44 protein-coding genes (1 of these 44 running past the window's edge) are annotated in these 57,671 nt (G+C 61.6%); 23 read left to right on the top strand and 21 right to left on the bottom strand.

The window, feature by feature from the left end; genetic code table 11:
• From ACPZMI_RS11385 to gcl, 7 genes are all read right to left on the bottom strand, one after another.
• A protein-coding gene (locus tag ACPZMI_RS11385; protein ID WP_186666735.1) for an ion transporter crosses the window boundary here: on the bottom strand, nucleotides 1-734 show its 5' portion. 103 nt of this gene lie to the left of the window's left edge; only the first 734 of its 837 coding nucleotides appear in the window; its start codon is at nucleotides 732-734; the stop codon falls past the left edge of the window.
• Nucleotides 735-779: 45 nt separating this feature from the next.
• Complete coding sequence (locus ACPZMI_RS11380) at nucleotides 780-1,655, bottom strand: urea transporter (protein ID WP_186709324.1); 876 nt, start codon at nucleotides 1,653-1,655, stop codon at nucleotides 780-782.
• Between the two features lie 190 nt (nucleotides 1,656-1,845).
• On the bottom strand, nucleotides 1,846-3,261 hold the full coding sequence (gene pyk / locus ACPZMI_RS11375; protein WP_186666733.1) for a pyruvate kinase: 1,416 nt from the start codon (nucleotides 3,259-3,261) through the stop codon (nucleotides 1,846-1,848).
• The gene (locus tag ACPZMI_RS11370) at nucleotides 3,258-4,532 is read right to left on the bottom strand and encodes a glycerate kinase type-2 family protein (RefSeq protein WP_426352249.1); all 1,275 of its coding nucleotides are present in this window, start codon (nucleotides 4,530-4,532) and stop codon (nucleotides 3,258-3,260) included. Before ACPZMI_RS11370 ends, pyk begins: the two co-directional genes overlap by 4 nt.
• Before the next feature lie 208 nt (nucleotides 4,533-4,740).
• The gene (locus tag ACPZMI_RS11365; protein WP_186666731.1) at nucleotides 4,741-5,634 is read right to left on the bottom strand and encodes a 2-hydroxy-3-oxopropionate reductase; all 894 of its coding nucleotides are present in this window, start codon (nucleotides 5,632-5,634) and stop codon (nucleotides 4,741-4,743) included.
• A gap of 129 nt (nucleotides 5,635-5,763) precedes the next feature.
• Entirely contained in the window at nucleotides 5,764-6,546 is a 783-nt protein-coding gene (gene hyi / locus ACPZMI_RS11360) for a hydroxypyruvate isomerase (RefSeq protein WP_186709326.1), read from the bottom strand.
• Between the two features lie 54 nt (nucleotides 6,547-6,600).
• Complete coding sequence (gene gcl / locus ACPZMI_RS11355) at nucleotides 6,601-8,376, bottom strand: glyoxylate carboligase (protein ID WP_151924134.1); 1,776 nt, start codon at nucleotides 8,374-8,376, stop codon at nucleotides 6,601-6,603.
• Between the two features lie 257 nt (nucleotides 8,377-8,633).
• On the opposite strand from gcl, the gene ACPZMI_RS11350 reads away from it, so the two are divergent.
• Nucleotides 8,634-9,074, top strand: a complete 441-nt coding sequence (locus ACPZMI_RS11350; protein ID WP_186666729.1) for a GlcG/HbpS family heme-binding protein — start codon at nucleotides 8,634-8,636, stop codon at nucleotides 9,072-9,074.
• A 66-nt stretch (nucleotides 9,075-9,140) separates the two neighbouring features.
• Here the strand turns inward: ACPZMI_RS11350 and ACPZMI_RS11345 are convergent, their stop codons facing one another.
• Nucleotides 9,141-9,752: a TetR/AcrR family transcriptional regulator gene (locus tag ACPZMI_RS11345; RefSeq protein ID WP_054893651.1), complete on the bottom strand. Its 612-nt coding sequence runs from the start codon at nucleotides 9,750-9,752 to the stop codon at nucleotides 9,141-9,143.
• A 131-nt stretch (nucleotides 9,753-9,883) separates the two neighbouring features.
• On the opposite strand from ACPZMI_RS11345, the gene ACPZMI_RS11340 reads away from it, so the two are divergent.
• On the top strand, nucleotides 9,884-10,798 hold the full coding sequence (locus tag ACPZMI_RS11340; protein ID WP_426352248.1) for a DUF808 domain-containing protein: 915 nt from the start codon (nucleotides 9,884-9,886) through the stop codon (nucleotides 10,796-10,798).
• Nucleotides 10,799-10,852: 54 nt separating this feature from the next.
• On the opposite strand, the gene ACPZMI_RS11335 is transcribed toward ACPZMI_RS11340, so the two are convergent.
• From ACPZMI_RS11335 to puuE, 7 genes are all read right to left on the bottom strand, one after another.
• Nucleotides 10,853-11,635 carry an outer membrane protein OmpK gene (locus tag ACPZMI_RS11335; RefSeq protein WP_186666727.1) on the bottom strand — a complete coding sequence of 261 codons (783 nt, stop codon included), beginning with the start codon at nucleotides 11,633-11,635 and terminating at the stop codon, nucleotides 10,853-10,855.
• A 354-nt stretch (nucleotides 11,636-11,989) separates the two neighbouring features.
• Entirely contained in the window at nucleotides 11,990-12,775 is a 786-nt protein-coding gene (locus ACPZMI_RS11330; protein ID WP_063543971.1) for an outer membrane protein OmpK, read from the bottom strand.
• 137 nt (nucleotides 12,776-12,912) lie between these two features.
• A complete protein-coding gene (locus ACPZMI_RS11325) occupies nucleotides 12,913-14,268 on the bottom strand; it encodes a nucleobase:cation symporter-2 family protein (protein ID WP_426352247.1) in 1,356 nt (451 codons plus the stop codon).
• Nucleotides 14,269-14,467: 199 nt separating this feature from the next.
• Entirely contained in the window at nucleotides 14,468-15,787 is a 1,320-nt protein-coding gene (locus ACPZMI_RS11320; protein WP_186666725.1) for a urate hydroxylase PuuD, read from the bottom strand.
• A gap of 56 nt (nucleotides 15,788-15,843) precedes the next feature.
• Nucleotides 15,844-16,347, bottom strand: coding sequence for an ureidoglycolate lyase (locus ACPZMI_RS11315; protein ID WP_133331566.1), 504 nt, complete (start codon nucleotides 16,345-16,347; stop codon nucleotides 15,844-15,846).
• A gap of 106 nt (nucleotides 16,348-16,453) precedes the next feature.
• Nucleotides 16,454-16,969, bottom strand: coding sequence for a 2-oxo-4-hydroxy-4-carboxy-5-ureidoimidazoline decarboxylase (gene uraD, locus ACPZMI_RS11310; protein WP_186709333.1), 516 nt, complete (start codon nucleotides 16,967-16,969; stop codon nucleotides 16,454-16,456).
• Nucleotides 16,969-17,895 carry an allantoinase PuuE gene (puuE, locus tag ACPZMI_RS11305; protein ID WP_186666723.1) on the bottom strand — a complete coding sequence of 309 codons (927 nt, stop codon included), beginning with the start codon at nucleotides 17,893-17,895 and terminating at the stop codon, nucleotides 16,969-16,971. Before puuE ends, uraD begins: the two co-directional genes overlap by 1 nt.
• Before the next feature lie 400 nt (nucleotides 17,896-18,295).
• Here puuE and uraH point away from each other — a divergent pair, with 400 nt between their 5' ends.
• The 12 genes from uraH (at nucleotide 18,296) to ACPZMI_RS11245 (ending at nucleotide 38,108) form a co-directional block, all read left to right on the top strand.
• A complete protein-coding gene (gene uraH, locus ACPZMI_RS11300) occupies nucleotides 18,296-18,649 on the top strand; it encodes a hydroxyisourate hydrolase (RefSeq protein WP_186666722.1) in 354 nt (117 codons plus the stop codon).
• Between the two features lie 249 nt (nucleotides 18,650-18,898).
• A complete protein-coding gene (locus tag ACPZMI_RS11295) occupies nucleotides 18,899-20,593 on the top strand; it encodes a ShlB/FhaC/HecB family hemolysin secretion/activation protein (RefSeq protein ID WP_065861330.1) in 1,695 nt (564 codons plus the stop codon).
• A gap of 89 nt (nucleotides 20,594-20,682) precedes the next feature.
• A complete protein-coding gene (locus ACPZMI_RS11290; RefSeq protein WP_426352246.1) occupies nucleotides 20,683-31,377 on the top strand; it encodes a two-partner secretion domain-containing protein in 10,695 nt (3,564 codons plus the stop codon).
• A gap of 3 nt (nucleotides 31,378-31,380) precedes the next feature.
• Nucleotides 31,381-31,896, top strand: a complete 516-nt coding sequence (locus ACPZMI_RS11285) for a hypothetical protein (protein WP_426352245.1) — start codon at nucleotides 31,381-31,383, stop codon at nucleotides 31,894-31,896.
• A 187-nt stretch (nucleotides 31,897-32,083) separates the two neighbouring features.
• Nucleotides 32,084-32,554 carry a hypothetical protein gene (locus tag ACPZMI_RS11280; RefSeq protein WP_426352244.1) on the top strand — a complete coding sequence of 157 codons (471 nt, stop codon included), beginning with the start codon at nucleotides 32,084-32,086 and terminating at the stop codon, nucleotides 32,552-32,554.
• Nucleotides 32,555-32,724: 170 nt separating this feature from the next.
• Entirely contained in the window at nucleotides 32,725-33,195 is a 471-nt protein-coding gene (locus ACPZMI_RS11275) for a hypothetical protein (RefSeq protein ID WP_426352243.1), read from the top strand.
• Nucleotides 33,196-33,336: 141 nt separating this feature from the next.
• A complete protein-coding gene (locus tag ACPZMI_RS11270) occupies nucleotides 33,337-33,582 on the top strand; it encodes a hypothetical protein (RefSeq protein WP_426352242.1) in 246 nt (81 codons plus the stop codon).
• Nucleotides 33,583-33,679: 97 nt separating this feature from the next.
• The gene (locus ACPZMI_RS11265; RefSeq protein WP_426352241.1) at nucleotides 33,680-33,934 is read left to right on the top strand and encodes a hypothetical protein; all 255 of its coding nucleotides are present in this window, start codon (nucleotides 33,680-33,682) and stop codon (nucleotides 33,932-33,934) included.
• A gap of 292 nt (nucleotides 33,935-34,226) precedes the next feature.
• A complete protein-coding gene (locus tag ACPZMI_RS11260; RefSeq protein WP_426352240.1) occupies nucleotides 34,227-34,628 on the top strand; it encodes a hypothetical protein in 402 nt (133 codons plus the stop codon).
• A 570-nt stretch (nucleotides 34,629-35,198) separates the two neighbouring features.
• Nucleotides 35,199-35,468 (top strand): hypothetical protein, encoded by a 270-nt coding sequence (locus ACPZMI_RS11255; RefSeq protein ID WP_186666717.1) that lies wholly within the window; start codon nucleotides 35,199-35,201, stop codon nucleotides 35,466-35,468.
• Nucleotides 35,469-36,942: 1,474 nt separating this feature from the next.
• Nucleotides 36,943-37,512, top strand: a complete 570-nt coding sequence (locus ACPZMI_RS11250; RefSeq protein WP_426352239.1) for a hypothetical protein — start codon at nucleotides 36,943-36,945, stop codon at nucleotides 37,510-37,512.
• Nucleotides 37,513-37,715: 203 nt separating this feature from the next.
• Nucleotides 37,716-38,108 (top strand): DUF2846 domain-containing protein, encoded by a 393-nt coding sequence (locus tag ACPZMI_RS11245; protein ID WP_186667000.1) that lies wholly within the window; start codon nucleotides 37,716-37,718, stop codon nucleotides 38,106-38,108.
• 122 nt (nucleotides 38,109-38,230) lie between these two features.
• Here ACPZMI_RS11245 and ACPZMI_RS11240 read toward each other — a convergent pair whose 3' ends face one another.
• Nucleotides 38,231-38,584 carry a hypothetical protein gene (locus tag ACPZMI_RS11240; RefSeq protein WP_063543983.1) on the bottom strand — a complete coding sequence of 118 codons (354 nt, stop codon included), beginning with the start codon at nucleotides 38,582-38,584 and terminating at the stop codon, nucleotides 38,231-38,233.
• Nucleotides 38,585-38,915: 331 nt separating this feature from the next.
• Between ACPZMI_RS11240 and ACPZMI_RS11235 the strand changes: the two genes are divergently transcribed.
• Nucleotides 38,916-43,781, top strand: a complete 4,866-nt coding sequence (locus ACPZMI_RS11235) for an NAD-glutamate dehydrogenase (RefSeq protein ID WP_186666715.1) — start codon at nucleotides 38,916-38,918, stop codon at nucleotides 43,779-43,781.
• A 66-nt stretch (nucleotides 43,782-43,847) separates the two neighbouring features.
• On the opposite strand, the gene ppsR is transcribed toward ACPZMI_RS11235, so the two are convergent.
• The gene (gene ppsR / locus ACPZMI_RS11230; protein ID WP_054892475.1) at nucleotides 43,848-44,666 is read right to left on the bottom strand and encodes a posphoenolpyruvate synthetase regulatory kinase/phosphorylase PpsR; all 819 of its coding nucleotides are present in this window, start codon (nucleotides 44,664-44,666) and stop codon (nucleotides 43,848-43,850) included.
• Nucleotides 44,667-44,847: 181 nt separating this feature from the next.
• Between ppsR and ppsA the strand changes: the two genes are divergently transcribed.
• The 8 genes from ppsA to ACPZMI_RS11190 all read left to right on the top strand — a co-directional run bounded on the left by ppsA (nucleotide 44,848) and on the right by ACPZMI_RS11190 (nucleotide 53,068).
• Complete coding sequence (gene ppsA / locus ACPZMI_RS11225) at nucleotides 44,848-47,223, top strand: phosphoenolpyruvate synthase (RefSeq protein WP_054892474.1); 2,376 nt, start codon at nucleotides 44,848-44,850, stop codon at nucleotides 47,221-47,223.
• A gap of 169 nt (nucleotides 47,224-47,392) precedes the next feature.
• A complete protein-coding gene (locus ACPZMI_RS11220) occupies nucleotides 47,393-48,355 on the top strand; it encodes an alpha/beta fold hydrolase (protein WP_186666714.1) in 963 nt (320 codons plus the stop codon).
• Nucleotides 48,356-48,545: 190 nt separating this feature from the next.
• Entirely contained in the window at nucleotides 48,546-49,037 is a 492-nt protein-coding gene (gene rraA, locus ACPZMI_RS11215) for a ribonuclease E activity regulator RraA (protein ID WP_054892472.1), read from the top strand.
• A 27-nt stretch (nucleotides 49,038-49,064) separates the two neighbouring features.
• The gene (locus ACPZMI_RS11210) at nucleotides 49,065-50,060 is read left to right on the top strand and encodes a zinc transporter ZntB (RefSeq protein ID WP_426352238.1); all 996 of its coding nucleotides are present in this window, start codon (nucleotides 49,065-49,067) and stop codon (nucleotides 50,058-50,060) included.
• A 98-nt stretch (nucleotides 50,061-50,158) separates the two neighbouring features.
• The gene (locus tag ACPZMI_RS11205) at nucleotides 50,159-50,413 is read left to right on the top strand and encodes a hypothetical protein (protein ID WP_054892470.1); all 255 of its coding nucleotides are present in this window, start codon (nucleotides 50,159-50,161) and stop codon (nucleotides 50,411-50,413) included.
• A gap of 2 nt (nucleotides 50,414-50,415) precedes the next feature.
• On the top strand, nucleotides 50,416-51,240 hold the full coding sequence (locus ACPZMI_RS11200) for a mechanosensitive ion channel family protein (protein ID WP_054892469.1): 825 nt from the start codon (nucleotides 50,416-50,418) through the stop codon (nucleotides 51,238-51,240).
• Nucleotides 51,241-51,353: 113 nt separating this feature from the next.
• Nucleotides 51,354-51,920: an RNA polymerase sigma factor SigX gene (sigX, locus tag ACPZMI_RS11195; protein WP_054892468.1), complete on the top strand. Its 567-nt coding sequence runs from the start codon at nucleotides 51,354-51,356 to the stop codon at nucleotides 51,918-51,920.
• Between the two features lie 110 nt (nucleotides 51,921-52,030).
• Nucleotides 52,031-53,068 carry an OmpA family protein gene (locus tag ACPZMI_RS11190; RefSeq protein WP_186666711.1) on the top strand — a complete coding sequence of 346 codons (1,038 nt, stop codon included), beginning with the start codon at nucleotides 52,031-52,033 and terminating at the stop codon, nucleotides 53,066-53,068.
• 137 nt (nucleotides 53,069-53,205) lie between these two features.
• Here ACPZMI_RS11190 and ACPZMI_RS11185 read toward each other — a convergent pair whose 3' ends face one another.
• From ACPZMI_RS11185 to ACPZMI_RS11170, 4 genes are all read right to left on the bottom strand, one after another.
• On the bottom strand, nucleotides 53,206-54,876 hold the full coding sequence (locus ACPZMI_RS11185; RefSeq protein ID WP_426352237.1) for a bifunctional protein-serine/threonine kinase/phosphatase: 1,671 nt from the start codon (nucleotides 54,874-54,876) through the stop codon (nucleotides 53,206-53,208).
• Between the two features lie 4 nt (nucleotides 54,877-54,880).
• Nucleotides 54,881-56,092, bottom strand: coding sequence for a nitrate/nitrite transporter (locus ACPZMI_RS11180; protein ID WP_426352236.1), 1,212 nt, complete (start codon nucleotides 56,090-56,092; stop codon nucleotides 54,881-54,883).
• A gap of 181 nt (nucleotides 56,093-56,273) precedes the next feature.
• Nucleotides 56,274-56,849 (bottom strand): ANTAR domain-containing response regulator, encoded by a 576-nt coding sequence (locus ACPZMI_RS11175; RefSeq protein WP_186666708.1) that lies wholly within the window; start codon nucleotides 56,847-56,849, stop codon nucleotides 56,274-56,276.
• An 11-nt stretch (nucleotides 56,850-56,860) separates the two neighbouring features.
• On the bottom strand, nucleotides 56,861-57,671 hold an 811-nt coding region (locus tag ACPZMI_RS11170), incomplete at its 5' end, for a CmpA/NrtA family ABC transporter substrate-binding protein (protein WP_426352235.1).

Below are 57,671 nucleotides of genomic sequence, written 5' to 3'. Positions count from 1 at the left end.
TGGCGCAGCTGTTCGCCGCGCATGGCGTTGGCCAGCTCGGCGGTGAAGATCCCGGTGGGCACTGCGATGATCGAGTAGCCGATGATCATCACCAGCGAGGACAGTACCTGGCCCAGCGGCGTCTTGGGCACGATGTCGCCGAAGCCGACCGTGGTCAGGGTGACGATGGCCCAGTAGATGCCCTTGGGAATGCTGGTAAAGCCGTGCTCGGGCCCTTCGATCACGTACATCAGCGTGCCGAACACGGTCACCAGGGTCGAAACGCTGACCAGGAACACGATGATCTTCTGTTTGCTGCCGCGCAACGCCTCGAGCAGATAGTGCGCCTGCTTGAGGTAGGGGCTGAGCTTGAGCACGCGGAAGATCCGCAGCATGCGGATCACCCGAATGATCAGCAGGTACTGGGCGTCGCTGTAGTACAGGGCGATGATCCCCGGCACGATGGCCAGCAGGTCGACCAGGCCGTAGAAGCTGAACGCGTAGCGCAGCGGCTTGGGCGAGCAGTACAGGCGGGTGAGGTACTCGGCGAGGAAGATCGCCGTGAAGCCCCACTCGATGCCGGCCAGCAGGCCGGAATAATTGCGGTGCACATCGTCGATGCTGTCGAGGATGACGGTGACCAGGCTGGCCAGGATGATCAGCAGAAGGATCTTGTCGAAGCGTCTTCCAGCGACGGTGTCGGTCTGGAAGACGATCACATAGAGCCGCTCACGCAGGCTCGCAGGGGTGTTCATGGGCTCGTTCCGTTATGCGTTGCGGGTGAGCCTAGGGCCTGCTTCTCAGCCGTGCAAGCGCTGCGCGCTGCGCCGCCGCCCCTGTTGCACAAGGTGGCTGCCCAGGTGCATCAGCCAGCAGGCGATGACGAACGGGGCGGTGAGCGCCGGCAGCGGCCACAGGCTGGACAACGCTTGCAGCAACAGCGCCAAGGCGATGGCCAGCAGGGGGATCCAGGGGCGCTCGCCCTGGCGGCTGAACGCCAGGGCGGCCAGCGCCGCATTGAAGCCATACAGCCCCATCCAGGCCACCGCAGGTTGGTCGGCCAGCAATGCCGCACCGCCGCCGATGGTCGAGCCGAGCAGGGCCCAGAGCGCCGCATAGGGGTTGGCGACCAGCATCCCTAACACGATCAGCAGGCCTGCCAGGGGCTCGTCCAGCAGGAATATCTGGCCCAGGCCGCGCAATACGCCGTGCAACGGGTCGGGCGCGGCCTGCGGGCTGGCCAAGGGTTCGGCCGCCAGCAGGATGATCCAGCCGAGCAGCACGAAGGGCGCGGTGTAGGCGACCAGCAAGGTGCCGCCGCGCTTGCGCCACTGGTGGGTGAGGATGCTCGACAGGCCACCGGCGGCGAGGATCAGTGGCGGCAGGATCGCTGACCAGGGCAGCACCGCGCAGATCAGCACGCCGATCAGCACGCCGTTGTAGCAATACAATCCGGCCTGGCGGTCGGCGCGTTCATAGCCGCGCCGTTGCGCGGTCAGCAGGCCGGCCAGTGCGCCGAGCAGCGCGCCGCCGACCAGGTCGGGCGCAGTGAGGAGGATGGCCAGCAGGCAGCACAGGCCGCACAAGGGACTGCGCAGCAGCAGCACCTGGCTGAAGCCATTGAGCAGTGCCGTGGCCCAGTCTGGGCACGGGTTGACGAAATTCTTGGTGTACATGGGCAGTCGGCAAGGTGAGTGAAAGGCGCTGGGCCTCTTCGGGCCTCGGTTGTGCGCCATCGGATTGTTTTTTGTAGGAGCGGGCTCGCCCGCGAATACGGGCGCAGCCCGTGCCATTCACCGCTGTGCCCTTTTCGCGGGCAAGTCGCAGCGGCGAACCGCCGCTCCTACAAAAGTGCAGAGCCGGTCTTCAGATCAAAGTCTCGATCCGCAGGGTATTGGTGCTCCCCGGCTGGCCGAATGGCACCCCAGCGGTAATCAGCAGGGTGTCGCCGCGGCTGGCCATACCTTGCGCCTGGGCGATCTCCAGTGCAGTCGAGCAGATCTCATCGACCTGGCGCAGACGGTCGTTGACCACCGAATGCACACCCCAGGTGACGCTGAGTCGGCGCGCGGTCTTGAGGTTCGGCGTCAGGTTGAGGATGGGCGCACGCGGTCGCTCGCGGGCAGCGCGCAGGGTCGAGGCCCCTGACTCGCTGTAGTTGACCAGCACCGCCACCGGCAGGATGCCGCTGATGCGCCGAATCGCGCAGCTGATGGCATCCGAAACCGTGGCCTCGGCCTTGGGGCGGCCGACGTCGAGCTGCGCCTGGTAGTCCGGGCCGTTCTCCACCTGGCGGATGATCTTGCTCATCATCTGCACCGCTTCCAGTGGATAGTCGCCGGAGGCGGTTTCGGCCGACAGCATCACCGCGTCGGCGCCTTCGGCCACGGCATTGGCCACGTCGGTGACCTCGGCGCGGGTCGGTGCAGGCGAGAAACGCATCGATTCGAGCATCTGCGTCGCTACCACCACCGGCTTGCCCAGTTGGCGGCAGGTATTGATGATGCGCTTCTGGATCTGCGGCACGCTCTCGGCCGGCACTTCCACGCCCAGGTCGCCCCGGGCGACCATGATCGCGTCAGACAGCTCGGCGATGGCCTGCAGTTGCTCGACCGCCGAGGGCTTCTCGACCTTGGCCATCAGGTAGGCACGTTCGCCGATCAACTGGCGCGCCTCGACGATGTCTTCGGGGCGCTGGACGAACGACAGCGCCACCCAGTCCACGCCCAGTTCCAGGCCGAAGGCCAGGTCGCGGCGGTCTTTCTCGGTGAGCGGCGAGAGGTCCAGCACCGCCTGGGGGACGTTGACGCCCTTGCGGTCGGACAGCTCGCCGCCAGCCAGCACTTCGGTGTCGATGGCGTCGGCGTGCTTGGCGGTGACCCGCAGGCGCAGCTTGCCATCGTCGAGCAGCAGGTCCATGCCGGGCTCCAGCGCGGCGATGATTTCCGGGTGGGGCAGGTTGACCCGGCGGCTGTCGCCCGGGGCCTTGTCCAGGTCCAGGCGCAGGGCCTGGCCACGCTGCAACTGCACCTTGCCTTCGGCGAAGCGGCCGACACGCAGTTTCGGCCCCTGCAGGTCCATGAGGATGCCCAGCGGGTAGTTCAGTTGCTGCTCGACCTCGCGGATCCACTGGTAGCGCAGGGCGTGGTCGGCGTGTTCGCCGTGGCTGAAGTTGAGGCGGAAGATATTCACCCCGGCCTCGACCAGTTGGCGGATGTCATCGATGCCGTTGATCGCCGGCCCCAGGGTGGCGAGGATTTTCACTTTTTTATCGGGCGTCATGATTGCGAGGTCTCGAGGATCAGGATGGCGCGGAAGTCGTTGACGTTGGTGCGGGTCGGCTCGGTGACGATCAACGCATCGAGCGCAGCGAAGTAGCCATAGCCGTTGTTGTTGTCCAGCTCATCGCTGGCCGACAGGCCCAGGGCCTGTGCGCGGCCGAAGCTGTCCGGGGTCATCAGGGCGCCGGCGTTTTCTTCGGAGCCGTCGATGCCGTCGGTGTCGCAGGCCAGTGCGTACACGCCAGGCAGGCCCTTGAGGCTTTCGGTGAGGCTGAGCAGGAATTCGGCGTTGCGCCCGCCACGGCCATTGCCGCGCACGGTGACGGTGGTCTCGCCGCCGGACAGGATCACGCAGGGGGCCTTCAGCGGCTGGCCATGCAGGACGATCTGCCGGGTGATACCGGCGTGCACCTTGGCCACTTCGCGCGATTCACCTTCCAGATCCCCCAGGATCAGTGGGCTGAAACCGGCCTGGCGGGCTTTCACTGCGGCAGCCTCGAGTGATTGCTGGGGTTTGGCGATCAGTGTGAAGTGGCTGCGCGCCAGGGCTGGGTCATCGGCCTTGACGGTTTCCGATGCCGGGTTGTTCAGCCAGTCGATGACCGCTTTGGGCGCCTCGATGTCGTAGCGCTTGAGGATCGCCAGGGCATCGGCCGAGGTGCTGGGGTCGGCCACGGTGGGGCCGGAGGCGATGACGGTGGCCAGATCGCCCGGTACGTCGGAAATGGCGTAGGTATAGACGGTGGCGGGCCAGCAGGCCTTGGCCAGGCGTCCGCCCTTGATCGCCGAGAGGTGCTTGCGCACGCAGTTCATCTCGCCGATGGTGGCGCCGGACTTGAGCAGCGCCTTGTTGATCTGCTGCTTGTCGGCCAGCGTGAGGCCGTCGGCAGGCAGTGCCAGCAGGGCCGAGCCGCCGCCGGAGAGCAGGAAGATGACGCGGTCGTCTTCATCGAGGTTGCTGACCAGTTGCAGCACGCGTTTGGCGACCGCAAGGCCGGCGGCGTCGGGGACCGGGTGAGCGGCTTCGACCACCTCGATCTTCTGGCAATTGGCGCCATGGCCATAGCGGGTCACGACCAGGCCGGAGACTTCGCCCTGCCAGCTCTTCTCGACCACTTCAGCCATGGCGGCGGCGGCCTTGCCGGCACCGATGACGATGACCCGGCCGCTGCGGTCGGCGGGCAGGTGAGGTTCGAGGACCTGACGGGGGTGGGCGGCGGCGATGGCTGTGTCGAACAGCTCGCGCAGGAGTTTCTGTGGATCGACCGACATGGCAGGCTCCCAAAATTCTTGTTGTTCTGCGAAATCGAAAACGCCCCTGGAACTGCCTCCGTGCAGGCCGAACCAGGGGCGGGTGTTGCTCGGGGTCACCGCTGGGCCTGTGGTCGCAGGTTCAGCTGTGTTGGCTTCTTCGCGGGCAAGCCCGCTCCTACAGGGTTAGCGCACTCCTCAGGGGCGAAGAGCCGGTAAGGCTTACAAATTACTGATCGTCACGAATCGAGAAGTTGGCCATGTGCTCCAGCCCCTTGATCAGCGCCGAGTGGTCCCAGTTGCTGCCACCCAGTGCTGCACAGGTGTTGAATACCTGCTGCGCATTGGAGGTGTTGGGCAGGTTGATACCCAGCTCCTTGGCGCCCTGCAGCGCCAGGTTGAGGTCTTTCTGGTGCAGGCTGATACGGAAGCCCGGGTCGAAGGTGCCCTTGATCATGCGTTCGGCGTGCACTTCGAGAATCTTCGAGGAGGCGAAACCGCCCATCAGCGCCTCACGCACCTTGGCCGGGTCTGCGCCGTTCTTGGCGGCGAACAGCAGCGCTTCGCTGACGGCCTGGATGTTCAGGGCGACGATGATCTGGTTGGCCACCTTGGCGGTCTGGCCATCGCCATTGCCACCGACGCGCGTGATGTTCTTGCCCATGGCTTCGAACAGCGGCAGGGCGCGCTCGAAGGCTTTCGGGCAGCCGCCGACCATGATGCTCAGGGTTGCGGCCTTGGCGCCGACTTCACCGCCGGACACCGGGGCGTCCAGGTAGGCGGCGCCGGTGGCCTTGATTTTCTCGGCGAAGGCCTTGGTGGCGGTGGGGGAGATCGAGCTCATGTCGATCACCACCTTGTTCGGGCCGACACCTTCACCGACGCCATTCTCACCGAACAGCACGCTCTCGACCTGCGGGGTGTCGGGCACCATCACGATGATGAACTCGGCTTCCTGCGCCACCTCTTTAGGGTTGGCCAGGGCCACGGCGCCTGCGGCGATCAGGTCGGCGGGGGCGGCATCGTGGTGGGTGGAAACGAACAGGCTGTGACCTGCCTTTTGCAGGTTCTGGGCCATGGGCTTGCCCATGATGCCGGTGCCGATGAAACCGATTTTAGCCATGAGAATGTGCCTCTCTTGTTATAGGACGCGCGGATCCTGTGGGAGCGGGCTTGTCCCGCGATGGCGGTGGTGGGCTCACCGCCGCTATCGCGGGACAAGCCCTACTCCCCCAGGGAGCGACTGTGTTCGTTAGATCGCGTTATGGGTTTTCAGCCAGGCGAGCCCGGCCTCGGTGGTGGTCTTGGGCTTGTACTCCGCGCCCACCCAGCCCTGGTAGCCGATGCGGTCCAGGTGCTCGAACAGGAAGCGGTAGTTGATCTCGCCAGTGCCTGGCTCGTGACGACCAGGGTTGTCGGCGAGCTGGATGTGATTGATCTGCTTGAGGTGGGTTTCCATGGTCCGGGCCAGGTCACCTTCCATGATCTGCATGTGATAGATGTCGTACTGCAGGAACAGGTTGGCACTGCCCACCTCGGCCTGGATCTCCAGGGCCTGGGCGGTGGTGTTCAGGTAGAAACCGGGGATGTCGCGAGTGTTGATCATTTCCATGACCAGGCGGATCCCGGCGGCTTCGAGCTTGTCGGCGGCGTACTTGAGATTGTCGACGAAGGTCTTGCGCACATCGGCGCACTGCAGGCCTTGCGGACGGATACCGGCCAGGGCATTGACCTGTTTGTTGCCCAGCACCTTGGCGTATTCGATGGCCTTGTCGACGCCGGCGCGGAACTCTTCGACGCGGTCGGGGTGGCAGGTGATGCCGCGTTCACCTTTGGCCCAGTCGCCTGCAGGCAGATTGAAGAGCACCTGGGTGAGGCCGTGGGCATCGAGCTGCTGTTTGATCTCGCTGGCGCTGAAATCGTACGGGAAGAGGTATTCGACACCGCTGAAGCCCGCGTCGGCGGCGGCCTTGAAGCGGGCCAGGAAATCCTGTTCGGTGAACAGCATGGACAGGTTGGCAGCGAAGCGAGGCATGGTTGTCTCCTTGCAGATGAAAGCCCCCGGCAGCCTGCGCGGGGGCGTCGGCAATCAGTCGAGCAGCGAGATGGCGGTCGGCGCGTCGTTGCCGACCAGTGCGAGGTCTTCGAACTCGTTGACCGCGTTGATCTCGGTACCCATGGAAATGTTGGTGACGCGCTCGAGAATCACCTCGACCACCACTGGCACGCGGAACTCTTCGGCCATTTTCTGCGCCTTGAGCAGGGCAGGGGCGATCTCGCCCGGCTCGAACACGCGCAGCGCCTTGCAACCCAGGCCTTCGACCACGGCGACGTGATCCACGCCGTAGCTGCCGGCTTCGCTGGAGTTGATGTTCTCGAACGCCAGTTGTACACAGTAATCCATGTCGAAGCCACGCTGGGCCTGGCGGATCAGGCCGAGGTAGGCGTTGTTCACCAGCACATGGACGTAGGGCAGGTTGAACTGCGCACCGACCGCCAGTTCCTCGATCATGAACTGGAAGTCGTAGTCACCCGACAGCGCGACCACCTTGCGTTTCGGGTCGGCCTTGACCACGCCCAGCGCTGCCGGGATGGTCCAACCCAGCGGGCCGGCCTGGCCACAGTTGATCCAGTGGCGCGGCTTGTACACGTGCAGGAACTGCGCGCCGGCAATCTGCGACAGGCCGATGGTGCTGACGTAGCAGGTGTCCTTGCCGAATACCTGGTTCATCTCTTCGTACACGCGCTGCGGCTTGACCGGCACGTTGTCGAAGTGGGTCTTGCGCTGCAGGCTCGACTTGCGCTCCTGGCAGTCTTCCAGCCAGGCCTTGCGGCACTTGAGCTTGCCGGCGGCTTTCCATTCGCGGGCCACTTCCAGGAAGGCGTCCAGCGCGGCACCGGCGTCGGAGACGATGCCCAGGTCCGGGGTGAACACACGACCGATCTGGGTCGGTTCGATGTCGACGTGCACGAACTTGCGGCCTTCGGTGTAGACATCGACCGAGCCGGTGTGACGGTTGGCCCAGCGGTTGCCGATGCCGAACACCAGGTCGGACTTGAGCAGCGTGGCGTTGCCGTAGCGGTGCGAAGTCTGCAGGCCGACCATGCCGACCATCAGTTCGTGGTCGTCAGGGATGGTGCCCCAGCCCATCAGGGTCGGGATCACTGGCACGCCGGTCAGTTCAGCGAACTCGACCAGCTTGTCGCTGGCGTCGGCGTTGATGATGCCGCCACCTGCGACCAGCAGCGGACGTTCGGCGTCATTGAGCAGGGCCAGGGCTTTCTCGGCCTGGATGCGCGTGGCCGAAGGCTTGTGTACCGGCAGTGGCGCGTAGGCGTCGATGTCGAATTCGATCTCGGCCATCTGTACGTCAAACGGCAGGTCGATCAGTACTGGGCCTGGGCGGCCGGTGCGCATTTCGTAGAAGGCTTTCTGGAAGGCATAGGGCACCTGGCCCGGCTCCAGCACGGTGGTGGCCCACTTGGTCACCGGCTTGACGATGCTGGTGATGTCGACGGCCTGGAAGTCTTCCTTGTGCAGACGGGCGCGGGGGGCCTGGCCGGTGATGCACAGGATCGGGATGGAGTCGGCCGAGGCGCTGTACAGGCCGGTGACCATGTCGGTGCCGGCTGGCCCGGAGGTGCCGATGCACACACCGATGTTGCCCGGGTTGGCGCGGGTGTAGCCCTCGGCCATGTGCGAGGCACCTTCGACGTGGCGAGCGAGGACGTGATCGATGCCGCCGACTTTCTTCAGGGCCGAGTACAGCGGGTTGATGGCAGCCCCGGGAATGCCGAATGCCGTCTCTACGCCTTCACGGCGCATGACCAGAACGGCTGCATCGATTGCTCTCATTTTGCTCATGATTTGTGCCTCATCGATTTTGTAATTGTATACAACCTACTTTGCTCCAAAGTGTATTCACGCTCTGAGCTTCAGGTCAATGTATTTTCATCGGGTAGATTGGCTTTCGCTGGAAACCCCACAGAAAAGGCGCTCTATCTGATTGAGTACGATCGTTCAAAAATATTGTATACAAAAAATCTTTCTGTTGTGTTCTATTTGCTTATCGGTTTTCAACTGCCCCTCAGGGCTTCTCACAACAAGAAGAGGACCTTTCCATGAACGCAATGACGCTCAACGTCGCCAACACCTTGGTCGCCGCTGCCCTTGCCGCTGGGCGCAAGATCGACGCCGCACCGCTGACGGTGGCGGTGCTGGATGCCGGCGGCCATCTGCTGGCCTTGCAACGCGAGGACGGCGCCAGTCTGTTACGTCCGCAGGTGGCCATGGGCAAGGCCTGGGGGGCTGTGGCCCTGGGCAAGGGGTCACGCCTGCTGGCGCTGGATGCGCAGCAGCGACCGGCGTTTTTCGCGGCGTTGAACGGCTTGGGCGAGCGGTCGGTGGTGCCCGCGCCAGGTGGGGTGCTGATCCGGGATCAGGCGGGAAAAGTGCTGGGTGCGGTGGGGGTCAGCGGGGACACGTCGGACATCGACGAGCAGTGCGCAATCACTGCCATCGAGGCGCTGGGGCTTACGGCTGATGCTGGCGTGGCTGTCTGATACAGCGTTGGCCTGCGCTCCCGCCAGGGCCAGTCGGCCACGGGTGGGAGCGGTGTACGCCGACCGTCAGGCCGCCTCGGGCTCACACCCCTTGAGCACCAGGCGGATGATGGTTTCGGCGGCGGCGTCGTAATCGCTGTCGGCGAGCTTTGCCTTGCCGGTCACCACGGCAATCTGCCAATCGAAGTCGGCGTAGGTTTGCGTGGCCGCCCAGATGCTGAACATCAGGTGATGCGGATCGACCGGGGCGATCTGGCCGCGCTCGATCCAGCGCTGGATGCACTCGATGTTGTGTCGTGCCTGCTCGTTGAGCTGCTCGACCTGCCCAGGCGACAGGTGCGGGGCGCCGTGCATGATCTCGCTGGCGAACACCTTGGAGGCATGTGGCAGGTCGCGGGAGATGCGGATCTTCGAGCGGATGTAGCCGCTGAGCACCTCTTTGGGGTCGCCGTCGGCGTTGAACGGCGTGGACGCCTGCATGATCGGCGCGATGATGCTCTCGAGCACCTCGCGGTAGAGGTTTTCCTTCGACTTGAAGTAGTAGTAGACGTTCGGCTTGGGCAGCCCGGCCTTGGCAGCGATATCGCTGGTCTTGGTGGCGGCGAAGCCTTTGTCGGCGAATTCCTCGCTGGCCGCGCGCAGGATCAGTTCCTTGTTGCGCTCGCGAATCGTGCTCATGGTGTCTGAATCTTCCTGTGACTGGCCGCCTCTAATAGCGATCGGGCATGGTAGCACCGGCCCGGAGAACGGCTCAAGGCGACGGCATTGGGCTAGAATCGGTCCTTTGCAATCATTGGAAACACAACGACATGGCAGGAAGCAGCTTACTGGTGTTGATCGACGACATCGCCACGGTGCTGGACGATGTTTCGCTGATGACCAAGGTCGCGGCGAAGAAGACCGCAGGTGTGCTGGGCGATGACCTGGCGCTCAACGCCCAACAGGTCACCGGGGTACGGGCCGAACGGGAGATTCCGGTGGTCTGGGCGGTGGCCAAGGGTTCGCTGCTGAACAAGGCGATCCTGGTGCCGGCGGCCCTGCTCATCAGCGCTTTCATCCCCTGGGCGGTCACGCCGCTGCTGATGCTGGGGGGAGCCTACCTGTGCTTCGAGGGCTTCGAGAAGCTGGCGCACAAGTTCCTGCACAGCCAGGAGGAGGATCAGGCGCAGCACATGGCGCGCAAGGAAGCCGTGGCCGATGTGAATGTCGACCTGGTGGCCTTCGAGAAGGACAAGATCAAGGGCGCGGTGCGCACTGACTTCATCCTCTCCGCCGAAATCATCGCCATCACCCTCGGTACAGTGGCCGATGCGCCGCTGAGCCAGCAGATCATCGTGCTATCAGGCATCGCCGTGGTCATGACGCTGGGTGTGTACGGGCTGGTGGCCGGAATCGTCAAGCTCGATGACCTGGGGCTGTGGCTGACTCGCAATGGCTCGAGCCTGGCGCAAGCGGTCGGTAATGGCATCCTGCGTGCGGCCCCCTACATGATGAAGGGCCTGTCGGTGATCGGCACTGCGGCCATGTTCCTGGTCGGTGGCGGCATTCTCGTGCACGGCATCGCGCCGTTGCACCACGCCATCGAGGCCTTTGCCGACGGCCGTGGCGGGGCACTGACCGGAGCGTTGATCAATGGCGTGCTGGGGGTAGTGGCCGGGGCAGTGGTGCTGGCGGTGGTGAGCGTGGTTGGCAAGTTGTGGCGGGTGGTGCGGCCAGCAGCGTGATCGTCGGTGGGTCTGCTTCGCGGTTTTACCCGCGAAGCAGACCCACCGCTCAGATCAGAAGTGCACCTTGACCAGGAAGCTCATGGTGTTCTGGTCGGTGGTGAAGGCATCGCTGTCCTTGATCCCGTACTTGTCGCTCCAGTAGTCATACTCGATACCGACGTACAGTTGCTTCTCGCCCAGGTGCAAGGCCTTGCCCAGGTCATATTTGACCTGCGGGTTGAAGTGCAGGTTGGCGTGGTAGCTGCCACGGCTGTTCTCGTCGTTGTCCACCACCCAGTCCATGAAACCATCGATCAGCACATCCGATGAGCCCACGGGAATGGTGTAGGACCACACCGGAGTGATCTGCCAGACATGATCACCCGGACGGCTGCCATCGGTGGTGCGGTGGTAGAAGTTCAGCTGGAAATAGTCGAAGCCGGGAATCGCCAGGTCGAAGCCAGGGCCGATCAGGTAGGACTCGGTATCACCCTCGCCGAACTCGTAGGTCATGGCCAGCAGCACATCCTTGACCGGGCCGAACTCCAGCTTCTGGTCGAAGATCTTGCCGAACGACAGGCGTGGGCTGATCTCGCCGTAGTAGGTGTTCGGGCCGTTGTTGGCGTCCTTCTTGCCCTGGTAGAAGATCTTGTCGACGAAGATGAAGTTATCGCCGTACTTCCAGGCATCGGCGTGCTCGAAGGTGACGGTCTGCTGGGTCTCGGGGTTGACCTTGAAGTTCTTGCCCCAGAGGTAGGTCAGGCTGTTGGTCTGCCACTGCAGCAGGTCTTCGGCGAAGCTGGTGCCGCAGGCGAGCAGGCCGCCGGCGAGGATCAGGCTGTTGATGATGCGCATTGCGTGTGTCGCTCCCTTGATTGGATATTGCTGTCAGCGCTCGTGTCGGCGCCTTTCTTGTCTTTCGGGTCAGTTTTTTCGGGTTGGCCACAGCTCTCTGGCAAGTGCTGCGCCAACTTTCCGGGTTGGTCACAACCATCCTGCTCGACGTCGTTCTGAACGGATGAAAAGGGTGTTTCTGGCTGGCAAAACATCGACCAACCGCCCGAATTCATTGACTGAGCGGTCAGTAAACGCGGGCAGGATCCGGCCTGCCCTGAGCGAGGGGGCGCGCAGATTACTGGCTTGCGCGCCGGTCCTCAAGTGCTCCGTCCTGGAGCGCGGTGATACAAAATTGGGCGTTCGGTCAGGTTCTTAGAAATGCACCTTTACCAACGCACTGGCCACGCTCTGGTTGCTCTGTAGATTGCCGCGGCTGTCGATGCCGTACTTGTCCTTCCAATAGCTGTACTCGAAGCCCACATACAACTGCTTGGCGCCCAGGTTGAGGGCCTTGCCCAGGTCGTACTTGACCTGTGGGTTGAAGTGCAGGTTGGCGTGGTAGGTGCCGCGGCGGGTCTGGTCGTTGTCGGTCACCCAGTCCATGTAGCCGTCGATCAGAAGGTCGGAGCGGCCCAGGGGAATGGTGTACGACCAGCCGGGGGTGAACTGCCAGACGTTGTCGCCGGGGCGACTGCCCTCGGTGTTGCGCAGGTAGATGTTGAGGTAGAAATAGTTGAAGCCGGGGATGTCCAGGTCGAACCCTGGGCCGATCAGGTAGGCCGCGTTCAACCCTTCGCCACGCTCGTAGGTCATGGCCAGCAGCACGTCCTTGACCGGGCCGAAGGCCAGCTTGCGGTCGAGGATCTTGCCGAACGACAGGCGCGGGCTGAATTCACCGTAGTAGGTGTTCACACCTTTGCTGGCGTCGGTCTTGCCGTTGTAGAAGATCTTGTCGATGAACAGGAAGGTGTCACCGTACTTCCACTTGTTGGCGTGCTCGAAGGTGATGGTCTGCTGGATGTCCGGGTTGACCTTGAAATCCTTGCCGTAGAGGTAGGTCAGGCTTTCGCCGTGCCATTGCAGCCAGTCGCCCGCGAACGCGGGGAGGGTGGCCAGCAGGCTGCTGCCCAGCAGCAGGGACGAGGTGGTGCGCTTCATGTGCGAATTCCCGTGTTCTTGTTGTTGTTCGAGGTGTCTTCGGCGCGCAGGCGCCCCGGACGGCCCGCTCCCGTGGGCCGCCGGTACTGCGTTTCACTGCTTGGATGAGACGGGCGACCAGGGCGCCGCCCGCTGACTCAGTGCGGGTGACAGGCCTCGTTGTGGGCCGCGCGTTCGGCGCCCCCGAGGATGTTGAACAGCACGTTCAGCACCAGAGCGCTGAGCGTGGCCATGGCGATGCCGCTGTGGGTGATGGGCTCCATCCACTGCGGCATCTGCGCAAAGAACTCCGGACGCACCACAGGGATCAGACCGAAGCCCACGCTGACCGCGACCAGCAACTGATTGCGCCGGTCACTGATGTCGGCTTCCTGGAGGATCTTGATGCCGGTGGCGGTGACCATGCCGAACATGGCAATGGAGGCGCCGCCCAGTACCGCAGGCGGAATCGAGGCGATCAGGAAGGCCGCCTTGGGCAGCAGGCTGAGCAGGATCAGCAGGGCGCCGGCAACCACCGTGACATAGCGGCAGCGCACCCCGGTCATCTGCACCAGGCCGATGTTCTGGGCGAAGGAGGAGTGGGTGAAGGTATTGAAGAAACCGGCCACGAACGAGGCGCCGGCATCGCACAGCAGGCCGCGACGCAGCATGCCGGGTGTCACTTCGCGGTCGGTCACCTTGCCCAGGGCCAGGAACATGCCGGTGGACTCGACGAAGATGATCACCACCACCAGGCACATCGACAGGATCGGCGCGAGGCTGAAGGTCGGCATGCCGAAGTGCAGCGGTGTGACCACCTGCAGCCACGGCGCTTCGTTCAGGCCCGACAGGTCGACCATGCCGATGGAACCGGCCAGCACATAACCCAGGCCCATGCCCACCAGCACCGACACGTTGACCCAGAAGCCACGCATGAAGCGATTGATCAGCAGGATCACGGCCAGCACCAGGCCTGCGACCATCAGGTAGATCGGCGAGCCGAAGGTTTCCGCCTGCTGCCCGCCGCCAGCCCAGTTGACCGCGACCGGGAACAGCGACAAACCGATGGAGGTGATCACGGTGCCTGTGACCAATGGCGGGAAGAAGCGCACCACCTTGGACATGAACGGCGCGATCAGCATGCCGAAGAGCCCGGCAGCGATGGTCGCGCCGAAGATCCCCTGCAAGCCCACGCCGGGCATGCCGGCCATGGCCACCATGCTGCCGACGGCGGCGAAGCTTGCGCCCATCATCACCGGCATGCGGATGCCCACCGGGCCGATGCCGAACGACTGGATGATGGTGGCGACGCCGGCCACGAGCAGGTCGGCGTTGATCAGGAAAGCGACTTCTTCACGGGACAGCCCGGCGGCCTGGCCGATGATCAGCGGTACGGCGATGGCGCCGCCGTACATCAGCAGGACATGTTGCAGGCCCACCAGGATCAGTTGGAACAGGGGCAGGGGCTGTCGTGGCGGCGCAACGGGGATGTACGCCTTGGGTGACTCGGACATGCAGCACCTCGAGTTTTGTTTTTATTCTCGGATCCAAGCGGGCAGCTCCAGGCGGCAGGCGCTTCGGTTGAAGGACCTGGGGTTCCCGGATGGAGCCGCACGCTCGATGCTTGCTTGTTACGGTGTTTCATTGGAAGCGAGGCCGGCAGGACCGGCCTCTTCGCGGGCAAGCCCGCTCCCACAAACAGGCAGTGGGGTGTCAGTTGACCGGGGCGCCCTTGGCGATCCAGTCGCCGACCAGCTTGCGTTCCTCGACGGTCATCTGGGTGATGTTGCCCAGCGGCATGATCTGGCTGGCCACGGCCTGCGCCTGGATGCGTGCGGCCTGGGCCTGGATCTGCTGCGGGGTGTCGAACATCACGCCGCCCGGGGCGGTGCTGAACAATGGGCTGGTCGGTTTCGACGAGTGGCACACGGTGCAGCGTTCCTGGATGACGTTGTGGATCTTCTCGAAGTTGCCGGGCGCCGCCTGGGCCGTGGCCTGGGCCGGAGCTTCGGCAGGTGCCTGGGCAGCCTTGGCCGCTTCCTCGGCGCGTAGCTCGGCAGCGGTCTTACCGCCGACCGCGGTGGCTGGCAACGGCTGGTACTCGATCTTCGCGGCAGCCTGCTCGGGCGAGGTCGGCAGCGGCTTGGGACCGGTCACATAGGCCAGGCAGATCATCGCCAGGGCACCCACGGGCAGGGTCCAGGCGTACTTGTTGCTGTCGTGGCGGGTGTTGAAATAGTGACGGATCAGTACCGCAGCCACTGCGATCCCGGCCAGGATCAGCCAGTTGTACTGGCTGCCGTAGGTGCTCGGGAAGTGGTTGCTGATCATGATGAACAGCACCGGCAGGGTGAAGTAGTTGTTGTGTCGCGAGCGCAGCAGGCCCTTGGCCGGCAGTACCGGATCAGGGGTCTGGTTGTTCTCGATCGCCGCCACCAGCTGGCGCTGGGCCGGCATGATGATGCGGAACACGTTGCCGACCATGATGGTGCCGATGATCGCGCCGGTGTGCAGGTACGCGCCACGACCGCTGAACACCAGGCTGAAGCCCCAGCACGCGGCGATGATCAGCACGAACAGCACGGCGCCAAGCAGGGCAGGGCGCTTGCCCAGCGGTGAGTCGCAGAGGAAGTCGTAGACGAACCAGCCGACGATCAGCGAACCGATGCCGATGGCCACGCCTTCTGCGCCGCTCAGGGTGCTGCCCGGTGCCAGCAGGTACAGGGTTGGGTTCCAGTAGAACACCACGCACAGCAAGGCGATCCCGGACATCCAGGTGAAGTAGGCTTCCCATTTGAACCAGTGCAGGTTCTCGGGCATTTTCGGTGGTGCGAGCTTGTATTTCTCCAGGTGGTAGATACCACCGCCATGGATGGCCCAGAGGTCACCTGACAACCCATCGCGCGGGTTGCTTCGATTCAGGTGGTTCTCCAGCCAGACGAAGTAGAACGATGCACCGATCCAGGCCACGCCGGTGATCATGTGAACCCAGCGAATGCTCAGGTTCAGCCATTCGTGAAGGTGTGCTTCCACAGTATGTACCTCTGCCGATCACCGACGGGCCGAGACCCGGGATGACCGACCTTTTCTTATTGGTGGGGATTGAGGATCAACATCTGTTCCTCGGTGAAGTAATGCTCGTCGCAGTTGTTGCCGGAACCACTGCGATCAACCACCAGGAAGTCATCCCGCTTTTCGATCGTCAGCACCGGGTGGTGCCAGACGCCGCGATGGTAATTAACGCCCTGCCTGCCGTTGCTGCGGAAGGCTCGGACCAAACCTGATACAGGTGCATCGCCAACTGGCGCGACCACGATCAGAAAGGGGTTGCCGAGCAGCGGGATGAAAGCCTGGCTGCCCAGCGGATGGCGCTCCAGCATGCGTACGGTCAGCGGCATCTCCAGCGCGTCGGCGCGGAAGATGCTGATGATCGCCTTGTCTTCCGGCTCGGCGGTCTCGACCGTGGCGAGCTTGTGGAAGCGCATGGTCGAGCCGTTGTTGATCATGAAGTGGTCGCTGCCATCGGTTTCGATCACGTCACCGAACGGGGCGAAGGCTTCTTTGGTCAGGGGCTCGATCATCAGGGTACGCATGCGGTTATCTCTTCTGTATTCGTTATCGGTATGTAGGGCGGACCTCGTTCGGGCAGGCCCTGGGTGCGGTCGCGTCACGCACTCGGGCCAGTCCCGGGGTTGGTCCTCAAAGCTGCAGCAGGCGGAACAGGGCGATCAGGTTGATCTGCGCCAGGGCTTCCTTGAACTCGGCATCGATGTCGTTGTGGATGCGCTTTTCGAAGGAGGCCAGGATCTGGTGCCGGTTGCTGCCCTTGACCGCCATGATGAACGGAAACTGGAATTTTGCCTTGTAGGCGTCGTTGAGTTCGGTGAAACGTGCGAACTCTTCGGCAGTGCACTGGTGAATGCCGGCGCCGGCCTGTTCGTTGGTGCTCGATTCGGTCAGTTCGCCCTGCACCGCCGCCTTGCCGGCCAGGTCCGGGTGAGCGTTGATCAGCGCCAGTTGCTCGGCGTGGCTGGCGCTGAGCAGGATGTCGCTCATGCGCTGGTGCAGTACCTCGATCTCGTCCAGCTCGCTCAGGTTGCCCAGTGCGTAGGCTTTTTCGGCGACCCACGGCGAGTGCTCGTAGATGTCGGCGAAGGCCGCGACGAAGGCGTCGCGGTCAAGGGCCGAGGGCTTGAGGGTATTGAAAGCGGTCATCAGGCGTTCTCTTTCTTGTACGGATGGGTGGCGTGCCAATGGCGGGCGATATCCACGCGACGGGCGAACCAGACCTGCTCGTGGCTCTTGGCGTATTCGACGAAGCGCTTGAGCGCGGCCAGGCGCGCGGGGCGACCGACCAGGCGGCAGTGCAGGCCGATGGAGAGCATCTTCGGCGCTTCGGCGCCTTCTTCGTAGAGCACGTCGAAGGCGTCCTTGAGGTACTGGAAGAACTGCTCGCCGCAGTTGAAACCCTGCACCTGGGTGAAGCGCATGTCATTGGTGTCCAGGGTGTAGGGGATCACCAGGTGCGGCTTGTCGGTGGGGTTGTTTGCTTCCCAGTAGGGCAGGTCGTCGTCGTAGGTGTCGCTGTCATAGAGGAAGCCACCTTCCTCCATCACCAGGCGCCGGGTGTTCGGGCCGGTGCGGCCGGTGTACCAGCCCAGCGGGCGCTCGCCGGTCAGCTCGGTGAGGATGCGGATGGCTTCGAGCATGTGCTCGCGCTCCTGCGCTTCGTCCATGTACTGGTAGTCGATCCAGCGGTAGCCGTGGCTGCAGATCTCATGGCCGGCCTCGACCATGGCGCGGATCACGTCCGGGTGGCGCTGGGCGGCCATGGCCACGGCAAAGATGGTCAGCGGTACGCCGGTGTCCTTGAACAGCTTGAGCAGGCGCCACACCCCGGCGCGGCTGCCGTATTCGTAGAGCGACTCCATGCTCATGTTGCGCACGCCCTGCAGCGGCTGGGCAGCCACCATTTCAGAGAGGAAGGCTTCGGACTCCTTGTCACCGTGCAGGATGTTGCGCTCGCCACCTTCTTCGTAGTTGAGCACGAAAGACAGGGCAATGCGGGCGTTGCCCGGCCATTGCGGGTGAGGTGGGTTGTTGCCGTAACCGATCAGGTCGCGAGGGTAGTCAGCGCTCACTGCAGTCTTCCTTATGTTCGTAGGTGCGGGTGGTGGGCGGACCGCGGCGGGTTGTCGCACGCACCGGATGGGGTGATTGTATACAACTTATTTGTCCATTTGTAAGCCCGTTTTTCCGCATTTCTTCCCACTTGTCGCCTCAACCCCAGGCTGGAAAAGCACTGCAAGAAACCTGCCTGATCGGTCAGATAATATCTCGGCCTGCTGCACAGGCCCTGTATTTGCGACTGATGTCCATGCTCGGAAGGCCTGCCATGAGCGGTGCGCAGGGAAGTTCAAAAAATTGTGTACAATCTGAATCGAAAGTGTCTTAATGAGCCCATTCCGGCATTTCGTCAGCCTCGTGTTGGTGCATGCCGTGTATTTTCTGCCCATGCAAACGACAAGAGGCGACAAGCAAATGGGACGTTTGACCACACACGTACTGGATGCCGCTCACGGCTGCCCGGGCAGCTCGATCAAGGTCGAGCTGTACCGTGTCGAAGGCCAGCAACTGGAGCTGGTGAACAGTGCACTGACCAACAGCGATGGCCGCGTCGATGCGCCTTTGTTGCAGGGCGATGACTACCGTACCGGTGTCTACCAGTTGCAGTTCGGTGCCGGGGACTACTACCGGGCCAAGGGTGTTGCACTGCCTGACCAGGCGTTTCTCGATGTCGTGGTGCTGCGCTTCGGCATCGATGAAGGGCAGGAGCACTACCACGTGCCGCTGCTGATCTCGCCGTACAGTTATTCGACCTATCGCGGGAGCTAGTTGGTCGCTAGAAGAATCTTCGTAGGTCCTTGCCCGCTATCACACTGGCGGGCTTTTTTCATTCTGTAGCAATTGTCCGAAACCCCGCCCGATCCCCCAGTCCCGCATCCCTTCGTTATTCCAGGCACGAAAACGTATCAGCGTTCGTCGCAAAGCACTGAGTGGCGCATTGATGGCGTGGTTCTGCTCTTGTATCCTGCGCACCCTTTCGCAGTGATGCGATCAGTTCTCAAGTGACGGATTACTTGCATGTCCCTCTTCCTCCGTGCGCTGGCAACCGGCTTTGCGCTCCTGCCGCTGCTTGCCAGTGCCGCCCCCTTCCAGTCTCCCGGCGACCGCGACCTGATCCGTGACCGTCAGGAAAACCTTCTGCAAGAGCAGCGCAAGCGCCTTGAGGAACTGCAGCAATTGCCCGGCAAGCAGGCCCCTCAGGCTCCTGTGGCGCCCTCGGAGCAAGGGCGCTGCTTCCAGATCCGCAGCGTCGAGCTGCAAGGTGCGACCCTGCTCAGCGAGCGGCAGCGCCAGGCACTGGTGGAGGGCTATGAAGGTAAGTGCCTGCAGGTCGGCGAGCTCAACGGCCTGCTCAAGCGCATCACCGACCACTACATCGACCGCGGCTACCTGACCACCCGTGCCTACCTGCCGCAGCAGGACCTGGGTTCGGGCATCCTGCAGATCATCATCGTCGAAGGGCGCCTGGAAGGCCTGGACAGCTCGGCGCTCGCCAGCCCACGGGAAATGGCCATGACCTTCCCCGGCCAGGTCTCCGAAGTGCTCAACCTGCGCGACATGGAGCAGATGGTCGACCAGCTTGGTCGCTTGCCGTCGCGTCAGGTCGAAGTCGAGCTGGTGCCAGGCCAGGAAGTCGGCGGTAGCCGCGTGCAGCTCAAGGGCCAGCGTGACAAGCCCTGGCGGGTCTCGGCCAGCCGCCACAACAATGGTGATGCCAGCAGCGGCGAGCAACAGATGAACCTGGGCCTGGAGTGGGACAGCCCGTTGGGCCTGGCCGATCAGCTGAGCCTCAGGGGCGGGCGTGATGTGGTCAGCGACCACTGGCGCCATTCCGACAGCCATGGCCTGAACTACAGCCTGCCGTGGGGCTGGTGGACCTTCAACTACAGCTACAACCACAACTACTACCGCACCCGCGACACCTCCAGCGGCTTTCCCTTCAAGCTCGACGGCGACAACAGCGTGCACCAGTTCCAGGCCGAACGGGTGATCCACCGCGACAGCCTGAGCAAGACGGCGGTGAACATCGGCGTGAGCCACCTGCGCGCGCGCAACTACCTTGACGACACCCTGATCGATGTCTCCAGCACCCGCATCACCGAGCGTCAGCTTGGCGTCAACCACGGCCGACGCATCGGCAACGCCTTCGTCAACCTCGATGCCGGCTGGCAGCAGGGCATCGGCGCGCTCGACGCCCAGGGCGCAGGCGACCCCCATGGCAACGAACCGGTGTCGCGCTACAACAAGTACACCCTGACCCTGAGCTACCTGCAGCCGTTCCAGCTGTGGGGCGAACAGTTCAGCTTCGACAGCCTGGCCACCGGCCAGCGCAGCGAGGACGCGCTCTACAGTGCGCAGCGCATCAGTGTCGGCGGGCTGACCTCGGTGCGTGGCTTCAAGGATCAGACCCTCACCGGCGACAGCGGCGGCTACTGGCGCAACCAGTTGCGCTGGCGTCGGCCGGTCACCTGGGCAGCCCTGCAGCCCTGGTTGCGCGAATACGGCATGGCGTTCGCCTACGATGCCGGTGTGATCAAGGGCCAGCATGGCAACGGCAAGGACCATGGGCGCCTGAGTGGCAATGCCCTGGAATTCAACGTCCGCGGCCAGTACTTCGCTGCCAGCGCAACCTTTGCCCGTTCGCTGGAGCGGCCCGATGCGGTGACCCGCCGCGAGCACCCGATCTATTTCCGCGTCGACGCCTTCTTCTGAGCGTCGGCCCTACCCATTACCCGTGACATCGCTGCCCCTTGCGGGGCAGGCCGGCAACTGGCCTGAGCTGCGACTGGAGTTTGTTCGACATGGATATCCGCACCCCACTGAACCAGTGCATCGCCCTGATCGTCGCTGGCGTGATGTTCCTCAACCCCATCGTCAGCACGGCTGCACAGCTGACCGTCGATGCAGCGGCCAATGCCAACACCAGCATCAACCAGGCCGGCAACGGGGTGCCGATCGTCAATATCGCCACCCCCAACGGCAGCGGCCTGTCGAGCAACACCTTCCGCGACTACAACGTCGGCAGCAACGGGTTGATTCTCAACAACGCCACCGGCAAGACCCAGTCGACTCAACTGGGCGGCATCATCGTCGGCAACCCCAATCTCAGGGGGCAGGCGGCCCAGGTGATCCTCAACCAGGTCACTGGCGGCAACCGCAGTAACCTGCAGGGCTACACCGAGGTGGCCGGGCAGTCGGCACGGGTCATCGTCGCCAACCCCCACGGCATCACCTGCAATGGCTGCGGCTTCATCAACACGCCACGGGCGACCCTCACCACCGGCAAGCCGATCATGGACGGCGAGCGCCTGGACCGCTTCCAGGTCGATGGCGGCGACATCGCCATCGAGGGCGATGCCCTCAACGCCACCAATCTCGACCAGTTCGACCTGATCACCCGCAGTGCCAAGCTCAATACCGAGCTGCATGCCAAGCAACTGAACATCGTCACCGGGCGCAACGACGTCCAGGCCGACACCCTGCAAGCCACCCCGCGTGCCGACGACGGCAGCGAAAAGCCCCTGCTGGCCATCGACAGCTCGGCGCTGGGCGGCATGTACGCCAACACCATCCGCCTGGTCGGCACCGAGCAGGGCGTGGGCGTCAAGCTGGCCGGCAACATGGCCGCCACCACCGGCGATATCCAGGTGGATGCCAACGGCAAGGTGACGCTTGCGCAGACCTCCAGCGCCGGCGACCTGAAGATTGCCGCACAAAGCGCCGAGCTGACCGGCAAGACCTACACCGCCGGCAGCGCCACCGTACGTGTGCGCGACGATGTGAGCGTCGGCCAGAGCCTCGCCGCCAAGGGCAGCATCAGCGTGCAGGGCGCGCGGATCGACAACCAGGGCATCATCGAAGCCGGCGTGGAGCCAGACAACAGCCGCAACGCCCAGGGCGACGTGACCCTCAAGGGCCAGACCCTGCACAACCGCGGTAGCGTGGTCGCCAACCGCAACCTCGAGATCGACAGCAGCGCCAAGCTCGACAACCAGGGTGGCAGCCTCAAGGGCCGCACCACCACGCTGACCGCAGGCTTGCTGGACAACCGCAAAGGCCAGGTGCTGGCCGACGACACCCTGAAAGCCAAGGGCGGTGCGATCGACAACCGTGAGCAAGGCCTGCTGCAAGGCAAGGGCCAGGCCGTGGTGGATATCACCGGCAACCTCGACAACCGTGGCGGCCGCGTGGTCGGCCAGGGGGATCTGCAGGTCAGCGCCGCCCGGGTGGACAACCGCGCCAACGGTCTGATCGGCAGTGACCAGCAGGCCAGGCTGACCACCCGCGCGCTGCTGGACAACCAGGACGGCGGCAAGCTCAAGGCCGATCGCCTCGACATCACCACCGCCGGGCTGCTCAACAGCGGCGGGCAGTTGCTGGGCGGCGACGTGCTGATCGTCGCCAGCGCCGACATCGACAACCGCCTCGGCCTGATCTCGGCCAAGCGTCTGCTCGATCTCAAAGCCGTGGGCCTGGACAACAGCGGCAAGGGCAACCTGCTCAGCGACGGCACCCTGGCCGTCAAAGTGGCCACCCTGAACAACCGCGACAACGGCATGCTGTCGAGCGTCGGCGACCTCGCCTTGCACGGCGAAAGCCTCGACAACCGTGGCGGTCTGGTGCTTGCCGACCGCTCTCTGACCGTCACCGGCGGGGACTTCGACAACCGCGACAAGGGCGTAGCCACCACCAAGGGCAAGGCCCACATCGAAGTTGCCAGCCTCGCCAACAGCGATGCCGGTCACCTGCAGAGCGATGGCCGCCTCGAGCTGATCGCCGCTAAGGTCGACAATCAACGCCTGGGCAACATCACCGCCAAAGGTGACCTCGAAGCCCACCTGGGCACCTTGAACCAGCAGGGCGGCAGGCTGACCAGTCTGGGTAGCTTGCTGCTCACCGCCAATACCATCGACAACCAGAACGGCGGCGGGATCGGCGCGACCAGCCTGGTCGACATCCGCGCGGCGCGCGTGCTCAACCAGCAGGGTGAGATCTCCAGCGCAGGCAAGGTCGTGCTCGACGCCAGCGAGCTGCTGGACAACCAGGCGGGCAAGGTCATTGGCGACCGTGGCCTGACCCTGACCGTCCAGCGCCTGCTGAACCAGAACAAGGGCCTGCTCAGCGGCTACGACAGCCTGAGCGTGAAAGGCACCGAACTGCTCAACAACGGCGGCCGGTTGAGCAGCCACACGCATATCGAGCTGGCCCTGGACGGCCTGTTGGACAACAGCGACGCCGGGCTCATCGTCAGTGACGGCACCCTCACGCTGAACGCCGGCACGTTGCGTAACCGCCAGGGCGGCAAGGTCTCGGCAATCGCTGCCATGGGCCTGACCAGCCAAGGGCTGCTGGATAACCAGGGCGGCATTCTGGTGACCGATGCCGGGCTGGTGCTTGACGCCGCCCGCCTGGACAACAGCCAGGGCGGCGCCATCAGTGCAGCTGGCCATGCCCAGTTGCGCAGCGGCGCCATCGACAACAGCGCCAAGGGCAACATCGGTGCCGGCAGCCTGCTGCTGGTCGCCACCCAGCTCGACAACAGCGCCCGTGGCCGCATCAGTGCCTCCGGCCAGATCGATGCGACGCTGACCGGCCTCGACCAGCATGACCACGGGCAACTGGTCAGCGGGACCGGCATCGATCTCGACCTGCAGCACGGCCAGTTGGTGAACCGCGACGGTGGCTTGCTGCGCTCGCCAGGCAGCCTGCTGTTGCGCCAGATCGGCGCGGTGGACAACCGCAACGGCGCAGAGATTTCCAGCGACCACGGCTTCAGCCTGATCGCCGACCGCCTCGACAACCGTGGCGGACGCCTGATCAGCGCCCAGGACCTGACCCTGCGCATTGCCGGTGTTCTGGACAACAGCCTCAAGGGCGTGTTGTCGGCTAGCCACGATCTCGACGTCGAGGCTGCCAGCCTCGATAACTTCAGTGGCGGCACCCTGGCCAGCGGCAAGGCCCTCAAGGCCGTGATCGACGGCCAACTCGACAACCACGACCAGGGCATCCTTTCTGCCGCCGCAGCGCTGACCGTCACCAGTGCAGGCGTGCTCAACAGCGAGCGTGGCGTGATGTCGGGCAACACCGGCCTGACCGTCACGACCGGACAACTGGACAACCACCAGGGCGGCCAGCTCATCAGCCAGGCGGCGCTGACCGTCACCAGCGATGGCCTCGACAACCGTGGCGGCGCCTTGAGCAGCAAGCAGGCCATGACCCTGACCACGGGCGACGTGCGCAACGGCGCCGATGCCCTTCAGCGCGGCGGTCGCATCCACAGCGATGCCGCGTTGACGCTGGTGGCCGGGCAGGTCGATTCCAGCCAGGGTGGCGAGATCTCCGCCAAGGGCGATCTGCTGCTGCGGGTGAGTGCGTTGATCCAGCGCCAGGGGCGTCTGATCGGTGAGCAGAAACTCGACCTCGACCTCAACGGCGGCGACCTGACCAACCAGGGCGGCCTGATCAGTGCCAATGGCCCGCTGATCATCCAGCGCCTGGGCACGCTCGACAACAGCGCTGGCGAAATCACCAGCCAGCAATCCTTCAGCCTGCTCGCCAAGCGCATCGACAACCAGCAGGGCCGCATCCTCAGCGACGGCCGGCTGACCGTAGAGGCGGCACAGCTGGACAACAGCACCAAAGGCCTGATGTCCGGCGTTCAAGGCTTGCAGGTCACCGGCAGCGAGCTGAACAACAGCGGCGAAGGCACGTTGTCGAGCAAGGACGGCGATCTTGCCGTGACCCTGACCGGCGCCCTCGACAACCGTGACCAGGGTGCTTTGGTCAGCAAGGGCCACCAGCAGATCACGGCGGCCAGCCTGGACAACCGCAAGGGCATCGTCTCCTCGGAGCAGGCGATCACCCTCAGTGTCAGCGACCGGCTCGACAACAGCGGCGGCCTCATTTCCGCCACAGGTGACCTGACGCTCGACCAGGACAGCACCGTCATCGACAACCAGGGCGGGCAGATCAACGGACAGGCGATCAGCGTCGCCGGCAAGCGTCTGGAAAACGCCAAGGGCCAGCTCATCAGCCGCGCGGCGCTCGACCTGACCTTGACCGATGCACTGCTCAATACCGACGGCGCGCGCCTGGTCAGTGGCGCCGACCTGCTGCTCAAGGCCGCGCGTGTCGACAACCAAGGCGGCAAGCTGATCAGTCATGGGTTGCTGCATGTCGATTCGGGCACGCTGGACAACAGCCACGGCGGCAACCTCGCCAGCCAGCAGAACCTGGTGCTGCGCCTGAGCGGCGATCTGCTCAACGGCAACGATGGCCTGCTGTTCAGTGAGCACGGCAAGCTCGATATCCATGCCGTAGCCCTCGACAACCAGGCCGGCACGCTCAAGAGCCAGGGCGATATCGACGTGCGCCTGGACAAGCGCCTGGACAACCGCGGCGGTCGCCTGGAGAGCCAGGCAGGCAACCTCGAACTGCACGCGGCGAGCCTCGACAACAGCGGCAATGGCATGCTCAGCGCGGCCAAAGGCCTGTTCAAGGGCGTCTTCAGCGACCTGTTCGACAACGCTGGCGGTACCACCCAGGCGCAGTCCGTGGACATCGCAGCCGATGCCAAGGTGAACAACCAGGGCGGCTACCTTTCGGCGCAGGGCGGTGATGGCAAGATCGTCACCGCCGATCTCGACAACCGCGGCGGCGGGCTGTACGCCGCCGGATTGCTGCAGGTGCAGGGCCAGCAACTGTTCAACCAGAGCGGCAAGATCGGCGCCGGACGCATCGACTTTGGCCTTAGCGGCGCGCTTTACAACAGCCTCGGCCAGTTGGAAAGCGAGAGCGAGCTGCAACTGCGTGCCAGCGAACTCGACAACCGCAGCGGCAACCTGCGCGCCCTGGGCAAGACCGGCACCAGTCGATTGATCGTCGCGGGCAACCTGCTCAACGACAACGGCGTGCTGGCCACCGCCAACCAGGACCTCGACCTGCAGATCGGTGGCCTGAGCAACAGCGGCGGGCAACTGCTGCACACCGGCCAGGGTAGCTTCGGCCTGGCCTCCGACAAGGTCACCCAGGCTGGCGGCGTGCTGCATACCGATGGCCTGCTGAGCATCGCCGCTGCCAGCTGGACCAACAGCAGCGTGCTGCAAGCGCGGCGCCTGGAACTGGACATCGGTCGCTTCGTCCAGACCGCCAGCGGCAAGCTGCTGGCCGTCGAGAGCCTCAAGGGCCGAGGCGGCGACTGGACCAACCATGGCCTGCTGGCCAGCGATGGCAGCCTGCAACTGGATCTGACCGGCAACTATGACGGCAATGGCCGCCTGAGCAGCCTTGGCGCACTGACGCTGGGCGCCAACGATATCCGCTTGTCCAATAGCGCCAGCCTCGCCGGTGGCGCCGACACCGTGGTGACTGCGCGCAACCTGCTGAGCAACGACGGTCGCCTGACCGCCCTGGGCGGCCTGACGGTGACGGCCGCCAGCCTCGAAAACCGCGGCACCCTGGGTGGCGCTGCGGCGGTGAAGCTGACGGCCAACAGCCTGAGCAACCAGCGCGGCCTGGTGTTCAGCGGCAACGACATGACCTTGCGCGTCGGCAGCCTGAGCAACTACTACGGCGATATCTACAGCCTTGGTGGCCTCGACCTTGCCGGCAACGCCGCTGCCCGCGCGGTGCTGCTGGACAACATCTCCGGCAGCGTGGAAAGCGCCGGCAACATGACCCTGGCGGTGGACACGCTGCTCAACCGCAAGGAGTTCCTCAGCTCGACCAAGAAACTGGTCGCCGGCAACGTCAACGTCTATTCCGACGACCGCTGCAAGGGCAAGGGCTGCGAGCTGTACTTCTCGGCAACGGAAAGCTGGGAAGACGTCATCGACCGCGATACCCCCACTGCCTTCATCACCACCGGCAGCAAGCTGACCTTCGCCGGTGACGCATTCCGCAACCACTACAGCAGCGTTTCGGCGGCGGGTGATATCGCGATCAACACGGCGGTGTTCGAGAACAAGGGCGCCGGTGGAGGCGAGCAGCGCAACCTCACCGCGAGCATGTATACCCGTGATCGCGGCCAGTACAACGCGTTCATCCAGGCCAAGAACCAGTTCAACCAGAACCCTGGCTCGCTGACCCTCGACCAGGTCATGGCCGCTGCGGGGTATCCGCAGTACAGCATCTACGACGTCATCGACAACAGGACGCCGATCGCTGGCGCCGTGGTTGCCCCGGCGGTCGTGCAGTCGGCTGGTGCCGTGACCATCAACGCCACCCAGCGCATCGACAACAGCGTGGTGCGCGTCAATCAGGCTGGAGCCGGTGCCATCGGGGCCCGTGGCGATGCCACGGCTGATCCGCGCCAGGTCCAGACCCAGGTGCGCGCGCTCAACCCGCAGTTGCCGCCTGACCTTGCTCAGCGCCAGGTCAATCCGGTCACGCTGCCCAGCTTCAGCCTGCCGCAAGGCAGCAACGGCCTGTTCCGCATCAGCACCCAGACCGGCCAGGCCGCGATCAGCGGCGATGCCCTGGGCGCCACCGCCGACCATACCCAAGCAGGCAGCGGCACCTTCATCTCGCCGCTGGCCAGCACCACCAATGCCGACAACCGTGCGGCGCAGACGCTGTCCGCCCAAGGCTCGGCTGCGGCCCAAGGCGCCGTCAGCGGCGCCGGTGTGGCGCTGGATGGCCTGGCAGCGGGTGTTCGACTGGTCCAGGGCGTACCTGAGCGCAGCGTGCCGAGTACCTCGCACAAGTACCTGGTGGAGACCAACCCGGCCCTGACCGACCTCAAGCAGTTCCTGAGCTCCGACTACCTGCTTGGCCAGCTCAACGTCAATCCAGACCAGGCCATCAAGCGCCTGGGCGACGGCCTCTACGAACAACGCCTGATCCGCGAAGCCGTGGTGGCCCGCACCGGCCAGCGCTACATCGATGGCATGACCAGCGACGAGACGCTGTTCCGCTACCTGATGGACAACGCCATCGCCAGCAAGGACAAGCTGTCGCTGAGCGTGGGCGTGTCGCTCAGCGCCGAGCAGGTCGCCGCCCTGACCCACGACATCGTCTGGATGGAGCAGGTCGAGGTCAACGGCGAAAAGGTGCTGGCCCCAGTGCTGTACCTGGCCCACGCCAACGGCCGCGTCGCCCCCAACGGCGCGCTGATTCAAGGCCGTGACGTCAACCTGATCAGCGGCGGCGATCTGGTCAACGTCGGCACCCTGCGTGCCACCAACAACCTCGCCGCCAGCGCCACCAACATCAGCAACAGCGGGCTGATCGAAGCAGGCGGACGCCTGGACATGCTCGCCACCGACTCGATCCGCAACGCCCAGGGCGGGATAATCGCCGGTCGTGAAGTGAGCCTGACCGCGCTGACCGGCGATGTGATCAACGAACGCAGCGTCACTCGCCTGGAAGGCCGGGCCGGTGGCGAGCATGTGACCAAGGACCTGGTTGACACTGCAGCACGCATCGAGGCGGCGAACGACCTGACCATCACCGCTGGGCGGGATATCGGCAACGTGGGTGGGGTGCTCAAGGCGGGCGGCGATATCAGGCTGGATGCTGGTCGCGACCTGTCCATCGTCAGCCAGGAAGGCGTCGACAGCCACGAGTATCAACGCCGCCGTGTCAGCGGCCACGACACCAGCATCACCCAGTACGGCAGCGAAATCAGCGCAGGCGGCAACCTCACCGCCACGGCAGGCCAGGACCTGAGCATCGTCGCCAGCGAAGTCGAGGCACGCCGCGACCTGGCCCTGCAGGCCGGCCGCGACGTGACCCTGGCTGCTGCGGCGAACGAGGAACACAGCTACGCCAAGGGCAAGAAGGGCAAGACCAAGTACGAGCGGCAGGAGGATGACGTCGAGCAGCAGTCTGCCGTGGTGAAGGCCGGTGGCGACCTGGCCATCGACGCCGGGCGTGACCTGCGCCTGGTGGCGAGCAAAGTCAGCGCTGGCGGGGAAGCCTACCTGGTGGCGGGCGACAAGCTGGAACTGCTGGCGGCCAACGACAGCCAGTACTCGCTGTACGACATGAGCAAGAAAGGCGGCTGGGGCAGCAAGCAGACCCAGCGCGACGAAGTCACCGACGTCAAGGCGGTGGGCAGCGAAGTCAGCAGCGGTGGTGATCTGACGCTCAAGAGCGGCGGCGATCAGTTGTACCAGGGGGCGAAGCTCGCCTCGGGGGCTGACCTGACCATCGATAGTGGCGGCGCGGTGACGTTCGAGGCGGTCAAGGACCTGCATCAGGAGAGTCACGAGAAGAGCAAGTCCAACGTTGGCTGGTTCAGCATGAAGGGCGAGGGCCGTACGGATGAAACGGTTCGCCAGAGCGAGCTGGTCGCCAAAGGCGATCTGGTGATCAATGCCGTTGGCAAGATCCATGTGGATGTGCGCCAGGTCAACCAGCAGACGGTGAGCGAGTCCATCGATGCCATGGTCAAGGCTGATCCCAAGCTGGCCTGGCTCAAGCAGGTCGAAGAACAAGGTGGCGTGGACTGGCGTCAGGTCAAGGAAATCCACGACTCGTTCAAGTACAGCAATTCCGGGCTGGGGCCGGCTGCTCAGCTCGCGATTGCGATCGTCATGGCGGCCGTCGTCGGCCCTGCCGCAGCGGCCTGGGCCAACGGCGGTGTCGCTGGAGCCGCCGTCGGGGCCGTTGCCACCGGCGCTGCGACCAATGCTTCGGTAAGCGTCGTCAATAATCGAGGCAATCTGGGGGCTGTGGTCAAGGATGTGACCTCCTCCGATGCGATGAAAGGCTATGTCATTTCTGGTGTAGCTGCGGGCCTGACAGCGGCCTATTTCGATGGCTGGACGGGAACGAAAACCGACCCAGTCACGGGCAAAGTCCTTGGGCCCGAACTGTACACGATCAAAGGCGTAGGTCAGTTCGCAGCCAACCAGACGTTGCAGAATGGCACCTCCCTGCTGCTGAGCAAGGCCCTTGGGCAGGGCGGCAGTGCCAGCGATGCGTTGAAAAACGCGCTGTTCAATACGCTGGCGGCGGCCAGTTTCAATGCGGTGGGGGATTACACCAAGCAGTTCGGCATCGAGAATGGCAGCCTCCCCAAGATTGCCATCCATGCGATGGTGGGTGGCTTGCTGTCGAAGGCCACTGGCGGTGACTTCAGAACGGGTGCTTTGGCGGGCGGCGCGAATGAGGCGCTGGTGGTACAGCTCAACAAGCTGGTTGGGGGAAATGAAAGCCTGCTGACCATGAGCTCGCAGATCGTCGGGGTGCTGGCGGCGGCAAGTCAGGAGGATGCCGATGCCAGCTCGTTGAACAAAGCGGCATGGGTCGCCAAAAACGGCACGCAATACAACTTCCTTGGGGACCATTCGGCCAAGCAGCGAGACGAGGCAAGGGACAATTATCGCAAAGACGGCGGAATGGACGCCGCGCGTGATCTGGTCAACCTCGAAGGCGCGGATCAGCGTAGCGACAAGCTGTTGCAACTCTATAAGCGCGATCCCTCATTGCTTAGCCAGGATGACAAGGTCGAGCTCGCGGCATACCTGCAGGTTTATGCCTTCGAGAGACTGGATGCCGTCAGGAAAGTGGATGCCCAAAATGGCTTGGGTCTCAGCCATAGCCTGGCAACCGTCCAGGCAAGTGTCGCCAGTTTGCTCAGTGGTGAGCAGACCTTGGGCTATGGCTATCCCTACGCTGGTAGCAGCCAGGACAAGCTCGCGTGGGCAGATGCTCAGCGCAGCCAAATGGGACTGGTTGAAAACCTGGCCTGGACCCGGGACCGTAGCGTCGACGAGCAGACCTACCTGGATGCCAAGTCCAGCCTTCGCATTGGCGAACAGCAGCAGGGTTTGGCCAATCTGGGCGATCCTGCGATCTACTTCCTGAGCGGCTCTATCGGCAACACTATCAGAGCTGTGGCGGCGACCAACGGGGCGCTGCAGTTTACCCAGGGTGCCAAGCAAGCGGTTGATGGTGATGGATGGAATGCCGCTGGTAATATGGTGGCCGGCCTGCTGGGGATGGCTACACTGGGGATTCCTGCCATCAAGGGTGGGGCGGGGGCTGTAGTCGTTGCTGACTCGAAAGTGGCAGGTGGGGGGAAAGCGACTGGTGCAGCAGAAGTACCGGCTACGTCTGCAATCGCGCGTGTTGGTCTGCGAGACGATCTGGCCGCCCAGGCAGGTATTCCTCGAAATATTGCTGAATCGCCGTCTAGCATGTGGGGTAAATCGATTGATGATATCAAGCAATCACTAACGCTTGATGGTGCGAGCGTTACACCGAAAGCACCATTGGCTGGAACTTCAGGTAAAGCACAGGTCTTTAGCGTTGAAGGACACCCTGCAATAAAAGAGGTAGAGTTCCACCCAGGTGGGGGAACTCACGGTGATAGTCCGTATTATAAAATTATTAGTACTGCAAAGATTGGTAATAAAAATATTGAAATACGGGTAATTGATCCTTCGCCTGATTTTAGTCCTGGCACCATTACGCGTTATCAACAATACTATGATACCCATGGAAATCGTCTGAAATATGAAGGCGGTGAATGGAAAGGGTGGAAGTGATCTATGAGTAATTTGTTCCCTGATTTGTACTCTGATCTTGTCCCGGGTACGTCAGCCGCTGGATTTTCTTTAGGTGAAACGTTTTCTGATGTTGGCGATAAAGTTGGTGCGGTTGAGTGGTACGGTCCGGAAGTGGCTGTTCGTGATATTCTCCTTAAGAATAACTCATGGGTGGGAGTTGAGAGGAAGATTGGTTTTGGTAATGAGCGGTTACTCTCATATAGATTTATGAATGAGACGGTGTCGCTGTACTTTGAAAGTGGCGGAAAGCTTTATAGGATTGCGGTGGGTGAGGGGTATTGTGGGAAATTTAATAATGTCAGTGTGGGGGATGACCTTCGGCGCTTGGAAAAGGAATTTGATGTTTTGTTCAATGATGCGGATGATGACTTTCTTTTGGTTAAAAATGGAAGAATATTGACGGGAATTAGTTTTGTGACGGATCATAGGTCTTCTTTGGAAGACGCTCCAGAACAATTTATTAATTCTATATCAATACATGACTGGACCCTTCGATAAAAAATATTGGGCAAACCGAATTTTTCATAATCCATCAAAAAAATAAGGGAGCAAGAATATCAATTGGTATCCTAGTTGAAGCGCGTATTGGTAATGGTGTGGGAACAATAGTGGAAGCCAAAGCCAAAGTTCAATCGTCCTCGACAAAATTAGCACTAATGCCAGCTAAGCCCGACGAGATCCTATAATGAAAGTTAACACAATTCATCCCATGTTCGGCTTGGTTCGTTATGAGTCTTGGAAGTCGGTGTGGGCGGAAAAAGACGAGATTGATGAGCTTTCCTATATAAGCAGTCAGTGCAATCCTGAGGATGTATTGCTGTCGAGCAGGCTTTTTTTTCCTGATTTTGTTGTTGATGGAAATGGGGTTTTTTTAGAAAGTAAATATGATAGCGGTGTTGTTAGGTGTTGGCTGGATCAATTCAATGGTGACCTGCAAGCAACTGAAAAAATGATCAACCATGTGCACATTTATGATGTCTTTGAAGGGTGCTCTGAGGACGTCGATAATAGGGTGTTCGAACAGCTGGCAGAGGTGATGGCATTCTCCTGGAGGTTAGTTTTGAGAGAGAAGTTCTCTGACAAGAAATTTAGTGTTGTGGTTTCTAACTCAGATCAGGATTATGGTCCAGTGATTACATTTTTTCAGATAACTTAATGGTTCAAAAACGACAAGCGAAGTCGTGTGAAATTACTAAAGCTTCAGGTGAGTTCAAGGCGGTAGTTGCCGATAAAGGGCTTGGTTTTATGGAGAAGCGTGTTCCTGATGGGCGCGGTATTCGATTGAATATGGATGGGGATTATAAATAGTTTATTGAATAATATTCCATGGCTGAATCATACGAAGTGGTGCTGCAGCAGGTGGCTGTACGTGATTTGTTTGGGTTGCTGGATTTCCTGAAAGCAAGCTCTGGGGGACTTATGGGGCTGGTTTCTTCGGAAGGTGTTATCAGTGTGGATGGTGGAGATATTAATAAGGTTTTGATTGATGCGGTTATTGCGTATAGGGGGGGTGTATGTCTGAAAGGTCGGCTCTATGAATTTCAGGTGTCGCCAAAGATGAGTTTACCATGTGTTCTTCTGAGGGTTGTTAAATATTCAGAGGGAGTAGATGTGGAGCTGTCTTTTAATGAGGTGCCATTTTTTAGCGCTGATTGCGTAATGCGTGCCATGAGAGATTACTCGAGTGGCCTGTCGAATAGGTTTGAGTTTTCGCAATTTTATGGTGGTTTAGAGCCGGCTGTAGATACGAATACTAGGTATTTTACTGGTAATTCGTTCGGCCCCCTAGGCTTATAAGGCTAAGGTGAATGATAGGGTACTAGCTAGTTTAGCGTCTCAGAAATACCGCTAAAAATAATGTGCCCAGCGCTCGTGCCGCGTGAGCTTCTCAGGCGTTCGAGGTCGTAGGCGTTAAGTTTGGGCAGTGGGAGATGGTAAGTGCTCAAGCCTAAATCTAGGCTTCAAGCTTATGTACTCCTTTTTATATATTCAGTTTCTTTGTTTTTCTTTGCAGGTGTTATGGCGAATTTTTTAGGGGCTGTAATTATTTATTGTGAGTATAGTGCGTGGAGTTTTGGCTGGTCTGATATTTTTGGATTATTGCCTGGATTTTTAGCTTGTGCAGTACCTGTGTGGTTTGGGATATGTGTTGCTTCATATTTCAAATGGGGTGATGGGAAGTAAATGTCGAAATGATTCTCGAGCACGGATTGCTTGAGCCAAAAAGGGTTCAAGCTTGAGTGAAGCATGCCTCCCTATATCGATCCTGTGAGAGAAAAAAGTGAAGCTGGAAAGAGTTGGATTTTTGTTGATGGTTGTGTTGTTGGTGTATTCTGTATTGTTTTTTCTTGGAGTTGGGGTGTTGGGGCACCTTGTAGGGTCGATTATTGGTTATTATAAATTTGATTATTGGGCATTTGGTTGGAAGGAGATTCATAAGTCTATTCTTGTTGGCTTGTCTTGTGGGGTTCCAGTCGCTTTAGGGATATGGGTGGAGTCAAAGGTGGCAGAGGTTAGAAAAAAGCGCTGCGACTGATTTTTAATTTGTGGTTGTGTTAGGTTAGTCTGGGTTTTAGAGAGGCGGAATTTATGATTGAAGGTTCTAAATTTATCTAAGATACCAATTGTGTGTTTGGTCGAATTAGTTCGCTTGTGGACGCAAGAATAGAGCGTGGCGATGTAATTCAAGGGTTTGGAAAGCTAAAGACTTCGAATGTGTCATGCCGAAAAAGTGAGATGAAAGTTATTGCCGTTGATTCAATTGGGCTTAATAAATTCAAAGATTGGTTTCGCTCGCAGAGTTCCATCGGTTGCTTCGGGTGTCGCGCGTGCGCGTGGCCGCCATCGATCAGGCCCAAAGGCCGGGTAAACTGCCCAGCCGCAGCGGCGAAGTGGCCGCCCGCCAAGGCACGTCGAGCCCGGTAGGAGGGGCCGCTGACGGGTTGCACTGGTCCACTGCACAGCCTGGGCCTAGCACGCCGATCACGCTTGCCCAGCCCTACACCGAGACCATCGTTGCGCGCGACACCAGCCACCCGGCAAAGACGTCGGTGGCCGCGCCGACGCTCCAGCAGGCCCTCCCGACCAAAGACGGCGGAATGGACGCCGCGCGTGATCTGGTCAACCTCGAAGGCGCGGATCAGCGTAGCGACAAGCTGTTGCAACTCTACAAGCGCGATCCCTCATTGCTTAGCCAGGATGAGAAGGTCGGGCTCGCGGCATACCTTTAGGCTTATGCCTTTGAGAGACTGGATGCTGTCAGGAAACTGGATGCTCCAAATGGCTTGGGTATCAGCCATAGCCTGGCAACCGTCCAGGCAAGTGTCGCCAGTTTGCTCAGTTGTGAGCAGACCTTGGGTTATGGCCATCCCTAGGCAGGTAGCAGCCAGGAAAAGCTCGCGTGGGCAGATGCTCAGCACAGCCAAATGGGATTGGTTGAAAACCTGGCCTGGACCCAGGACCGTAGCGTCGACGAGCAGACCTACCTGGAGGTTGAGCCGAGGCCTGGCTGGATGTCTTGGAGTATTTTTGCGAGGTCATTTCACATCGAGATCCCTGATGTGTGAGAACACTCGAGGTGCTGGTACGGGGTATTTGGTTGTGAACACCAAACAGCTTTGAGAAGAAAATGAACTAAACAGATCACTGAGGTCAGTGTCATTGATTTTTACAGAATTGAACCGCTGCGCGAGCGGATATGGTGTTCCATACCTCGGAGTACTATTGGGCCAGTCGCCAATCAAAATAAATGTTCGGGAAGGTGTGGCTCAGACTGCATTCCGGCACTAGTAGGAATGGTTATGGATAGTGGTGGCATACTAATGGAGCGATTTGTCGCCCAAGAGTTGAATGGTAGCGTTTGTTCTATTTTGAACGATGCCTTTAATGAGAGGGTTTGCTCAAAGAACGTTCTGTTCAGGGAGTTTGAGTTTAATTGCTTTGACGTGTATTTGGATTTTGAAAAAGGGGTCGTCACCTTGCAAGATGTTCTTTCCGTTGGGGAGAGTAGCTTTCTTGATATGCCGATACGTGAATTTATCTCTGCTTGCGGTTTGAATGTTTCTTGTTGATTTGTGTGTGGCGAGACACCTTCTATCGTTACAGAGAAGCTAAAGCCACAGGCGGTGTCGAGGCCTTACTGGAAAAGGATTTTCGTCGCCCAAGTATGAAGAGCCGTGGCTGAGAGAATCGTCGGTGCCTGCGTGTCTGAAAATGTAAGTTTTGAGATAGGGTCGTTAGGAGGTGGAAAGTGATTAAGCCTCGGTCAAGGCTGCAAGCGTTCATTTTGCTATTTGTATATCTAATAGTCGCGTTTTTTTTAGTGGGTGTTGCTTCAAGGTTTTTAGGTTCTTCAATTAATTTTTACAATTTTGGCGTGTGGAGTTTTGGTTGGTCTGATGTTCCTGGCGTGCTTCCCGGTGCGATTGCATATGCAGTTCCGGTTGGGGTTGGCATTTGTGTTTTGTCATATATGAGGGGTGGTCGCGGGCGTTGATTTTTATGACGGCTGATTATGAAATTTTGTGATCTGGATAGTTCAATCGAATTGGCGCGGGCGGGTCTTGCTTGGAGGCTTGATCAAGGGCGAGGATCCAACGTATTCACTTCTGGGCTCGGTTCTGGTCGGGGTAGTGGGTTTCAGAACTGGGCAGGTAGCGTCTAGGTAGCTATATTTCGGGACCTCAGTTGATGTGGGAAATGATTTGTCTGGATCTGTTGCTTCGACGTCACCGGAGGGGAAGTGGAGCCTTTAGGAGTTGGTGAATGATTAGGCCGAAGTCAAGTTTGCAAGCTTTTCTGTTGCTGTTTTTCTATTGTTTTTTAATGTTTATGCTGGTTAGTGTTAGTGGGGTGATTTTAGGGGTGACAATAAACTTCTTTAAGATGGGCCGTTGGGTGCTTGAATGCTCTGAGATTCTACGGCTAATTCCTGGGGCTTTAATCTACACAGTGTTTGCTACGGTAGGGATATGGGGGCTGCCTCGGCTAAAGTCATATAAAGAACGTAAAGCTCCCGGAGATAAAGAGGAAAAAAGTTAGAGGTATGTCTCATGCGTGCTTTAGCTAAATCTGCTGAAAGCTCTCTGTGGGCGAATGGGGACAGTCATCGTGTCTCGGTTAATGTAGAGTTTCCTTAGCAACATCGGCCAAGAATTCAGCAATGACCTAACTCGCTATGGGTCCTCAGACTTCCGAAGCTACGGGTGACAAGATAGGGTTAATAGGAGATAGCTAGTAATGAAGCCCAAGTCGAGGTTTCAAGCTTATGTGCTACTTTTAATTTATTTGATTATTTTGTTTTTCTTCGGAGGGGTCGGATCAAATTTTTTAGGGGCGATAGCCTTATATTTCAAATATGACACGTGGTTTTTCGGTTGGTCTGATATTTTCGGTGTGTTTCCTGGCTTTCTGGCCTATGCGGTACCTGTCTGGTTTGGGATATGCCTTGCTTCATATTTCAAATGGGGTGGTGGGAATTAAATGTCGAAATAGTGCCCGAACGAGAGGTGGTGATTTTTTGAGTGGCTGAAAGGAGTGTTGTTGGTGAGAGTTAGTATATTTCTGGGTTTGTTTTTTCTTTTGAGTGGCTGCGTCACAAATCAACTGCATTTTTCCCCTTATACGGCCGATTCTGAATTGGTTGCAATAAAGAACAAAAAAATTAATTCATCGATAATCGGAGTTTCCAGCGTTGAGCGCTGCTCTCAGTGTTCTGAGAGCAGCAAGGTAGTGTGGCATGCTGCGAACTACAATGGGGGTTTGTATGAAGGTTTTGCCAGTGTTCCAGTCACTGACTGGATCGATTTTACCAAGCGAGCTATCGGCTCTGATGATGATGCGAAAATAAAAACTCGCGTTGAGATCAATCGCATTTTTGTCAAGACTTGGAATAGTCCGGATTATTATGCGTGCGAAGCCAGTGTCTCGGTCTATGTCGAGGGTGCCAAATATGTTGGAGAGTCTCGTGTGAAATTGAAAGGCTCAGGCCAGGCGATGGTTGCTCAGGATTTAGCTTATCTGAAGGCTGAAGCATTGCATGTGGTAAGTCTTGCGTTGAAGGCTGCTTACATGGAAGCACTTGGTAGTAGAGAAAAAACGCGCATTAAGAATTAGCGTTTTCAAAGTGTAGCGGGTCAGCCGCCACGGCAGCAGGTTGACGTCAAGATGATGGCGAATTAATATCGCCGCCGCTATTCCGCCCCTACCACCCTTTCGTAAGCAAGGAAGCCTTTGTGATCAAGACCCTCCTCAGAGCCACCGCCGTACTCTCCATTGCGCTGCTTTACGGCTGCGCCTCCACCCCCTCGGCGGACAAGATGCAGGCGGAGGTCGCCAACTACTCGCTGCCCAAGGCTGCGGTAGCCGACAAGGCCCTGGTCTACGTCGTTCGCCCGAGCAACGCCGGGATGATGGTGCGTTTCAACGTCTTCCTCGATAACAAGGAAGCCGAGTCGGAAATGGGCTACAACCGTGGCAATCAATACATCTACTTCTACGTGACCCCGGGCACCCACGTGATCAGCTCCAAGGCCGAGAACTGGGCCGAGATGACCGTGAATGCGAAGGCCGGTGAGGTCATCTACCTCAAGCAGGAAGTCGAAGTCGGCGTGCTGATGGCGCGCAACAGCCTCAAAGTGCTGAGCGACCTTGAAGGCCGCTACCTGGTCAAGGATGCATCGCTGGGCACTCTCGCGAAGGAAAGCAAGTAAGCACTGTCGATCCATGCGTTGATCGGCAAGTACACAAAGGCGACCCTTGAGTCGCCTTTGTTGTGTGCGCTGTCGATGCGTCCCTGCCCCTGGGCGGGCTAACCCGCAACGGGAGCGCCGTCTCAGATCTCGGAAACGAACGTCCCCGTTCCCTCGAGAATATTGCGCAGCGTCAGCGCCACTTCCTCCAGATCGCTTCCGGCCGACGTGAGCAGGATCTCCAACGATTCATCACCCCTGAGCGCATCCCGATCCCCCGGTGAAACCTCGATCAGCAGGCGCTCGGCACTCAAGGTCACTTTCAGCCCGTCCAGCGTCGAAGGCTCGTCATCGAGCGTCAGGTCGACGGTGTCTTCGTCCGGATAGCGGGTGAGCAGGAACATCTGGCCCTTGTCGCTGTGGCAGCACAGGGTCGCCATGTTGTCTTCCTCGTCATCGCACGGGGTGGCGAAGAGCAGGGCGGTTTTCAGTTGCATGGGCAGCTCGGTTCAAGGAAATGAAATGCGATTGTGCCAGTCTAGGCCTTGCGCATAAACGCAATGTTACCGCCCTTTGACCGAATATGTCGCAGCGCTGCAAGCCGGGATGACCGCTCAGTCGTTAAGCTGCCCAGTTGATGGACAACCGTAAAGACACAGCCACCGGCAGTCGTCTTTGCAGCTGCCCATCCCTGGAACATGGACGCGAAGGAAGCGTCCTACGCCTTGGTTTTACCGTCTTCCTGCTACGGGTTGGCTATCGTTGATCCGTACATGGCGCACGTACACGACGCTTCACCTATAACAAAGCCCAAGCGGAGTACCACAGATGGCGTTTTTCACCGCAGCCAGCAAAGCCGACTTCCAGCATCAACTGCAGGCGGCCCTGGCGCAGCACATCAGCGAGCAGTCCCTGCCACAAGTGGCGCTGTTCGCCGAACAGTTCTTCGGCATCATCTCTCTGGACGAACTCACCCAGCGTCGTCTGTCCGACCTGGCCGGCTGCACCCTCTCTGCCTGGCGCACCATCGAGCGCTTCGACCCGAGCACTGCGCAGGTGCGGGTCTACAACCCTGACTACGAACGCCACGGCTGGCAGTCCACGCACACCGTGGTCGAAGTCCTGCACCATGACCTGCCGTTCCTGGTCGACTCGGTACGCACTGAACTCAACCGCCGCGGCTACAGCATCCACACCCTGCAGACCACCGTGCTCAGCGCCCGCCGCGGGCCGAAGGGCGAGTTGCTCGAATTGCTGCCCAAGGGCACCCAGGGTGAAGGCGTCAGCCACGAGTCGCTGATGTACCTGGAGATCGACCGCTGCGCCAATGCCGCCGAGCTGACCAGCCTGACCCGCGAGCTGGAGCTGGTACTGGCCGATGTGCGCGTCGTCGTTGCCGACTTCGACCCGATGAAGGCCAAGGTCCGCGACCTGCTGGCGCTGGTTGGCGAAAACGCCTTCGGCCCAGCGCAGAACGACAAGGCCGAGGTGCAGAGCTTCCTCACCTGGCTGCTGGACAACCACTTCACCTTCCTCGGCTACGAAGAGTTCGTGGTCGAGTCCGACGCTGCCGGTGGCAGCCTGGTCTACGACGAATCGTCCTTCCTCGGCCTGCCGCGCGTGCTGCGCAGCGGCCTGAGCAATGAAGACCTGCGCATCGAGGACTACGCCGTCAGCTACCTGCGCGAGCCGCGCCTGCTGTCGTTCGCCAAGGCTTCGCAACCAAGCCGCGTGCACCGTCCGGCCTACCCGGACTACGTGTCGATCCGCCAGATCGATGCCGATGGCAAGGTCATCAAGGAATGCCGCTTCATGGGCCTGTACACCTCGACGGTGTACGGCGAAAGCGTGTACACCATCCCGTACATCCGCGGGAAAGTCGCCGAGATCGAGCGCCGCTCGCACTTCGACCCCAAGGCGCACCTGGGCAAGGAACTCACGCAGGTGCTCGAAGTGCTGCCGCGTGACGACCTGTTCCAGACCCCGATCGACGAGCTGTTCAACACCGCCATGTCGATCGTGCAGATCCAGGAACGCAACAAGATCCGTGTGTTCCTGCGCAAGGACCCGTACGGCCGCTTCTGCTACTGCCTGGCCTACGTGCCGCGTGAAATCTACTCCACCGAAGTGCGCCAGAAGATCCAGCAGGTCTTGATGGAGCGCCTGAAGGCTACCGACTGTGAGTTCTGGACCTTCTTCTCCGAGTCGGTGCTGGCACGTGTGCAGTTGATCCTGCGGGTCGACCCGAAGAACCGCATCGACATCGACCCGCAGCAGCTGGAAAACGAAGTGATCCAGGCCTGCCGTTCGTGGCAGGACGACTTCTCCGCGCTGGTGGTGGAGAACTTCGGCGAAGCCCAGGGCACCAACATCCTCGCCGACTTCCCCAAGGGCTTCCCGGCTGGTTACCGCGAGCGCTTCGCCGCGCATTCTGCGGTGGTGGACATGCAGCACGTGCTGGCGTTGTCCGAAGCCAAGCCGCTGGCCATGAGCTTCTACCAGCCACTCACCCAACTGGGCGAGCGCCAGCTGCACTGCAAGCTGTATCACGCCGACACGCCGCTGGCGCTGTCCGACGTGCTGCCTATCCTGGAGAACCTCGGTCTGCGTGTGCTGGGTGAATTCCCCTACCGCCTGCGCCATGCCAACGGCCGCGAGTTCTGGATTCACGACTTCGCCTTCACCTACAGCGAAGGCCTGAGCCTGGACCTGCAGCAGCTCAACGACACGCTGCAGGACGCCTTCATCCACATCGTCAAGGGCGACGCCGAGAACGACGCCTTCAACCGCCTGGTGCTCACCGCCGGCCTGCCATGGCGCGATGTGGCGTTGCTGCGCGCCTACGCCCGCTACATGAAGCAGATCCGCCTGGGCTTCGATCTGGGCTATATCGCCAGCACCCTGAACAACCACACCGACATCGCCCGCGAGCTGACCCGGTTGTTCAAGACCCGCTTCTACCTCGCGCGCAAGCTCGGCCAGGATGACCTGGACGACAAGCAGCAGCGCCTGGAGCAGGCAATCCTCACCGCCCTGGACGATGTTCAGGTGCTCAACGAGGACCGTATCCTGCGTCGTTACCTGGACCTGATCAAGGCCACGCTGCGTACCAACTTCTACCAGCCCGACGCCGCTGGCCAGAACAAGTCGTACTTCAGCTTCAAGTTCAACCCGCGCCTGATTCCCGAGCTGCCCAAGCCCGTACCGAAATTCGAGATCTTCGTCTATTCGCCACGGGTCGAGGGCGTGCACCTGCGCTTCGGCAACGTCGCCCGTGGCGGCCTGCGCTGGTCGGACCGCGAGGAAGACTTCCGTACCGAGGTGCTGGGCCTGGTCAAGGCGCAGCAGGTGAAGAACTCGGTAATCGTGCCGGTCGGCGCCAAGGGTGGTTTCCTGCCGCGTCGCCTGCCGCTGGGTGGTGGCCGAGATGAAATCGCCGCCGAGGGTATCGCCTGCTACCGCATCTTCATCAGTGGCCTGCTCGACATCACCGACAACCTCAAGGACGGTGGCGTGGTGCCGCCAGCCAACGTGGTGCGTCATGACGACGACGACCCCTACCTGGTGGTGGCCGCAGACAAAGGCACCGCGACCTTTTCCGACATCGCCAACGGCATCGCCAACGACTACGGCTTCTGGCTCGGCGATGCCTTCGCCTCCGGTGGTTCGGCTGGCTACGACCACAAAGGCATGGGCATCACCGCTCGTGGTGCCTGGGTGGGCGTGCAGCGCCACTTCCGTGAGCGCGGCATCAACGTGCAGGAAGACCCGATCACCGTGGTTGGCATCGGCGACATGGCCGGCGACGTGTTCGGCAACGGTCTGCTGATGTCCGACAAGCTGCAACTGGTGGCCGCGTTCAACCACCTGCACATCTTCGTCGACCCGAATCCGGACCCGGCAACCAGCTTCGCCGAGCGCAAGCGTCTGTTCGAGCTGCCGCGCTCGGCCTGGACCGACTACAACAGCGCGATCATGTCCGAAGGCGGCGGGATTTTCCCGCGTAGCGCCAAGAGCATCGCCATCAGTCCGCAGATGAAGGAACGCTTCGCCATCGAAGCTGATCGCCTGACCCCGACCGAACTGCTGCACGCACTGCTGCAGGCGCCGGTCGACCTGCTGTGGAATGGCGGTATCGGCACCTACGTCAAGGCCAGCAGCGAGAGCCATGCCGACGTCGGCGACAAGGCCAACGACGCCCTGCGCGTCAACGGCAACGAGCTGCGCTGCAAGGTGGTGGGCGAGGGCGGCAACCTGGGCATGACCCAGCTCGGTCGCGTCGAGTTCGGCCTGCATGGCGGCGCCACCAACACCGACTTCATCGACAACGCCGGTGGCGTGGACTGCTCCGACCACGAGGTCAACATCAAGATCCTGCTCAACGAAGTGGTGCAGGCTGGTGACATGACCGAGAAGCAGCGCAACCAGCTGCTGGGCAGCATGACCGAGGAAGTCTCCTCGCTGGTGCTGGGTAACAACTACAAGCAGACCCAGGCCCTGTCGCTGGCGGCCCGTCGCGCCCGCGAGCGGATCGCCGAGTACAAGCGCCTGATGGCCGACCTTGAGTCGCGGGGCAAGCTGGACCGCGCCATCGAGTTCCTGCCGACCGAAGAGCAACTGGCCGAACGTCTTGCCGCCGGCCAGGGCCTGACCCGTGCCGAGCTGTCGGTGCTGATCTCGTACAGCAAGATCGATCTCAAGGAGCAACTGCTCAAGTCGCTGGTGCCGGACGACGACTACCTGACCCGTGACATGGAGACGGCGTTCCCGCCGTCGCTGGTCAGCAAGTTCGCCGAGGCCATGCGCCGTCACCGCCTCAAGCGCGAGATCGTCAGCAACCAGATCGCCAACGACCTGGTCAACAACATGGGCATCACCTTCGTGCAGCGCCTGAAGGAGTCCACCGGCATGAGCCCGGCCAACGTTGCCGGTGCCTACGTGATCGTGCGCGACATCTTCCACCTGCCGCATTGGTTCCGCCAGATCGAGGCCCTGGACTACCAGGTGCCGGCCGAGATCCAGTTGACCCTGATGGACGAGCTGATGCGCCTTGGGCGGCGTGCCACCCGCTGGTTCCTGCGCAGCCGTCGCAACGAGCAGGATGCTGGTCGTGACACCGCTCATTTCGGGCCGAAGATCGCGCAACTGGGGCTCAAGCTCGACGAACTGCTGGAAGGGCCGACCCGCGAACGCTGGCAGGTGCGCTACCAGGGCTTCGTCGAAGCCGGGGTGCCGGAGTTGCTGGCACGCATGGTGGCAGGCACCACTCACCTGTACACCCTGTTGCCGATCATCGAGGCCTCGGATGTGACCGGCCACGATCCGGCGCAGGTGGCCAAGGCGTTCTTCGCCGTGGGCAGCGCGCTGGACCTGACCTGGTACCTGCAGGAAATCAGCAACCTGCCGGTGGAGAACAACTGGCAGGCCCTGGCCCGCGAGGCGTTCCGCGACGATATCGACCTGCAGCAGCGCGCGATCACCATTTCCGTGTTGCAGATGGCTGATGCACCGGACGACATGGATGCCCGTGTGGCCCTGTGGGCCGAGCAGCACCGGGTAATGGTCGAGCGCTGGCGCGCCATGCTCGACGACCTGCGCAACGCCACGGGCACCGACTATGCGATGTACGCGGTGGCCAACCGCGAGCTGGTCGACCTGGCGCTGAGTGGGCAGTCGGTGGTGATTCCGTCCTGACCTTGGCACTGAAATGAAAAAACCCCGGCAGTGATGCCGGGGGTTTTTTATTCGTCTTCAGCGGCCCTACTTGAACCGCCGCTCCACGCCTTTCTCCACGAGGATCTTCGCCGAAATCTCCTCCACCGAAAAATGCGTGGAGTTGATGTTGGGAATGTTCTCCCGGCGGAACAGGTTCTCCACCTCGCGCACCTCGAATTCGCACTGGGCAAAGCTCGAATAGCGGCTGTTGGGTTTGCGTTCGTGGCGAATGGCGGTCAGGCGGTCGGGGTCGATGGTCAGGCCGAACAGCTTGTTATGGTGCTTTTTCAGCACGGCCGGCAACTGCAGGCGCTCCATGTCGTCTTCGGTCAGCGGGTAGTTGGCGGCGCGGATACCGAACTGCATGGCCATGTACAGGCAGGTCGGCGTCTTGCCGCAGCGCGACACGCCCACCAGGATCAGGTCGGCCTTGTCGTAGTAATGGGTGCGCGCACCATCGTCGTTGTCCAGGGCGAAGTTGACCGCCTCGATGCGCTCCATGTAGTTGGAGTTGCCGCCGATCGAGTGCGATTTGCCCACGGAATACGACGAATGGGCAGTCAATTCCTGCTCGAGTGGGGATAAAAACGTCGAAAAGATGTCGATCATGAAGCCATTGGACGTGGCCATGACCTCGCGGATGTCCTGGTTGACGATGGTATCGAAGATAATGGGGCGCACACCGTCGCGCTCGGCCGCGGCATTGATCTGCTGGACCATGGCACGCGCCTTGTCGAGCGTATCGATGTAGGGGCGGGTGAATTTGGCGAAGGGAATGCTTTCGAACTGCGCCAGCAGGCTTTGGCCCAGTGTTTCGGCCGTGATGCCGGTACCGTCGGAGATGAAGAACGCGGATCGTTTCATTTGCACCTGAGGCCTTAAGCTGCCGAATGTTTCTGGATATGATAGGTTCGGTTTGCCGAACGCGGTCGTTCGGCATTCTCACTTATTTTCCAGGTCCAGGCCACAAGCGTCCCGGCCCAGCCGCAGCGTCGACAGGCGGGCGCCCTTGAGCTTTTCCAATACAGTTAGTGGAGAGATCACCTTGGTAGAGTACGTAGTTTCCCTCGATAAGCTCGGCGTCCATGATGTGGAGCATGTGGGGGGCAAGAACGCATCCCTGGGCGAGATGATCAGTAATCTTGCCGGTGCCGGCGTATCGGTGCCGGGCGGCTTTGCCACTACGGCTCAGGCGTATCGCGACTTTCTCGAACAAAGTGGTTTGAACGACCGCATCCACGCCGCGCTCGATGCGCTGGACGTCGATGACGTCAACGCCCTGGCCAAGACCGGCGCACAGATTCGCCAGTGGGTGATGGAGGCCGATTTCCCGGCGCGCCTGGACGCCGAAATCCGCACCGCCTTCGCCGAAATGGCTGCCGGCAACGACAACATGGCCGTGGCCGTGCGTTCTTCGGCGACCGCCGAAGACTTGCCGGATGCCTCGTTCGCCGGCCAGCAGGAAACTTTCCTCAATATCCGTGGCGTCGACAACGTGATCCGCGCGGCCAAGGAAGTGTTCGCCTCGCTGTTCAACGACCGCGCCATTTCCTACCGCGTGCACCAGGGCTTCGACCACAAGCTGGTCGCCCTGTCGGCCGGCGTGCAGCGCATGGTGCGTTCGGAAACCGGCACCGCTGGCGTCATGTTCACCCTCGACACCGAGTCGGGCTTCCGCGACGTGGTGTTCATCACCGGCGCCTACGGCCTGGGCGAAACCGTCGTGCAGGGTGCGGTCAACCCTGACGAATTCTACGTGCACAAGAACACCCTGCAGGCAGGCCGCCCGGCCATCCTGCGTCGCAACCTGGGCAGCAAGGCGATCAAGATGGTCTACGGCGACGAAGCCAAGGCCGGTCGTTCGGTCAAGACCGTCGAGGTCGACCGTGCCGAGCGTGCGCGCTTCTGCCTCAGCGACGCCGAGGTCAACGAACTGGCCAAGCAGGCAATGATCATCGAGCAGCACTATCAGCGCCCGATGGACATCGAATGGGCCAAGGACGGTGACGACGGCAAGCTGTACATCGTGCAGGCTCGCCCCGAGACCGTGAAGAGCCGCGCCAGCGCCAATGTCATGGAGCGCTACCTGCTTAAAGAGAAGGGCACGGTACTGGTCGAAGGTCGCGCCATTGGCCAGCGTATCGGCGCTGGCAAGGTCCGCGTGATCCACGATGTGTCCGAAATGGACAAGGTGCAGCCAGGCGACGTACTGGTTTCCGACATGACCGACCCGGACTGGGAACCGGTCATGAAGCGCGCCAGCGCCATCGTCACCAACCGCGGTGGCCGTACCTGCCACGCCGCGATCATCGCCCGTGAGCTGGGTATCCCGGCCGTGGTCGGTTGCGGCAACGCGACGCAAGTGCTCAAGGATGGCCAGGGCGTGACTGTTTCCTGTGCCGAAGGCGACACCGGCTTCATCTTCGAGGGCGAGCTGGGCTTCGACGTCAAGCAGAACTCGGTGGATGCCATGCCGGAGCTGCCGTTCAAGATCATGATGAACGTCGGCAACCCCGACCGCGCCTTCGACTTCGCCCAACTGCCCAACGCGGGTGTGGGCCTGGCGCGCCTTGAGTTCATCATCAACCGCATGATCGGCGTGCACCCCAAGGCACTGCTCAACTACGCGGGTCTGCCGCCTGAGCTGAAAGAGAGCGTCGACAAGCGCATCGCTGGCTACAGCGACCCGGTGGGCTTCTATGTCGAGAAGCTGGTCGAGGGCATCAGCACCCTGGCCGCAGCCTTCTACCCGAAAAAGGTGATCGTGCGCCTGTCGGACTTCAAGTCCAACGAGTACGCCAACCTGATCGGTGGCAAGCTCTACGAGCCGGAAGAAGAAAACCCGATGCTGGGCTTCCGCGGTGCCTCGCGCTATATCAGCGAGTCGTTCCGTGACTGCTTCGAGCTCGAGTGCCGCGCCCTCAAGCGCGTGCGCAACGAGATGGGCCTGACCAACGTCGAGATCATGGTGCCGTTCGTGCGCACCCTGGGCGAAGCCAGCCAGGTCGTCGACCTGCTCGCCGAGAACGGCCTGGCCCGTGGCGACAATGGCCTTCGCGTGATCATGATGTGCGAACTGCCGTCCAACGCCATCCTCGCCGAAGAGTTCCTGGAGTACTTCGATGGCTTCTCGATCGGCTCCAACGACCTGACCCAGCTCACCCTGGGTCTGGACCGCGACTCGGGGATCATCGCCCACCTGTTCGACGAGCGAAATCCTGCGGTCAAGAAGCTGCTGGCCAATGCCATCGCCGCGTGCAACAAGGCGGGCAAGTACATCGGCATCTGCGGCCAGGGCCCTTCGGACCACCCTGACCTCGCCAAGTGGTTGATGGAGCAGGGCATCGAGAGCGTGTCGCTGAACCCGGACTCGGTACTCGAAACCTGGTTCTTCCTGGCCGAAGGTCAGGGCGCAGCCTGATGCATCACGCGCGGGGCGCGTCCTGACGCGCTCCGTGCATCTGCCTCTTCGCGGGCAAACCCGCTGCCACCGGGTTCGGTGGCAGCGGGTTTGCCCGCGAATGCGCTGAAGCCCCAAATTCAGCGTCGCAGTTTCCCCATCCTGTTTCCCCTTTTCATTCTGTGAATCCATGCAAAGCAGCAGCACCCTTTTTCCCGTGGCCCTGCTCAGTGCCGAGCGCCGTGGCGACCTCAGCGAAGATGTCTACCGAATCAAGGCCGGCAACAGCCCCGACGCCAGTGTCGAGCTGGCGCTGACCCGCCTCGGGCTGGCCGATCAGCCTTCCACTCCGGGCGTGCCGGTGATCCTCCTGCATGGCAGTTTCTCCAACCGCCGCTTCTGGTATTCGCCCAAGGGCATTGGCCTGGGGGCGTTCCTGGCGCGTGCCGGTTTCGATGTGTGGATCCCGGAAATGCGTGGCCACGGGCTGTCGCCGCGCAACCGCCAGTGGCGGCAGAACACCGTGGCGGACTATGCGCGTTTCGATCTGCCGGTGATCGGGGCCTTTGTCCAGGAAATGGCAGGGCAGGCACCGCACTGGATTGGCCATTCACTGGGTGGCACCACACTGGTGGCGGCGCTCGGCGGCGGCTACCTGAACAGCGCCTGCGTGGCCAGCGTGGCCTTGTTCGGCACTCAGGTCAGTCGTGTGTACTGGCCGCTGAAAGTGCCACCGGTTGCCTGGGGCGCACGTCTGCTGGTCAAGCGCTTCGCACAGCTCTCCGGGCCGCGCCTCAAGCGTGGGCCGGAAGACGAACCGATCGGGCTGGCGCTGGAAAGCCTGCGCTGGCATGGGCTGTTCGGGCGTTTCGGGGTCAAGGGCCAGGATTGGTGGGCTGGGCTGTCGCAGGTCGAGGCGCCGCTGCTGGCAGTGGCTGGCGCGGCAGATTTCCAGGATCCGGTATGGGCCTGTCGCAAACTGTTCGAACAGTGGGGCGGCGAGTGCAAGCAGTTCCTGCGCCTGGGCCGTGAAGAAGGCTTCGAGGCCTTTGGGCATGTCGACATGCTGGTGAGCAAGGCCGCGCAGGCGCAGGTCTGGCCGCTGGTGGCGCGCTGGTTGAGCGATCCCCAGGCGCCCGTTCAAGAAGGTTGAATGAGCGACCATTCGCGGGCAAGCCCGCTCCCACATGCTGTCAGTGGCCGGTTCTCCAGGGTTGTGGGAGGCCTGTAGGAGCGGGCTTGCCCGCGAATGCCGCACCACCGAACTCGCGGATGACTGCAATGGCCTTCAGGGTGTAGCCTTGCCCGATACCCGCTTTCGTTGTGACTGACAGGAGCTTCCCATGCAGCATTACGTAACGCCCGACCTGTGCGACGCCTACCCGGACCTGGTCCAGGTGCTGGAGCCGATGTTCAGCAATTTCGGCGGCCGCGACTCTTTCGGCGGCCAGATCGTCACCATCAAGTGCTTCGAAGACAACTCTCTGGTCAAGGAGCAGGTCGAGCTCGACGGCAAGGGCAAGGTCCTGGTGGTCGATGGCGGCGGATCGCTGCGCCGTGCGCTGCTGGGCGACATGCTCGCCGAGAAAGCAGCGAAAAATGGCTGGGAAGGCCTGGTGATCTACGGCTGTGTGCGTGACGTGGATGTGCTGGTGCAGACCGATGTCGGCGTGCAGGCCCTGGCCAGCCATCCGATGAAGACCGACAAGCGCGGTATTGGCGACCTCGACGTGGTGGTCAGCTTTGCCGGCGTCACCTTCCGTCCCGGCGAATACATCTACGCCGACAACAATGGCGTGATCGTCTCGCCAAGCCCCCTGAAGATGCCGGAGTGATGCGCCGCGCGCGCTGATGGAGCATTGATGTTCGAGGAAGACAACGCGCAGTGGGGGCTGGTCCATGCCCTGGTGCTCGACGGCAAGGGCGGCGCGCGCACCATTGCCCGTACCGAGTTGGACAACCTGCAATTGCAGGCGCAAGAGAGCCTCTGGCTGCACTGGGATCGCAGTCATCCGCAAACCCGCACCTGGCTGCTGCACGACAGCGGCCTGAGCGAGTTCGCCTGCGATCTGCTGCTCGAGGAGAACACTCGCCCACGCCTGCTGCCGCTGGCCAACGAGCAGTTGCTGCTGTTTTTGCGCGGGGTCAACCTCAACCCTGGCGCAGAGCCGGAAGACATGGTTTCGGTGCGCATCTTCGCCGAAGCGCGTCGCGTCATTTCGCTGCGCCTGAGGCCTTTGCGCGCGAGCGACGAGATCCTGCAGCAACTGGATGAGGGCAGGGGGCCGAAATCGGCCTCCGAGTTGCTGTTGCTGATGGGTGAACTGTTGACCGAAAAGGTCCAGGCACTGGTCAGCGACCTGTCCGAAGCGGTCGATCTCGAGGAAGAGAAGGTAGAATCCGACGAACGGTATAGTCCGGCCCAGGGCAATCTGCAGCAGATCCGCCGTCGTGCCGCCGGGCTGCGTCGCTTCCTGGCGCCACAGCGTGATATCTATGCCCAGCTTTCGCGCAACAAGTGGAGCTGGTTCGCCGACGCCGACGCCGATTACTGGAACGAGCTGAACAACAGCCTGATCCGTTATCTCGAGGAGCTGGAACTGGCGCGAGAGCGCGCTGCGCTGGTGCTGGAAGGCGAGGACCGGCGGCGCAGCGAGCGGATGAACCGGACCATGTACCGCTTCGGCATCATCACCTGCATCTTCCTGCCGATGAGCTTCATCACCGGCCTGCTCGGCATCAATGTCGGTGGTATTCCGGGGGCCGAGAACCCCTATGGCTTCCTGTTCGCCTGCCTGGTGGTGTTGGGCCTGGCCGCAGGGCAATGGTGGTTGTTGCGCAAGTTGCGCTGGGTCTGAGCGACGATCACGTATGTATTTTGAAACATTCGTCCCATATCCCTGTGTGACCCGTCGGCCAGAGCCTTCGTCTTTGACTGACATCACGCGAGGTGCCCATGCACGATCCGTTTGAAGAATCCCTGCGCGACCTGCTCAAGGCGTCGCCGTCCGGCCATGACCGAGACGACGACGCCTGCCTGGGGCGCGTGCTCAAAACCGCCAACCGTCAGGTTGGCGCGGGCGATCTGTTCAGCCTGCTGGGCCGCTGGAGCCAGGCGCTGCTGATCGCTGTCAACAATGGCTCGGCGCATGTCGCGCCGGTGCGCCGTACCCCTGCCGCAGGCAGACAGAAAGCTGATAAGGCCGATTGAATATGGAACTCGATCTCTGGACCCAGAGCCTGGTCACCGCCATGACTGCCCTTTGGACCAAGGTGGCGAACTTCATCCCCAACCTGTTCGGCGCGCTGGTCGTGGTGCTGCTCGGTTTCGTGGTGGCCAAGCTGCTCGACACACTGCTGTCCAAGCTGCTCGCCAAGTTCGGCCTCGACCGCCTGATGAGCGGGACCGGGCTGACCAAGATGCTCGGCCGGGTCGGTATCCAGGTACCGATCTCGACGCTGATCGGCAAGATCGTCTACTGGTTCATCCTGCTGATCTTCCTGGTTTCGGCCGCAGAATCGCTGGGCCTGGAGCGGGTCTCCGCCACCCTCGACATGCTTGCCCTGTACCTGCCCAAGGTGTTTGGCGCGGCGCTGGTACTGCTGGCCGGCGTATTGCTGGCACAGCTGGTCAACGGCCTGGTGCGCGGCGCTGCCGAAGGCATCGGCCTGGAGTACGCAGCGGGCGTCGGGCGCATCGCCCAGGGGCTGGTCATCATCATCGCGATCTCGGTGGCGATCAGCCAGCTCGAGGTCAAGACCGACCTGCTCAACCATGTGATCGTCATCGGGCTGATTACCGTTGGTCTGGCCGTGGCCCTGGCAATGGGCCTGGGCAGCCGGGAAATCGCCGGGCAGATCCTTGCCGGGATCTACGTGCGCGAGTTGTATCAGGTCGGCCAGCAGGTGCGGATTGGAGAGGTCGAAGGGCATATCGAAGAGATCGGAACGGTCAAGACGACGCTGCTGACCGATGACGGCGAACTAGTGTCGCTGTCTAATCGTGTGCTGCTTGAGCAGCGTGTCAATAGCCGCTAACCGCACAAAAGCTGTTAATGTATGCCGCCGCAAAAATCGGCCCCAGGGGCTGAGCGGCGACATTGACCTGACTGTCGGCCAGATCCGTTTTGAATAAAGTCTATTCGCCGCCCATGCGTTACGACCCCCGCGAGCTCACCGACGAGGAGTTGGTGGCGCGTTCGCATGAGGAGCTGTTTCATGTTACCCGCGCCTATGAGGAGCTCATGCGGCGCTACCAACGGACCCTGTTCAACGTCTGTGCACGTTATCTGGGGAACGATCGGGATGCTGACGATGTCTGTCAGGAGGTCATGCTGAAAGTGTTGTACGGCCTGAAGAATTTCGAGGGCAAATCGAAGTTCAAGACCTGGCTCTACAGCATCACCTACAACGAATGTATCACCCAGTACCGCAAGGAGCGTCGCAAGAGAAGGTTGATGGATGCCCTGAGCCTGGACCCCGTCGAAGAGGCGTCCGAGGACAAGGCTCCGAAACCGGAAGAAAAAGGCGGGCTGGATAAATGGCTGGTGTATGTGAACCCGATCGACCGGGAAATTCTGGTGCTACGTTTTGTCGCAGAGCTGGAGTTTCAGGAGATCGCCGACATCATGCACATGGGCCTGAGCGCCACGAAAATGCGTTACAAGCGTGCGCTCGACAAGCTTCGTGAGAAATTTGCGGACTCGGCTGAAACTTAGTCCTACGCAAATGGCTCAAACGAATCGGCAAGGTCTGCTAGACTTGCCGTCGAGTTGTCCCCCGGTTTTTGGTGGGGCGGCTTAACTATCACCAGATGGGGATTTAACGGATGAAATTGAAAAACACCTTGGGCTTGGCCATTGGTTCGCTCGTAGCCGCCACCTCGATTGGCGCTATGGCACAAGGCCAAGGCGCCGTCGAAACCGAGATCTTCTACAAGAAGGAGTTCTTCGACAGCCAGCGCGACTTCAAGAACGACGGCAACCTGTTCGGCGGCTCGATCGGTTACTTCCTGACCGACGACGTTGAACTGCGTCTGGGCTACGACGAAGTTCACAACGCTCGTGGCGACGACGGCAAGAACATCAAGGGCTCGAACACTGCCCTGGATGCCGTTTACCACTTCAACAACCCATACGACGCTATCCGTCCGTACGTTTCGGCTGGTTTCTCCCACCAGTCGCTGGGCCAGACCGGCCGTGGCGGTCGTGACCACTCCACCTTCGCCAACGTTGGCGCTGGCGCCAAGTGGTACATCACCGACATGTTCTACGCCCGTGCCGGCGTTGAAGCCCAGTACAACATCGACAAAGGTGACACCGAGTGGGCACCGAGCGTCGGCGTTGGCCTGAACTTCGGCGGTAGCCCGAAGCAGTCCGCAGCTCCTGCTCCTGCTCCGGTTGCCGAAGTCTGCACCGACAGCGACAACGACGGCGTCTGCGACAACGTCGACAAGTGCCCTGACACCCCGGCCAACGTCACCGTTGACGCCGACGGCTGCCCGGCTGCCGCTGAAAACGTCCGCGTTGAGCTGGACGTGAAGTTCGACTTCGACAAGTCGGTCGTCAAGCCTAACAGCTACGGCGACATCAAGAACCTGGCTGACTTCATGAAGCAGTACCCACAAACCACCACCGTGGTTGAAGGTCACACTGACTCCGTAGGTCCAGACGCTTACAACCAGAAGCTGTCCGAGCGTCGTGCCAATGCTGTCAAGCAGGTTCTGACCCAGCAGTACGGCATCGAATCCAACCGTGTTGACTCGGTTGGCTACGGTGAGACCCGTCCAGTTGCTGACAACGCCACCGAAGCTGGCCGCGCCGTTAACCGTCGCGTAGAAGCTCAGGTAGAAGCCCAGGCCAAGTAATTGGTTTGATGCTTCACGAAAAACCCGGCCTCGGCCGGGTTTTTCTTTGCCTGGAATTTGGGTATGCCAAACGGGCCTGCACCTCGGTGCCCTGCTTTTGTAGGAGCGGGCTTGCCCGCGAAGAATCCCGCCCAGGCTTACCCTTTAAGCACGATGTACAGCAGCACCAGGTTCAACACCATCGACAGCAGCGCCAAGGTTCGCCAGACTTTCAGCGGCTCGCGCTCCAGCAGGGGACGAGGGCGCATGGCCAACTCCTGGCGGTCACCGCGTTCGAGCAGCAGCAACCATTGTTCGGCGGTCTCGAAACGTTGTGCAGGGTCCACCGAGACAGCCTTTTCCAGGCTACGCTGCAACCATTCAGGCAGGTCGGGGCGATAGCGCGCAGCATTGACCGGCGTACTGAAGCGTGGGCGCTGGAACGCCTCGATTTCACCGTAGGGGTAGTGCCCGGTCAGCAGGTAGTACAACGTCACGCCAGCGGCGTAGAGATCCTGGCGGGCTGTCGGCGGCTCGCCATCGAAGGCTTCCGGGGCAATGAACGAGGGGGTGCCGGGCAGATCGTGCGGCTGATCCTCTGACAGGCCCGGGCAGTACGCCAGGCCGAAATCCAGCACGCGTAGTTGGCCATCCGCCCCTAGATGCAGGTTTTCCGGCTTGATGTCGCGGTGCAGCAGGTTGCGCCGGTGCAGCACGCCCACTGCCTGCAGCAGTTGGCGTGTCAGCTCCAGCCATTGGGGCAGTGGCAAGGGCCCATGTTCGGCGAACAGGCTGGCAAGCGTCTGGCCCGGATACTGGCGCATGAGGTAGTACAGGTGCTGGCGCTGGCTGGCGGCATGCACCTCAGGGAAGTGTCGGCCAGCGACCCGGCGCAGAAACCACTCTTCGAGCAGCAGCCGCTGAGCAGCGCCCTGATCGGTTTCGCGCGCCGGTGGAAGGGTCTTGAGCAGCCATGCCTGGCCCTGGGTATCCTTGACCCGGTAGAGCAGTGATTGCCGGCTCTGGGCGAGCAGCCCTTCGACACACCAGCCATCGATGCGCTGGCCCGTCCGCAGGGCGTTCGGTATCGGCCATTCCTGCAACTGCGCAAGGGTATCGCCCAGATTCGCCGAGCCCGGCTGTTCGACCCTGACCAGCAACGCGCTGGCGTTGTCCTGGCTGCCGCAAAGGTGCGCGCTGGCGACCAGAGTATCGGCGGCCACCTGCAGGTCAGGCTGCTCGCGCAGGATCGACTGGATCTGCTGATCGCTCAGGCTCGACCAGACACCATCGCTGAGCAGCACGAAGCACTCGCCCGGCTGCAGTTCGCCTTCCCGGTAATCGACCAACAGGTGCTGGTCCAGACCCAAGGCGCGCTTGAGCACATGATGCATTCCTGGCTGGTCCCAGACATGGTCATCGCTCAGGCACGACAGGCGACCGTCGTGCCAGCGGTAGGCGCGGCAGTCGCCGACATGGGCGAGGGTGAACCGCTTGCCGCGCAGCACCAGGGCGGTCAGCGTGGTCAGCAGCGGCTGGCCGTTGCCCTGGGCGCGCAGCCAGCGGTTCTGCGCCAGCAGCAGGCGATCCAGGGCCTGGGCCACACCCCAGGTGGCGGGAGTGGAATAGTAGTCCAGTGCCAAGGCCTGCAGGCTGGCCCTGGCCGCCAGGCCACCATCGGCGCACTGGCTGACGCCATCGGCGAGGGCGAACAGGTAGCCCTTGCTGGCGGCCAGCTCTGCAGCCGGGGTGACCAGGCGCAGAGCGTCCTGGTTTTCCGGGCGCGGGCCGGTGGCGCTGGCCTGGGCGAACGCCAGTTGCAAGCTCACGGGGTCAGACCCGCGCGGCCGTCACGGCAGCCGAACCCCAGGTGGTGCGCCAGCGACGCTTGACCCCATACAGGCCGAACCAGGCCAGCAACCCCAGGCTGGCGAACAGCCACAGGCCAAGTTGATAGTCGCCGGTGTGCTGCTTGATTGCACCCAGGCCTGCCGCCAGCAGGAAGCCGCCGATGCCACCGGCCATGCCGATCAGGCCGGTCATGACACCGATTTCCTGGCGGAAGCGTTGCGGCACCAACTGGAACACCGCGCCATTGCCAGCGCCCAGGCCAAGCATGGCGCTGACGAACAGGGCCAGGGCTGCTGCGGCGCTGGGCAGGTTGAAGCCGACTGCAGCGATGCACACCGCTGCCACACTGTACATCCCGAGCAAGGTGCGGATGCCACCGAAACGGTCGGCGAGGGCACCACCCAGCGGACGCATGAGGCTGCCGGCGAACACGCAGGCTGCCGTGTAGTAGCCTGCGGTGATCGGGCTCAGGCCATACTGGTCGCTGAAGTAGCCCGGCAGGGCGCTGGCCAGGCCGATGAATCCACCGAAGGTGACACTGTAGAAAAACATGAACCACCAGCTGTCACGGTCGCCCAAGGCCTTGAAATAGTCGGCCATGGCCTTGGGCTTGGGGCGCTGCGGGGCATTGCGTGCCAGCAGTGCAAAGGCCACGAGGGTGATCAACAGCGGGATGACGGCGAAACCGAACACGTTGTTCCAGCCAAAGCTTGCGGCCAGCACCGGGGCGAGCAGGGCGGCGAACACCGTCCCGGAGTTGCCCGCACCGGCGATGCCCATGGCCTTGCCTTGGTGCTGGGGCGGGTACCACTGCGACGCCAACGGCAGCGACACGGCGAACGAGGCGCCTGCGACGCCGAGGAACACGCCCAGCAGCAACGCTTGTTCGTAACTGTGAACGCCCATGAACCAGGCACAGGCCAGGGCGACGATCACGACCACCTGCCCAATCAGGCCGGCAGTCTTGGGTGACAGGCGGTCGACCAGCATGCCCATGATAAAGCGCAATACGGCACCGGCCAGAATGGGCGTTGCGACCATCAGGCCCCGTTGCTGCGCACTCAGTTGCAGGTCGGCGGAGATCTGCACCGCCAAGGGACCCAGCAGGTACCAGACCATGAAGCTCAGGTCGAAGTAGAGGAAGGCGGCAAACAGCGTAGGCACATGCCCGGATTTCCAGAAGCTCGTATTCATTGAACACCTCGCGCAGCTTGCAACGGTTGTCGTGCCCTGCCTGCGCAGGGCGGAAACGAAAAAGACGTCGCTACCCGATCCACCAGGGTGGAGGGGAGAGCGACGTCTTTGTCGGGATGATGTGGCAACCGCCGTTGGCTACCTGTGGTATTGGCTGAGCAAGAGCCGGGCCAACATCGACTCAGCCAAGCATTTCGGACATGGCGATGATCTGCTCGGCCACCTGAATCAACTTCTGCTGGCGGCTCATGGCCTGGCGACGCATCAGGGTGTAGGCCTGCTCTTCATTGCAGTCTTTCATCTTCATCAGCAGGCCCTTGGCCTGTTCGATGCGCTTGCGTTCGGCCAGTTGCTGGTCGCGAGCCAGCAGTTGCGCCTTGAGCGCCTGGTCGCTCTCGAAGCGAGCCATGGCCACGTCGAGAATCGGCTGCAGGCGCGCCGCATGGATGCCTTCGACGATGTAGGCGCTGACGCCGGCCTGGATCGCCTGGCGCATCACCCCCGGATCATGCTCGTCGGTAAACAGTACGATTGGCCGTGGCTGATCCCGGCTGACCAGCACCACCTGCTCCATCACATCGCGACCCGGTGACTCGGTATCGATCAGCACAACATCCGGACGCACCGTTTCGACGCAGCTGGGCAGGTCGATGGTCAGCCCCGGCGCCTCGATCACATCGAAGCCGGATTCGATCAAGGCGGCCTTGAGGCGGCCAACCTTCTTCTCGGTATCATCGATCAGCAGAACACGCAGCATGGTGGCCACCTTCACGAACCAACCCGCACGTGCGGGGCATCATCCAGAGCGTGCAGGCGGAAACTGCGGGCATAGGCATGGGGATCGCTGCCGTCCCAGCGGATGCCGTCGATCAGCAGGCTGCTGCGCATCGGTGCGTCGGCGCAGGACACGCCCACGGCCTGGGCTGCTTCGCGGTAAAGCGTCAGTTGCTGTACGCGAGAGGCCACTGCCAGGTAGTCCGGGTCCTCGCGCAGCAGGCCCCAGCGGCGGAATTGGGTCATGAACCACATGCCGTCGGACAGATAGGGCAGGTTCGCCCGACCTTGGTCATGCACGCGCAGGGCGTGACGATCCTGCCATCGATTGCCCAGCCCGTCGTGGTAGTCGCCGAGCAGGCGCGGCTCGATGTTGCTGGCTGGCGTATCCAGGTAGGCCCTGCCGCTGAGCAGTTGCGCCGTGCCCCGGCGATTTTCCGGGCTTTGCTCGATGAAGCGGCTGGCGGCGAGTATCGCCTTGACCAGCGCGCGGGCGCTGTTGGGGTAGTGCTCGACGAAGGCGCGGGTGCTGGCCAGGACCTTTTCCGGATGGTCCGGCCAGATCGATTGACTGGTGGCCAGGGTGAAGCCCTGGTCCTGTGCCACGGCGTCTGCCGACCAGGGTTCGCCAGCACAGAAGCCGTCAATGCGCCCGGCCTGCAGGTGCGCGACCATCTGTGCCGGTGGCACCACCACGCTGTCGACATCGTGCAGCGGGTGGATGCCCTGGCTGGCCAGCCAATAGTACAACCACACGGCATGGGTGCCGGTGGGAAACATCTGGGCGAAGGTCAGGCGTGCGCCA

Source organism: Pseudomonas wayambapalatensis (assembly GCF_049942315.1).
Classification (GTDB): Bacteria; Pseudomonadota; Gammaproteobacteria; order Pseudomonadales; family Pseudomonadaceae; genus Aquipseudomonas; species Aquipseudomonas wayambapalatensis.
Note: the sequence above shows the minus strand (reverse complement) of the source record. Positions and strands in the feature narration are given on the sequence as shown.

Bases quoted from the DNA above. Each gene is read 5' to 3' on its own strand.
- ACPZMI_RS11380 (WP_186709324.1), bottom strand. From the start codon at position 1,655: ATGTACACCAAGAATTTCGTCAACCCGTGCCCAGACTGGGCCACGGCA.
- pyk (WP_186666733.1), bottom strand. From the start codon at position 3,261: ATGACGCCCGATAAAAAAGTGAAAATCCTCGCCACCCTGGGGCCGGCG.
- ACPZMI_RS11370 (WP_426352249.1), bottom strand. From the start codon at position 4,532: ATGTCGGTCGATCCACAGAAACTCCTGCGCGAGCTGTTCGACACAGCC.
- ACPZMI_RS11365 (WP_186666731.1), bottom strand. From the start codon at position 5,634: ATGGCTAAAATCGGTTTCATCGGCACCGGCATCATGGGCAAGCCCATG.
- hyi (WP_186709326.1), bottom strand. From the start codon at position 6,546: ATGCCTCGCTTCGCTGCCAACCTGTCCATGCTGTTCACCGAACAGGAT.
- gcl (WP_151924134.1), bottom strand. From the start codon at position 8,376: ATGAGCAAAATGAGAGCAATCGATGCAGCCGTTCTGGTCATGCGCCGT.
- ACPZMI_RS11350 (WP_186666729.1), top strand. From the start codon at position 8,634: ATGAACGCAATGACGCTCAACGTCGCCAACACCTTGGTCGCCGCTGCC.
- ACPZMI_RS11345 (WP_054893651.1), bottom strand. From the start codon at position 9,752: ATGAGCACGATTCGCGAGCGCAACAAGGAACTGATCCTGCGCGCGGCC.
- ACPZMI_RS11340 (WP_426352248.1), top strand. From the start codon at position 9,884: ATGGCAGGAAGCAGCTTACTGGTGTTGATCGACGACATCGCCACGGTG.
- ACPZMI_RS11335 (WP_186666727.1), bottom strand. From the start codon at position 11,635: ATGCGCATCATCAACAGCCTGATCCTCGCCGGCGGCCTGCTCGCCTGC.
- ACPZMI_RS11330 (WP_063543971.1), bottom strand. From the start codon at position 12,775: ATGAAGCGCACCACCTCGTCCCTGCTGCTGGGCAGCAGCCTGCTGGCC.
- ACPZMI_RS11325 (WP_426352247.1), bottom strand. From the start codon at position 14,268: ATGTCCGAGTCACCCAAGGCGTACATCCCCGTTGCGCCGCCACGACAG.
- ACPZMI_RS11315 (WP_133331566.1), bottom strand. From the start codon at position 16,347: ATGCGTACCCTGATGATCGAGCCCCTGACCAAAGAAGCCTTCGCCCCG.
- uraD (WP_186709333.1), bottom strand. From the start codon at position 16,969: ATGACCGCTTTCAATACCCTCAAGCCCTCGGCCCTTGACCGCGACGCC.
- uraH (WP_186666722.1), top strand. From the start codon at position 18,296: ATGGGACGTTTGACCACACACGTACTGGATGCCGCTCACGGCTGCCCG.
- ACPZMI_RS11295 (WP_065861330.1), top strand. From the start codon at position 18,899: ATGTCCCTCTTCCTCCGTGCGCTGGCAACCGGCTTTGCGCTCCTGCCG.
- ACPZMI_RS11290 (WP_426352246.1), top strand. From the start codon at position 20,683: ATGGATATCCGCACCCCACTGAACCAGTGCATCGCCCTGATCGTCGCT.
- ACPZMI_RS11285 (WP_426352245.1), top strand. From the start codon at position 31,381: ATGAGTAATTTGTTCCCTGATTTGTACTCTGATCTTGTCCCGGGTACG.
- ACPZMI_RS11280 (WP_426352244.1), top strand. From the start codon at position 32,084: ATGAAAGTTAACACAATTCATCCCATGTTCGGCTTGGTTCGTTATGAG.
- ACPZMI_RS11275 (WP_426352243.1), top strand. From the start codon at position 32,725: ATGGCTGAATCATACGAAGTGGTGCTGCAGCAGGTGGCTGTACGTGAT.
- ACPZMI_RS11255 (WP_186666717.1), top strand. From the start codon at position 35,199: ATGGATAGTGGTGGCATACTAATGGAGCGATTTGTCGCCCAAGAGTTG.
- ACPZMI_RS11245 (WP_186667000.1), top strand. From the start codon at position 37,716: ATGCAGGCGGAGGTCGCCAACTACTCGCTGCCCAAGGCTGCGGTAGCC.
- ACPZMI_RS11240 (WP_063543983.1), bottom strand. From the start codon at position 38,584: ATGCAACTGAAAACCGCCCTGCTCTTCGCCACCCCGTGCGATGACGAG.
- ACPZMI_RS11235 (WP_186666715.1), top strand. From the start codon at position 38,916: ATGGCGTTTTTCACCGCAGCCAGCAAAGCCGACTTCCAGCATCAACTG.
- ppsR (WP_054892475.1), bottom strand. From the start codon at position 44,666: ATGAAACGATCCGCGTTCTTCATCTCCGACGGTACCGGCATCACGGCC.
- ACPZMI_RS11220 (WP_186666714.1), top strand. From the start codon at position 47,393: ATGCAAAGCAGCAGCACCCTTTTTCCCGTGGCCCTGCTCAGTGCCGAG.
- rraA (WP_054892472.1), top strand. From the start codon at position 48,546: ATGCAGCATTACGTAACGCCCGACCTGTGCGACGCCTACCCGGACCTG.
- ACPZMI_RS11210 (WP_426352238.1), top strand. From the start codon at position 49,065: ATGTTCGAGGAAGACAACGCGCAGTGGGGGCTGGTCCATGCCCTGGTG.
- ACPZMI_RS11205 (WP_054892470.1), top strand. From the start codon at position 50,159: ATGCACGATCCGTTTGAAGAATCCCTGCGCGACCTGCTCAAGGCGTCG.
- ACPZMI_RS11200 (WP_054892469.1), top strand. From the start codon at position 50,416: ATGGAACTCGATCTCTGGACCCAGAGCCTGGTCACCGCCATGACTGCC.
- sigX (WP_054892468.1), top strand. From the start codon at position 51,354: ATGCGTTACGACCCCCGCGAGCTCACCGACGAGGAGTTGGTGGCGCGT.
- ACPZMI_RS11190 (WP_186666711.1), top strand. From the start codon at position 52,031: ATGAAATTGAAAAACACCTTGGGCTTGGCCATTGGTTCGCTCGTAGCC.
- ACPZMI_RS11180 (WP_426352236.1), bottom strand. From the start codon at position 56,092: ATGAATACGAGCTTCTGGAAATCCGGGCATGTGCCTACGCTGTTTGCC.
- ACPZMI_RS11175 (WP_186666708.1), bottom strand. From the start codon at position 56,849: ATGCTGCGTGTTCTGCTGATCGATGATACCGAGAAGAAGGTTGGCCGC.